The sequence below is a fragment of the Rhodovulum sp. DZ06 genome, assembly GCF_050586345.1.
Lineage (GTDB): Bacteria > Pseudomonadota > Alphaproteobacteria > Rhodobacterales > Rhodobacteraceae > JBOCEF01.
The window spans coordinates 131374-185791 of the sequence record NZ_JBOCEF010000002.1; the positions used below are offsets into that span (position 1 = coordinate 131374).

Below are 54418 nucleotides of genomic sequence, written 5' to 3' on the forward strand. Positions count from 1 at the left end.
GAGGGAGTAGTGAGGGGGAGTGTGGGGGGGGAGAGTAAGTGTTTTGTTGGCTGGTTGGGGTGTTCTCCTTTCTCCCCCCCCCCCCCCCCCCCCCCCCCGGCCGGGGCGGGGTGCGCATGCCCTCGCCCTGCGCCGCCCCGTTCACCCGTCCTGACCCCGGAGAGACCCGCCATGAGCCGCCGTCCCGTCGCCGCCGCCCTCGCCCTTGCGCCCGCCGCCGTGCTGGCGCCGGTCAGCCTCGCCGCCCCGTTGCCGCCCGTCGCCGCGGCGGCGGAGCGGGCCGCGCCCTCCCTGGCGGGCGCGCCCGGCGGGGCGCTCCGCCCGATCGCAGCCGCCTACGCCCCGGCTTCGCAGGAGGCCGCGCATCACGCCGCGCATCATTGGGCCGAGATCGGCGGCGCGCGCCTGTCCTGGCGCGAGGCGGGCGATCCCGGCGCCCCGGCGCTGCTGCTGCTCGGCGGCGCGGGGACGGCGGCCGAGATCCGCCGCCTGCTGCCGCGCCTGGCGCGCACCCACCACGTCATCGCGCCCGACACGCCCTTCGCCTCCGCCGTCGCTTCGAGCGGAGGGCAGGGGGACGCGCGCCTGGCCGAGGGCGCGCGGCGGCTGACGCTGCTCGCCGATGCGCTGGGGCTGGGGCGGTTCGGCATCCTCGCCTTCGCCCCCTCCGCCGCGCTGGGGATGCGCCTGCTGGCCGGGGCGCCGGAGCGGGTCGACGGGTTCATGGTCCGCTCCGGCGGCGCCTGCCTCGACGGGCTGGCGGCGTTCCGCGGCGGGCTCGCCGCCGCCGCCTCCGCCCCGCGCGGCGCCCCGATCTGCTGAGGCCCGCTTCAACATCCCTGCCGCACACGCCACCTCACCCAGAACATTTCCCAAAGGATCACCGCCATGACCGCCGCCATGACCGCCGCCGCCATTCCCGCCGCCCTCTCCCGCATCGCCGCCTTCGCGGACGCCGGAAAGGGCGGCAACCCCGCCGGGGTGCTGATCGCCGACGCCATGCCGCCCGAGGCGGAGATGCAAAGGATCGCCGCCGCCGTCGGCTACTCCGAAACCGCCTTCGCGATGCCGGAGGGGGACCGCTGGCGGGTGCGCTATTTCTCGCCCGAGGCGGAGGTGCCGTTCTGCGGCCATGCCACCATCGCGCTGGGCGCGGCGCTGGCGGCGCAGGAGGGGGACGGGACCTTCCCGCTGCGGATCAATGGCGGCGACATCTCGGTCGAGGGACGGGCGGTGGCGGGCGGCGTCGAGGCGGCGCTGATCTCGCCGCCCAGCGGCCACCGCTACGCCGCCCCGCAGGACGTGGCCGCGGCGCTGGCGCTGTTCGGCCTGTCGCGCGCGGACCTGGTGGAGGGGCCGGCGCCGGTGATCGCCAATGCCGGGAACGACCACCTGGTGCTGATCCTGAAGGACCGGGCGCGGCTGGCGGCGATGGATTACGACCTCGCCGCCGGGGCGGCGTTCATGCGCGGCCTCGGGCTGACCACCATCAGCCTCCTGTGGGCCGAGGGGCCGCGGCGCTTCCATTCGCGCAACGCCTTCGCCATCGGCGGGGTGCTCGAGGACCCGGCCACCGGCGCCGCCGCCGCCGCGCTGGGCGGCTGGCTGCGCGACGCGGGCCTGCTGGAGGGCGGAGAGATCGAGATCGTGCAGGGCGAGGACATGGGCGCGAAGTCGCGCCTGACCGTCTCGCTGGACGGGCCGAAGGGCGCCGGGCTGCGCGTCGCCGGGGCGGCGCGGACCATCGCGGGCTGACGGGATCCCGGCGGGGCGGGGCGGCGGCGTCCGGGCCGGCGCCCGCCCACCGATCCCGCCGGAGAGGGCCGCGGCGCGGAGGGCGCCGCGGCCCGTTTTGCGCTCAGGCGGCGGCGGGGTCCGCCGCCGCCGCGCCGGTCTTCGCCGAGGCGCGCCGGTTCGCCCGCATCCGCGCCGCGAAGGCCGCCAGGAACATCCCCGTCAGCAGCAGCACCACCGTCGGCGCCGGCGCGCTGTCGAGCCAGAAGCTGAGGTAAGCCCCCCCCAGCATCGCCGCCAGCGTCGCGCCGCTCGCCACCATCATCATGCCCGCGAAGCGCCGCGCGGTCAGGAACCCGATGGCCCCCGGCGCGATCAGCAGCGCGACGGCGAGGATCAGCCCCACCGAGCTGAGCACCGCCACGATGGTCAGCGACAGCAGCGTCAGCATCCCGTAATGCAGCCACGCCCCGTTCAGCCCGCAGGCCTGCGCCTGCGCCGGATCGAAGGCGTGGAGCAGGAAGTCCTTCCACTTGGCCAGCAGCACCGCGCCGGTGACGGCCGAGATCACCGCCGCCGTGCGCAGCGCCTCGGGGGTGATGCCCAGCATGTCGCCGAACAGGATGTGGTCCAGATGCACATCCGTCTCCACGGCCGCAAACATCACGATGCCGACCCCGAACATGCCCGAGAACACCACGCCCATCACCGTGTCCTGCTTGACGCGGGAATTGGCCGACAGGAACCCGGTCAGCAGCGCGCAGCCCATCCCCGCGGCGAAGGCGCCGACCAGCAGCGGCAGGCCCAGCACATGCGCCACCACCACGCCGGGCAGGATCGCGTGGCTGACCGCGTCGCCCATCAGCGACCAGCCCTTGAGGACGAGAAAGCAGCTCAGCATCGCCGTCGGGACCGCGACGATGGCCCCGATCAGCAGCGCGTTCTGCATGAAGGCGAACTGGAGGGGGAGGAGGAGCTCGTCCAGGCTCATGCCGCGCCTCCCTCGCCGGTGTGAAGGCCATGGGGGAGGCGGGGCAGGGCGGCGGCGCCCGCCTCGCGGCCCGCCTCGGCGTCTTCCGCGGCCAGCGCCGCGGCGGCGCGGCGGCGGGCGGCCAGCATCCCGTGCTTCGGGGCGAAGACGAAGGCCAGCAGGAACAGCAGCGTCTGGAAGCTGACGATCACGCCCCCGGTGGCGCCGTTGAGGTAATAGCTCGCCCAGGCGCCGAAGAAGCTGCACCCGGCGCCGATGGCGATGGCGGTGGCCAGGAGGCGGGGAAAGCGGTCGCACAGAAGGTAGGCCGTGGCGCCGGGCGTCACCACCATGGCGATCACCAGGAACGCCCCCACCGTCTGCATCGCCGCCACCGTGCAGGCCGCCAGCAGCGCGAAGAACAGCCCGCGCATCAGGCCCGGGCGCAGGCCGACGGCGCGGGCGTGGGTTTCATCGAAGAACACCGCCAGCATGTCCTTCCACTTGGCCCCGAGGATCGCCAGCGACACCAGCCCGATGGCCGCAAGCTGCATCGCGTCGCCCGGGGAGATGGCGAGGATGTTGCCCATGGTGATGGTCTGGACCGAGATCCCGACGGGGTTGAGCGAGACCATGAACAGCCCCAGCCCGAAGAAGGCGGTGAAGATCAGCCCGATCACCGCGTCCTCCTTGAGGCCCGAGCGGGCTTGGAAGAACAGCATCGCCCCCGCCGCCATGCCCCCCGCCACGAAGGCGCCGAGCGCGAAGGGAAGGCCCAGCATCGACGCCGCCGCCACCCCCGGCACGATGGAGTGCGAGAGCGCGTCGCCCACCAGCGACCAGCCCTTGAGCATCAGGTAGGCCGAGAGGAACGCGCAGACCCCGCCCACGAGGGCCGAGATCAGCATCGCGTTGGTCATGTAGGCGTAGCCGAAGGGTTCGAGCGCCAGCTCGATGAAGCCGCTCATGCGCCGGGGCCCTCCTGCATCGGGGGCAGGGCGCCGCGGGCCCGGTCGTCGGCCCGGTCATTGGCGCTGGCGGCGTCCTCGGCCTCGGCGCTGGCGCGGGCCTGCGCCTCGCCGGGGGCTTCCGGGACCGGGCGGGCGCGGCGGAAGCGGCCGTCATAATGGACGATCGGGCGCTCGTCATCGGTGATGACCTGCAATTCGCGCGGGTCGTCATCATCGTGCAGCCGCGGGCCGCCGATGGTGAAGCGGCGCAGCACGCCGCCGAAGGCGGTTTCCAGGTTGGCGCGGGTGAACACGTCCTCGGTCCGGCCCTCGGCCAGCACCGTGCCCTTGATCAGCGCCGTGCGGTCGCAGAACTCGGGCACCGAGCCGAGATTGTGGGTCGAGACCAGCATCACCCTCCCCTCGTCCCGCAGGGCCTTCAGAAGCGCGATGATCTGGTCCTCGGTCTTCACGTCGACGCCGGTGAAGGGCTCGTCCAGCAGGATCGCGCGGGCGTCCTGGGCGAGGGCGCGGGCGAGGAACACGCGCTTGCGCTGGCCGCCCGACAGCTCTCCGATCTGGCGCTTGCGGAAGTCCTGCATGTTCACGCGGGCGAGGGCGGCGTCGACCGCGGCGCGGTCGGCGGCGCGGGGGCGGCGCAAAAAGCCCATGTGGCCGTAGCGGCCCATCATCACCACGTCCTCGACCAGCACGGGGAAGGCCCAGTCGACCTCCTCGGCCTGGGGCACGTAAGCCACGAGGTTCCGGCGCAGGGCCGCCTTCACGGGAAGGCCGAACACGCGGACCTCGCCGCGGGCCGCGGGAACGAAGCCCATGATCGCCTTGAACAGGGTGGACTTGCCCGCGCCGTTGACGCCAACGAGGGCGGTGATCGAGCCGCCCGGGGCGGTCATCGTGGCGGCGCGCAGGGCGGTGTGCCCGTTGCGGTAGGTGACGTGGAGGCCGCTGACCTCGATCCCCTGCGCGGCGTCGGTCATCGGCTGCTCCATCATTCCGCGGCGGGGGCGAGCCCGTCGGCCACGGTCTGCGCGGTGACGCGCAGCAGGTCGAGATAGGTGGGGGCGGGTCCGTCCGCCTCGGTCAGGCTGTCGACATAGAGGACCCCGCCATAGCGCGCCCCGGTCTCGCGCGCGATCTGCTCGGCCGGGGCGGTGTTGACGGTGCTCTCGCAGAACACCGCCGGGGCGCCCGTCTCGCGGATGCCGTCGATCACCTTGCGCACCTGCTGCGGCGTGCCGGTCTGGTCGGCGTTCATCGGCCAGAGGTAAAGCTCCTGCATCCCGAAATCGCGGGCGAGGTAGGAGAACGCGCCCTCGCAGGTCACGAGGATGCGCTGCGCCTCGGGGATCGCGGCGATGCGGGCGCGCAGGGGCTCGATGGTAGCGCGCAGGGCCTCGGCATAGGCGTCGGCGTTGGCGGCGTAGATCGCGGCGTTGACGGGGTCGGCTTCGGCCAGGGCCTTCTCGATATTGTCGATATAGATCAGGGCGTTGCTGAGGCCCATCCAGCCATGGGGGTTGGCCTTGCCCGCGTAGTCGCCCTCGCCGATCGGGATCGGGTCGATGCCCTCGGAGAGGACGGCCGAGGGCTTGTCGCCGAGCTGGCGCAGGAATTTCTCGAACCATTGTTCGAGGTTGAGCCCGTTGCGCAGCACCAGGTCGGCGTCATGGGCGCGCAGGATGTCGCGCGGGGTGGGGCGATAGCCATGCACCTCGGCGCCCGGGCGGGTGATTGAGACCACCTCGGCCGCGTCTCCGGCGACGTTGGCGGCCATGTCGGCCAGCACCGTGAAGGTGGTGACGACCTTCAGCTTCTCGGCCGCGGCGGGGGCGGCCCCGAGCAGGGCGGCGGGCAGGATCAGGGCGGCGAGGCGAGCGGCGGCGCGCATGGAGGCTCCCGGTCTGGGGGTCATGAACTGGGGTTTCGCATCTGCACAAGAGTTATGGAGGGGGGGAGGCCGCTGTCAATGACTTTGCGAATAATTCGCATTTGCAACTTGGGGCGCCGCCGGGCGGACGCGGCGCAAGCAGGCCGCGCGTCCGGCGGCGCGCAGGCGGAACCGGGGCGCCCGCGCGGCGCGTCGGGCGGGGCGCTTGCGGCGCGGGGCGCCCGGCGCCGGGGGGCGGGGGCGTCAGTCCGGGTAGATCGGATCGGCGGTGAACACCCCGCCCTGGTACACCGCCTCGGGCGCATCCGCGGCGGGGCGGGGGGCGGCGGCCTCGACCTTCGCCCGATACGCCTCGGCATCGTCCTTCGGCGCCCAGCCGAGATGGTCCGCCGCCCGGTTGTCCCACCAGGAGGCGGCGTTGGCGGACGCGCCGTAGACCACCGGGCAGCCCAGCCGGGGCGCGCCGAACACCCGCTCGGCGAACTGCACGAAATCGTCGTGGGACAGCCAGGTGGAGAGCTGCCGCCGGTCCCCCGGCTCGGGCAGGCACGAGCCGATGCGCAGGATGGCGGTCTCCACCCCCGCCTTCTCCCAGTACATCTTCGCCACCAGCTCGCCATAGCCCTTGGAGACGCCGTACCAGCCGTCGGGACGCATCTCGGCCGTTGCATCGAGCTTGGCGGTCTGCGGGTGGAACCCCACGACATGGTTGGAGGAGGCGAACAGGATCCGCGGCCGCCCGTTCAGCCGCGCGGCCTCGTAGAGGTTCTTCACCCCGACGATGTTGGCGCCGAGGATCTTCGAGAAGTCGTCCTCGACCGAGATGCCGCCGAAATGCACGATCCCGTCGCAGCCCGCGACCAGGTCGTTGACGAAAGCGGCGTCGGCGAGGTCGCCGATCCTCACCTCCTCGCCCGGACCCGCGGCGCCGGGGTCCGAGATGTCCGACAGGCGCAGCACGTCCGCGAGGCCCCCCAGCCGCGCCCGCGCCATGCGGCCCAGCGTGCCCGCCGCGCCGGTGATCAGAAGCCTGCGCATCGCCATCCTCCTCGCCTCCTTCGCCTCGACTTGTTCCATCTTGTATGATGAGTTGCACGCGCCGGGTCAACGCGCGGGTCATTCCCTTCGCGCGCGGGGGGCCGTAGAACGGGCCTGCCGGGGGAGGCGGCGATTTTGAGACGGGACGGCGCGCATCGCCGCCCCACCGCACGAAGAGGCGCGCCGACGTGACCGAGACCGACCCCCGCACCCCGCCCGACGCCGCCGCGGACCCTTCCCGCGCGCGTCCCAAGCGCGCCGCGATGCTGGCCGAGGAGCTGGGCGGCCGGATCCGCGCGGGCGAGTACGAGGTCGGCGACAAGCTGCCCTCGGAAGCCGCGCTGACCCGCAGCCACGGCGTCTCGCGCACCGTGGTCCGCGAGGCGATGGCCTCCCTGCGCGCCGAGGGTCTCGTCGCCTCGCGCCAGGGGGCGGGGGTGTTCGTGATTTCGGACGGGCGCGCCGCGGACGGCGCGTTTCAGAACGTGGACCCCGAGAAAATCGGCTCGATCATCGAGATGCTCGAGCTGCGCGCCGCGGTGGAGGTGGAGGCCGCCGCACTCGCCGCCCGTCGCCGCAGCCCGGCGCAGGAGGACGCGATCTTCGCCGCCTGCTCCTCCATGGAGCGGGTGGTGGAGCGCGGGGAGCCGTCGCTGGAACCCGACTACGTCTTCCACCGCGCGGTGGCCGAGGCGACGGGCAACCCCCGCTTCGCCCAGTTCATGGAGCTGATCGGCCTCGGGTCGATCCCCCGCGCGGGCATGGTCGACGACGCCCGCCAGAAAGAGGCGCGGCCGTACCTGACGCAGATCCTGGCCGAGCACCGCGCCATCGCCGCGGCCATCGCCTCGGGCGACGAGGAGGCCGCCAAGGCCGCCATGCGCCGCCACCTGGTCGGCTCCCAGCAGCGCTACCGCGAGATGCTGCGGCGCGTCTGATCGTCGCCGCGCGGCCCGGCCCGGCCCGCCGTGCAAGCCTTGCGCGAAACTTGTCATACAAGTTGTTGACGGCAGCGCCCGCCGCCTGCATCCTGCCCGCCGACGCGCAAGGGGAACACCCCGCGCCCGGCAGGGGAGGAACGGCCGATGGATCCGCAACAGCTCAAGACCGCGATGGGGCAGGGCCTGCTGTCCTTCCCGGTGACGCCTTTCGGCGCGGATGGCGGTTTCGCCGAAGGGCCGTATCGGGAGCATGTCGAATGGCTGGCGGGCTACCCCGCCGCCGCTCTCTTCGCCGCGGGCGGCACGGGCGAGTTCTTCAGCCTCGCGCCCGCGGAGATCCCTTCGATCGTGCGCGCCGCCAAGGCCGCCGCGGGGGATACGCCGATCATCTCGGGCTGCGGCTATGGCACGGCCATGGCGGTCCAGATCGCGCGCGAGGCCGAGAAGGCCGGCGCCGACGGCATCCTGCTGCTGCCCCATTACCTGATCGACGCCCCGCAGGAGGGGCTCTTCGCCCATGTCTCCTCCGTCTGTTCGGCGGTGGGCATCGGGGTGATGGTCTATAACCGCGACAACGCCATCCTGCAGGCCGACACCCTCGCCCGCCTGTGCGAGCGGCATGAGAACCTGGTGGGGTTCAAGGACGGCTCCGGGGATATCGGCCTCGTGCGGCAGATCACGGCCGTGATGGGCGACCGGCTGATGTATCTCGGCGGGATGCCGACGGCGGAGCTCTTCGCCGAGGCGTATCTCGGCGCGGGCTTCACCACCTATTCCTCGGCGGTGTTCAACTTCGTCCCCGGGCTGGCCTGCGATTTCTACGCCAAGCTGCGCGGCGGCGACCGGGCGGGGTGCGAGGCGATCCTGCGCGATTTCTTCTATCCCTTCATGGCGATCCGCAACCGCCAGAAAGGCTATGCGGTCAGCGCCATCAAGGCGGGCGTGCGCCTGCAGGGCTTCGATGCAGGCCCCGTGCGCGCGCCGCTCACCGATCTGACGGAGGCGGAAGAGGCGATGCTCTCGGCGCTGATCGAGGGTCATCGGCGATGAGCGGGACCCGGATCGAGGCGGTCCGCACCCACCTGCTGCAGCACAAGCTCGGGGTCGCGTTCGAAAGCGCCTCGATGCAGTTCGACACCCGCACGCACCTGCTGGTGGAGGTGGTGTGCGAGGACGGGACCGTGGGTTGGGGCGAGTGCCTCGGTCCTGCCGGGCCGAACAGGGCGGTGGTCGAAGCCTATGCCAATTGGCTCGTGGGCATGGATGCGCTGGAAACCGAAAAAGCCTGGGCCACGCTCTACAACGCGCTGCGCGACCAGGGGCAGCGGGGGCTGACGCTGACGGCGCTGTCGGGCATCGACGTTGCGCTGTGGGACATCCGCGGCAAGCGCTTCGGCGCGCCGGTGTCGGTGCTGCTCGGCGGGCGGTTCCGCGACAAGGTCCGCGCCTATGCCACCGGCGGCTTCCGGCGCGCGGGGGTGGAGCGGGTGAGCGACATGGCCGCCGAGGCCGCCCAGCACCGCGCGGCGGGCTTCCACGCGATGAAGATCAAGATCGGCTTCGACGTGGAAGAAGACCTCGAGGTCATCGCCGCGGTGCGCGACGCCATCGGCCCCGAGATGCGGCTGATGATCGACGCCAACCACGGCTATGACGTGCTCGAGGCCTGCGCGCTGGGCCGCCGCGCCGCCGAATTCGGCATCGACTGGTTCGAGGAGCCGGTGACGCCCGAGCACCTGTCGGCCTATGCGAAGGTCCGCGCCGGGCAGCCGATCCCCGTGGCGGGGGGCGAGACCTGGCAGGGCCGCCATGCCCACAGGCAGGCGCTGGACGCAGGCGCGGTGGACATCCTGCAGCCCGACCTCTGCGGCTGCGGCGGCTATACCGAGATGCGGCGGATCGTGGACCTCGCGCAGATGGACGGGGTGCGGGTGGTCCCGCATGTCTGGGGGACCGGGGTGCAGATCGCGGCCAGCTTGCACGCGCTGTCGGCCCTGCCGCCCAGCCCGGTGCGCAAGGCCTGGATCGACCCGATCCTCGAATTCGACCGCACCGAGATGCCGTTCCGGCAGGCGATCCTCTCGTCCCCCATCGAGCATTCGGGCGGCTGGGTGCAGGTCCCGGACGGCCCCGGCCTCGGGATCGAGATCGACCGCGACGCGCTCGCGCGCTTCGCGCCGGCCTGATGGCGGGCGCGCCGGCATATCCCGTCACGCTCCCGCCCGGGGCGGTGGACGCGCAGACCCACATGTACCTGCCGGCGTTCCCGCCGCCGCCGGGGGCGCCGAATGCCCCCGCGGACCCGCTGCCGACGCCGGGGGCCTACCGGGCGGTGATGGACCGGCTGGGGGTCGAGCGGGTGGTGGTCACCCAAGGCAACGCGCACGGGACGGACAATGAAAGCCTTCTCGCCTGCCTCGCGGCCATGGGCGACTGCGCGCGGGGGGTCGCGGTGATCACGCCCGAGACCCCGGATGCGGAGCTGGAGCGGCTGCACGGCGCCGGGGTGCGCGGGGCGCGGATCATGGACCTGCCCGGCGGGGCGGTGGGGCTCGACCGGCTGGCCGAGGTGGACGCCCGCGCGGCGGCGATGGGCTGGGTGCTGGCGGTGCAGTTCGACGGCTCGACCATCCTCGACCGGCTGGCGCTGCTGGGGCGGCTCGAGAGCCGCTGGATCCTCGAGCACCACGGCAAGTTCTTCGCCGGGGCCGCGCCGGGGGGCCTCGAGGAAACCGCGGTCCTGTCGCTGATCGACCGGGGCAATTGCTGGTTCAAGTTCGCCGCGCCCTACGAGAGTTCGCGCGAAGGGCCGCCCTATGCGGATGTGGGCGCGCTGGCCCGCAGCATCGCGGCCTATGCGCCCGAGCGGCTGCTGTGGGGGAGCAACTGGCCCCACAACCTTGCGGCCCGGACCGGCCAGGCGCCGGATGACGCCGAGCTGCTGGCGCTGGCCTGCGCCTGGGCGGGGTCGGACCGGGCGCGGCGGCTGATGCTGGCGGAGAACCCGGCGCGTCTGTTCGGTTTCCCGGCGCCGCCGGGCTGAGGGGCCCCGGGATGGGCGGCAGGCGCGCCGTGAGCACCGCGCCCGCCGCCCGGCATCCGCCCCGCCCCAAGGGCCGGGGACGGGGCGGATGCCGCAGGAACGGAAAGCGGCGGCGGGGGCCGCGCCCGGCGCCCGCGCGCCGGCGGCGGCGCCCCGCCAGGCGCGGCGGCCTGGCGGGGCGCGCGTGAAGGCGGGCGCGGGGCGGCGAGGGGGCGTGCCCGTCTCCCTCAGGGCTTCTTCATCGCCGCCGCCAGCACCCGCAGCCGCGCCGCCTTGGCCTGCCGCCGCTCGCGCGTCCAGATGGTCAGGCCCGCGGCGATGACGATGGCCGCCCCCATCAGGATCCAGGCGTCGGGGGCGGTGTCGAACACCGTCCAGCTCCAGAACCCCAGGAACACGATCTGCACATAGGCGAAGGGGGTCAGCAGGCTCGCCTCGGCATAGGAATAGGCCTGGGTCAGGATCCCGTGCCCGAACCAGCCGAAGAAGCCGATGGCCAGCATCAGGACCCATTGCAGCGGCTCGGTCGGCGCCTCCCACGCCCAGATCGCCAGCGGCAGCAGCGCGAAGGTGCCCACCGCCCCGCCATAGAGCTGCATGACCGAGGGGGACACCACCCCCGACAGCATCCGCGTCAGCAGCGCGTAGACGGCGAAGGCCGTGGCCCCGAGGAGCGAGACGAAGACCGCCCAGTGGAACTCGGCCCCGAAGGGCCGCACCGCGATCAGCACGCCGATGAACCCCGCCGCGACCGCGCCCCAGCGCCACGGCCCGACCTTCTCGCCCAGCACCGGGCCGGAGAGGGCGGTGACGATGATCGGGGTGAGGAACATGATCGTCGCGGTCAGCGTCAGCGGGATGAACTGGATCGCCACGAAATTGCAGATGGTCGAGGTCATCAGCATCGCGCCGCGCAGCGCGGTCAGCCCGGGGCGGGCGCAGTGAAAGGCCGACAGCCCCTCGCCCTTCGCCGCGCGCGGACCCATCGAGAAGGCGAAATGCACCGCGTAGCGCATGAAGCCGATCTGGATCACCGGGACCCCCGCCAGCGCCAGCCACTTGGCCGAGCTGTCGAGGCAGGAGAAGGTGAAGAACGCCATCAGCGTCATCCCGATCCCGAGAAGCGGGCGGTCCTGGCGGGCGGCGGCGGTGTCGGCCATCGGGGCGGTCCTTTCGGGGACGGGCGGAGAGGGGCGTGCCGGGGGGCTCAGGCGGCCGGGGCGACTCTGCGTCCCGCCGCCCTACCTCATCGCATGGACCCACCGCGAAGGAGGATGCGATGAAAGCGCAGTCTAAGGCCCAGCAGCGCGCCGCGGGCGCGGCGCTGGCGGCGAAACGGGGCGAGGCGGAGCCCGGCGAGCTCCAGGGCGCCTCGGCCGGGATGTACGCGGACATGACCGAGGCGGAGCTGGAGGAGATCGCCTCCACCCCCCATGACGACCTGCCCGAGCGCGCGGACTGACCGAGGGGCGGGGGGCAGGGGGGCGGCGGCGGCGCTTCGCCTCAGTCCCCGGGCGCCAGCGCGGCGAACAGCTCGGTGATCTGCGGGACCATGTCGTCCCCGCGCCCGCCCGCGACCGCGAGGTTCAGCGCCGTCTTCGTGGCCGGGGACAGCAGCGAGGCCGCGCCCGCCTCCTCGGCCATCTGCGCGTAATAGCCGACATCCTTGCGCGCGTTGCGGATCGAGAAGGCCAGCTGCGCCGGGTCGCCGTCCACCGCGTACGCCTTCACGAAATCCATCATCCCCGAATGGTTCGGCCCGGCGGACAGCACGTCGTACAGCGCCTGCCGGTCCACCCCCGCCTTGTCGCAGGTGGCGAAGGCCTCGGCCATCGCGGTGGCGCAGGTCATGGCGAAGAAGTTGTTCATCAGCTTGATCGTGTGCCCGGCCCCGAGGGGGCCGAGGTGGAAGATGTTCTCCCCGAGATCCTCGAGCACCGGGCGGACCCGGGCGAAGGCGCCCTCGTCCCCCGCCGCCATGATGTTGAGCTTGCCCTGCCGCCCATGCGACGGGGTGCGGCCCAGCGGGGCGTCGAGATAGACGCCCCCCGCCGCCGCGACCTCCGCCCCCAGCGCGCGGGTGGAGGAGGGCAGCGAGGTGCCGAAATCAATGACAGTAGCCCCCGGGGCCAGCCCCGCGATCACGCCGCGCTCCCCGCGCATCCGCGCCTCGACGCTGGCCGAGGTGTCGACGCAGAGCATCACGATATCCGACGCCTCCGCCGCCGCGCGGGCGTCAGGGGCCTCGACCGCCCCCGCCGCCACGCATTCGTCCACCCGGGGGCGGGCGCGGTTGGCGCAGAGCGTGACGGCATAGCCGCGGTCCAGCAGGCGCAGCACCATGGCCGAGCCCATCAGGCCGATGCCGATGAAGCCGATCTTGGGTTGGGTCATCACGAAGCCTCCCTTGCGTTTCGCTGCCAAAGGGGGCGGCGCGCGCCCCCGCGGCGCTTACATCACCGCGCCGATCTGCCAGGGCACGAATTCGTAATCGCCAAGCCCCTGCGCCTCGGATTTCGACGCCTCGCCCGAGGCGACGCGCAGCAGGAGCTCGTAGATCTCCCGCCCCTTCTCCTCCAGCGTGACCCCCGTCAGCATGTCGCCGGCGTCGACGTCCATGTCCTCGGTCATCCGGGAATACATCTCGGAATTGGTGGCGATCTTGATGCAGGGGGCGGGCTTGGAGCCGAAGGCCGAGCCGCGCCCGGTGGTGAAGGCCACCAGCTGGCAGCCCGAGGCGATCTGGCCGGTGACCGAGGCCGGGTCGTAGCCGGGGCTGTCCATGAAGGCGAAGCCGGGCTTCGTCACGGCTTCGGCATACTTGTAGACGCCGGTCAGCGGCGTCGTGCCCCCCTTGGCCGCGGCCCCGAGGGATTTTTCCAGGATCGTCGACAGCCCGCCCTTCTTGTTGCCGGGCGAGGGGTTGTTGTCCATCGAGCCGCGGTTGCGGGCGGTGTAATCCTCCCACCACCGGATCAGGCCGACGAGCTTCTCGCCCGTGGCGGCATCCACCGCGCGGCGGGTCAGCAGGTGCTCGGCGCCGTAGATCTCGGGCGTCTCGGCCAGAACGCCGGTCCCGCCCTGCGCGACCAGCAGATCGCACGCATGGCCGAGCGCGGGGTTGGCGGTGATCCCCGACATGGCGTCCGAGCCGCCGCATTGCAGCGCCACCTTGAGGGCCGAGACGGGGCAGGGCTCCCGCACCGCTTCATTGGCCAGCGGCAGCATCGCGCGGACCTTCTCGATCCCCAGCTCCACCGTGCGGCGCAGCCCCGCGACGTCCTGGATGTTCATGGCCTGGAACAGGGGGCCTTTCTCGATCCCCCATGCCTCGAGCAGCCAGTCGATCTGGTTCATCTCGCAGCCGAGGCCGACCATCAGCACCCCGGCATGGTTCGGGTGCTTCGCATAGCCCCACATCACCCGCTGCAGCGCCTCGAACCCGTCGCCCGATCCGGCCATGCCGCAGCCGGTGCCGTGCACGAAGGCGACCACGCCGTCCACGTTGGGGTACTTGGCCATCTCCTCGGGCCCGAAGGCGTTCGCGATCATCCGCGCGGCGGTGGCCGAGCAGTTCACCGAGGTGACGACGGCGATGTAGTTGCGGGTGCCCACGGTCCCGTTCTTGCGCCTGTATCCCATGAACGTGTCGGGCGTCGCGGCGGGGGCGACGGGGCGCAGGTCGGTCGAGAACTCGTAATCCGCGTCCACGTTGCGGAATTCGAGGTTGTGGTCATGCACATGCGCGCCCGGGGCGATGTCCTCGGCCGCGTAGCCGATCACCTGGGCGTATTTGCGCACGGCCGCGCCGCGGGCGATGGCGGCGACAGCGATCTTGTGGCCGCGGGGGATGAGCGAGGCGGTGGAGACGCCCTCGACCGCCTCGCCCGCCTGCATGGATCGGGTGGCGGTGACCACGTTGTCGGCGGCGTCGAGGCGGATGAAATCGGCCATTTGGGCTCTCTTGCGGCTGGGCGGCCGGGGCGGAGCGCGGGCCGCGGAAAGACGGGCGGGCAGGGTCGCGCCCGGCGCGAAGAAGGGGGGCGCCGGGCGCGGGGGGGCCGCCGCCGCGCCCGAGGAGAGGGGCGCGGCGGCGGAACGCTGCGTCAGCGGAACATCATGGTGATTTCCGGGAACAGCAGCACCAGCATCAGCACGAACAGCTGCAGGCCGATGAAGGGCAGGAAGCCGCGGAAGATGTCCGGCAGGGTGATGTGCGGCGGGGCGACGGACTTGAGGTAGAAGGCCGCCGGGCCGAAGGGCGGGGACAGGAAGCTGACCTGCATGTTGACGCAGAACAGGATCCCGAACCAGACCGGCACGAAGCGCGGATCGGTGGCGAGGCCGCCGGTCAGGCCCAGCTCCTCGACCGGCAGCTTCAGCACGATGGGCAGGAACACCGGCATCACCAGCAGCACGATCCCGACCCAGTCCATGAAGGCCCCGAGGAACAGGAACACCACCATCATCACCAGCAGGATCCCCATGGTCGGCATGTCCGCCCCGACGATCATGTTGGCCACGTAGGTGGGGCCGCCCGCGATGGTATAGGCCCCCGCCAGCGCGGTCGCGCCGAAGGTCACCCAGATGATCGTACCGGTGGACTTGAAGGTGCGCATCAGCGCCTCGCGCACCAGGCTGATGGAGAATTCGCGGCGAATGACGATCAGCACCAGCACCGCGATGGTGCCCATGCCCGCCGCCTCGGTGATCCCGGTGACGCCGCCATAGATCGAGCCAAGGACCACGAACACCACGATCAGCGGCGCGATCAGCCCCTTGGACATCAGCCAGGCGTTGGAGACGATGGACTTGCCGAAGGCGAGATAGGGCAGCACCAGCCCGGCGGCGAAGAACAGCCCGAACTTGGCCAGCGAGGTGATGGAATACGGCTCGTAATCATCGCCCTTGAGCAGCCCGGCGGCGTTCTGAAGCTCGATCGCCAGCGCGTGGACCAGCGCGGCCCCGCCCCAGATCGCGATCAGCCAGCCGACGAAGGTGGCGAAGGCGCGGGCCTTCTCGCCGCCATCCATCGCGTCATCCGCCTCGGGGGGCAGGGGGGCCTCCTCGGGGCGCAGGCGGGTGCGCACCAGGATGTAGACGATGTAGCAGCCCGCGAGCACGAAGCCCGGCAGGAAGGCGGCCTTGAAGAGGGCGTGGATCGAGGTCTCGGTGATCAGCCCGTACATGATCAGCACGATCGAGGGCGGGATCATGGTGCCGAGCGAGCCCGAGGCGCAGATCGTGCCGATGGCGAGGTTCTGGTTGTAGCCAAGGCGCAGCATCTGCGGCAGCGCGATCAGGCCCAGCAGCACCACCTCGCCGCCGATGATCCCCGACATCGCCGCCATCACGATGGCCATGATCGCCGTGACCACCGCGATCCCGCCGCGGGTGCGCGACAGCCACAGGTTCAGCGAGGAATACATGTCCCGCGCGATGCCCGACCTTTCCAGCAATGTCGCCATCAGGATGAACAATGGCACCGAGATCAGCACGTAGTCGGTCGTGACCCCGTAAAGGCGCTGCGCGAGGATGTTGAGCGGGCCGGAGCCCGGGCGGGACAGCAAGAGGTCCGGCCCGAACTTCATCACCATCACCACGACGGCGAGAAAGCCCGAGGCGAAGCCCAGCGGCATGCCGATGGCCAGCAGCAGGAGCATTCCCGCCAGCAGCACCATCGAGATCGTTCCAATGTCGAACATGAGTGTTTGGTCCCCCGGATCGGCCTCAGCCGTCCTCGCCCCGCGCCTGCGCCGCACGGCGCTGCTCGGCCTTGAGCTCCTCGGTCAGGTCCAGCTCGTCGGCCGGGTCATGGTGCTCGGGCGCCCGGTTCCAGTCATAGATGAGGTTGGAGATCGCCTGCGCCCCGAGCACCGAAAGCGTGACCAGGATCAGCGGCTTGATGGTGGCGGGGATGGGCGGATCCCAGGCGGTGCCGAAGGTCTCCCAGCGCATCAGCTTGGTCCAGGCCTCGCCGTAGCCGCCATAGAGAACCGCGGCGACGAAGATCAGAAGGCACAGGAGCGAGAGCACGTCGCAGGCCTTCTGCAAGGGGCGGGGCAGCATGTCGTAGATGATGAAGATGCGGATATGGCTGCGCTGCTGCATGGCGTAGAGGCCGGCGGTCAGGTAGACGGCGCCGGCGGCCCAGAGCGACATCTCGTTCACCCACAGCGTCGGGGCGACGAAGACGTAGCGCAGCACCACCTCGTAGAAGATGATCCCGACGATGAAGGCGGGGACCCACATGGCGACGCGGCTGAAGCCCCAGGTCGCAAGGTCCACCGGGCCGGTGCGTTCATGTTCCTGCATGCGCCCCTCCCAAGGCTGCGCGCGGATGGAAAAAGGGCGGGGATGCGCGCCGCGCGCCCCCGCCCCGTGCCGCGGTCAGATCACTCGGCGATCAGGCCGAGCTGCTTGAGATAGGCGCGGTGCGAGGCGACGAGGGCGCCGGCCTCGGGCGTCTTGGTCGCCCAGCCGTCCCAGGCCTTCTGCGCCGCGGCGCGGAACATCGCCTTGTCCTCGGGCGACCAGTTGTGGACCGTCACGCCCTTCTCGGGCAGGCCGGCCACGGCCTCGGCGTTCTTCACCTCGAAGGTCAGCGCGGTCTGCAGCGCCAGCTTCTGCATCGAGGTGTCGATGATCCGCTTGTGCTTGTCAGACAGCCCGTCCCAGACGTTGGCGTTGCAGGCCAGGTGGTCCGAGGGCATCGAGTGGAAGCCCGGGTAGTTGGCGTGCTTGGCGATGTCATAGAGGCCGAGCCCGACGTTGTTGGCGATGCCCGAGGCGTCGGCGCCGTCGATGATCCCGGTCTCGAGCGCGGTGAAGATCTCGGTGAAGTCCATCACGATCGGCTTGGCGCCGAGATTGGCGAAGATCTCGGTCTCCAGCCCCGGCGGGGAGCGGAACTTCCAGTCCTTCAGGTCTTCCGGCCCGCGGATCGGCTTGGTCGAGGCGAGGGATTCCTGGCCGTAGATCCACCAGCCGACCAGCTTCATGTCGTATTTGCGGTAGAGCTGGTCCGCCGCCTCGAACCCGCCGCCCTGGTAGAGCCAGGACAGCTGCTGATAGGGCGTGTCGTAGCCGCCCATGATGTCGCCCACGAACTGGAAGGCGGGGTTCTTGCCGGTCTGGTAGGCGCCGCCGGTCATGTCGCAGTCGAGGATGCCGGTGGCCGCGGCGTCGAAGGTCTCGACCGATTTCACCACCGAGGACGAGAAGAACATCTCGATGTCGATCTCGCCGCCGGACATGGTCTCGACGTCGTCCACGAACTGCTGGGCCAGTTTGCCGGACACCGTCTCGGGCGCGTAGTGGGTCTGGATGCGCAGGGTCACGTCGGCGGCCGAGGCGGCCCCCACGGTCAGGGCGACGGCGGCCGCCGCGCCCAGGAGCGCGTTGATCTTCTTCATGATTTCCTCCCGTCGGCGGCGCGCGGCGCCGCCCTGTCGTCTGGTTTCGGCCGCCTCTCCCGGTGCGGCTCGGCCCGGACGGTAGCAACCGAATCGGCGTGAAACAAGCGAGTCGTCGTGGATCGGCATAAATTTCAAAATTGCTTGCCAGTCACGAAAATCCCGGTACGGTCTGCCGCATCCGTCGAGTCCCGGGACAGGGGCCGGCGGGCCCGCCGAGGCGCCCGGACGCAGGGAAGCCGGTCGCGGCGGGGGATGAGAACGAGGCGCCCGGCAAAGGGCGCAGGCGGGCGGCGCAGCGCCCCCGCGCAAGGGAGGAAAGACGCGCATGGCCCGCGACGCGGCGCAGGACGGGATGACGCTCGGGGCGGTGCACCGCTCGGTGAAGGCGCGCATCATGGCCGGGGAATTCCCCGCCGGCGCGCGCCTGCGCCCCGACGCGCTGCGCGGCGCCTATGACGTCTCCGCCTCGGCCATGCGCGAGGTGCTGCTGCGCCTCGCCGTCGAGGGGCTGGTGGCGCAGGAGGAGCAGCGCGGCTTCTCGGTCCCCACCTCGGATCTCGCGCTGCTGGGCGAGCTGATGGACCTTCGGGTGCTGCTCGAGGGCGAGGGCGCGGTGCAGTCGATGCGGCGCGGGGACATGGAGTGGGAGGCCGGCCTCGCCGCCGCCCATCACAAGCTGGCGCATATCGAGGCGCGGATGCGCGACGCCGAGGACCCGGCCCACCTGGTGCCGATCTGGACGCGGGTGGACTGGGAGTTCCACGACGCGCTCCTCTCCGCCTGCCCGAACCGCGCCCTGCGCGAGGAGCACCGGGCGGTCTATGAGCGGTTCCGCCAGCAGGTCGTCGCCGCCACGCCCACCGCGGGCTTCCGGCACGAGACGATCGAGGAGCACGAGGCGATCCTCAACGCCGCCGTGGCGCGGGACGAGGACGCCTGCCGCAAGGCGATCCGCTCGCACCTGTGGACCTATCGGGACGACATGATCGGCGGCTGACCGCCGGTCGCGGCCCCGGTCCGCCGGGCGCCCGTCCCCCATTCAATGCACGGCCGGGGAGGGCCGCCGCAGACATGAGCAGCAACCTGTTCGACCTGACCGGGCGCTTCGCGCTCGTGACCGGCGCGGGCTCCGGCATCGGCTTCGCGCTGGCGCGCGGGCTGGCCGAGGCGGGCGCCGCCGTCGCCATCAACGGCCGCGACGCCGCCAAGGCCGAGGCGGCCGCGCAGACCCTGCGCGCCGAGGGCCATGACGCCGTCGCCGCCCCCTTCGACGTGACGGACGAGGCCGCGGTGGAGGCGGGGATCGATGCGCTCGACGACGCGCGGCCCATCGACATCCTGGTGAACAACGCCGGGGTGCAGATCCGCGCGCCGCTGGAGGATTTCGCGACCGAGGATTTCCGGGCGCTGATGAACGTGCACCTCGTGGGCCCGTTCCTCGCCGCCCGCAGCGCCGCGCGGCGGATGATCCCGCGCGGGGCGGGGCGGATCATCAACATCGCCTCGGTGATGTCCGAGCTCGCCCGCCCCGGGGTCGCGCCCTACACCGCCGCCAAGGGGGGCGTGCGCAACCTGACCCGCGGGATGGCGACGGACTGGGCGAAGCATGGCCTCAACGTCAACGCCATCGCGCCGGGGTATTTCAAGACGCCGCTGAACCAGGCGCTGGTGGATGACCCGGCCTTTTCCGAGTGGCTGTGCAAGCGCACCCCCGCGGGCCGCTGGGGCGATGTCGAGGAGCTTGTGGGGGCCGCCGTGTTCCTGTCCTCGCGCGCGTCGAGCTTCGTGAACGGCCACACCCTCGCCGTCGACGGCGGCATCACCGTTTCGGTGTGAAGGAGATTTCCATGACGGCGGACAAAGCCACGGTCGCATTCCTTGGAACCGGCCTGATGGGCGCCCCGATGGCGCGGAACCTGCTGAAGGCCGGCCATGCCGTGCGCGCCTGGAACCGCACCCGGGCCAAGGCGGACGCGCTGGCCGCGGAGGGCGCGCAGGTCTTCGCCGCCGCCGCCGAGGCCGCTGCCGGGGCCGACGTGGTCATCACCATGGTCTCGGACGGGCCCGCGGTGCTGGACCTGCTGTTCGCGCAAGGCGTGGCCGAGGCGGCGCCCGAGGGCGCGGTGCTGTGCGACATGTCCTCGATCAAGCCGAAGGAAGCGCGGGAGATCGCCGAGCGCCTCTCCGCCGCCGGGCGCCTGGCGCTCGATGCGCCGGTCTCGGGCGGCACCAAGGGGGCCGAGGCGGGCAGCCTCGCAATCATGGCGGGCGGGACGCAGGAGGCCTTCGACAAGGCCGCCCCCGTGCTGTCCGCAATGGGCCGCCCGGTGAAGGTCGGGCCCTCGGGCGCCGGGCAGCTCGCCAAGCTGTGCAACCAGGCCATCGTCGCGTCGACCATCGGCGTGGTGGCCGAGGCGATGCTGCTGGCGCGCGAGGGCGGCGCCGACCCCGCCGCGATCCGCCAGGCGCTCAAGGGCGGCTTCGCGGACGGCACGATCCTTCAGCAGCATGGCGAGCGGATGACGACGGGTGATTTCGCCCCCGGCGGGCCGTCGAAGCTGCAGCTGAAAGACATCGACAACACGCTGGAGGAAGCCGCCGCCCACGGGCTGACCTTGCCGATGACCCTCTCGATGCAGGAACGCTTCGGCCGCTTCGTGCGCGACCTCGACGGGGCCGAGAAGGACCATTCGGGCCTCTGGCTGGAACTGCTGGACCAGAACGGCCTCGAGGGCTGAGAGTGCGGCGGAACGCATGGCTTGGGAGGGACGTGCAATGAAGGTGATGATCATCGGCGGCGCCGGGATGGTGGGCCGCAAGCTGGCCGCGAGGATCGCGGGGGAGGGGCTGCCGACTGGCGCCGTCTCCTCCTTGATCCTGCATGACATCTTCCCGCCCGCGGCCCCCGCGGGCGCGGGCTTCCCCGTCGACTGCCAGACCGGGAACGCCGCCGCGCCCGACGAGGCCGCGCGGCTCGCCGCCCTGCGCCCCGATGTCGTCTACCACCTCGCCGCCATCGTCTCGGGCGAGGCGGAGATGGATTTCGACAAGGGCTGGGAGGTCAACGCCCGCGGCCTGGAACGGTTCCTCTTCGCCCTGCGCGCCGAACATGCCGCGAGCGGCGGGACGTACCGGCCGCGCGTCATCTTCACCTCCTCCATCGCCGTGTTCGGCGCGCCCTTCCCGGAGCTGATCGGGGACGAGTTCCTGACCGCGCCGCAGACCAGCTACGGCGCCCAGAAAGCGTGCTGCGAGCTGATGCTGAACGACTTCTCCCGCAAGGGCTTCGTCGACGGCATCGCCATCCGCCTGCCCACCATCTGCGTGCGGCCGGGCAAGCCCAACGCCGCGGCCTCGGGCTTCTTCTCGGGCATCATCCGCGAGCCGCTGAACGGCCAGGAGGCGCAGCTGCCGGTCCCGGCCTCGGTCGTGCACACCCATGCCTCGCCCCGCTCGGCCGCGCGGTTCCTGACCCATGCGGCGGGGATCGCCGAGGACGCCCTCCAGGGCCGCCGCGCGCTCAACATGCCCGGCGTCGGCGTGTCGGTCGAAGAGCAGATCGAGGCGCTGCGCGCGGTCGCCGGACAGAAGGCGGTCGACCTGATCCGCCCCGCGCCGGACGAGGCGATCATGGCCATCGTGAAGAACTGGCCCACCCGCTTCGACCCGGCCCGCGCCCGGGCGCTGGGCTTCGAGGCGGAGACGAGTTTCGAGGAGATCATCCGCGTCTACCTCGAGGATGATTTCCAAGGCGCCTGAGCGCGCCGCGACAGAACAAGGCGGCGCAGAAGCGCCCACAGGGAGGATGCAATGGCCGGACGGCTGAACGGGAAAAAGGCGCTCTGCACCGCCGCGGGGCAGGGGATCGGGCGGGCGACCGCGCTGATGATGCACGCGGAAGGCGCCGAGGTGCTGGCCACCGACGTCAACGGGGCGGCGCTGGAGGAGCTGGCCGCCGCGGGCCTCGCGACCGCGCCGCTCAACGTGCTCGACAAGGACGCCGTGGTCGCGGCGGTGAAAGGCTTCCAGCCCGACATCCTGTTCAACTGCGCGGGCTACGTGCATGCGGGCGACGTGCTCGCCTGCACCGATGACGACTGGGATTTCGCCTTCGCCCTCAACTGCCGGTCGATGTTCTGGACCATGCAGGCCGCGATCCCGGGGATGCTGGAGCGGGGCGTGGGGAGCATCGTCAACATGTCCTCCGCCGCCTCCTCGATCATCGGGGCGCCGAACCGCTTCGTCTACGGCGCCACCAAGGCCGCCGTGATCGGCATGACCAAGCAGGTGGCGCGCGAATACATCACCAAGGGCGTGCGGGCGAACTGCATCTGCCCGGGCACGGTGGAATCGCCGTCCCTGCATGACCGCCTGCGCGCCACCGGGGATTACGAGCAGGCGATGAAGGATTTCATCGCCCGCCAGCCCATGGGCCGCATCGGCACGTCGGAAGAAATCGCCGCCCTCGCCGTCTACCTGTCCTCGGACGAATCCGCTTTCACCACCGGGCAGGCCTGCGTGATCGACGGCGGCTGGTCGGGCTGACCCAAGCGGGGGCGCCGACCCGCGCCCCCTCCCGCCTCGCCGTCCGTCTCGTTCCCCCTCGCCCAGGAGATCCAGCCATGACCAAGAAGCCCGAAGAGCTCCGCTCCCGCCTCTGGTTCGACAACCCGCTCGACCCCGAGATGACCGCCCTCTATCTCGAGCGGTATCTCAACTACGGCATCACCCGCGAGGAATTGCAGGGCGGCAAGCCGATCATCGGCATCGCGCAGACGGGGTCCGACCTGTCCCCCTGCAACCGCCACCATATCGAGCTGACCAAGCGCGTGCGCGACGGCATCTACCAGGCCGGGGGCATCCCGCTGGAGATCCCGGTCCACCCGATCCAGGAGACGGGCAAACGCCCCACGGCGATGCTGGACCGCAACCTCGCCTACCTGAGCCTGGTGGAATCCCTCTTCGGCTATCCCATCGACGGCGTGGTGCTGAACATCGGTTGCGACAAGACCACGCCCGCCCTGCTGATGGCCGCCGCCACGGTGGACATCCCGGCCATCGCGCTGTCCGTCGGCCCGATGCTCAACGGCTGGTTCCGCGGCGAGCGGACCGGGTCCGGCACCATCGTGTGGAAAGCGCGCGAGATGCTGGCGGCGGGCGAGATCGACAATGACGGCTTCATCGAGCTCGTCACCTCCTCCACCCCCTCGGTCGGCTACTGCAACACCATGGGCACCGCGACCACGATGAACTCGCTGGCCGAGGCGCTGGGCATGCAGCTGCCCGGCTCCGCCGCCATCCCCGCCCCGTACCGGGAGCGCGGGCAGATGGCGTTCGAAACCGGGCGGCGCATCGTCGACATGGTGCACGAGGACCTGTTCCCGTCGAAGATCATGACCCGCGAGGCGTTCGAGAACGCCATCGTCGTGAACTCGGCCATCGGCGGGTCGACCAACGCGCCGATCCACCTCAACGGCATCGCGCGGCACCTGAACATTCACCTCGACAACGACGACTGGCAGAAGATCGGCCATGACGTACCGCTGCTGGTGAACCTGCAGCCCGCGGGCGAATACCTCGGGGAAGACTACCACCGCGCCGGGGGCGTCCCGGCGGTGGTGGCCGAGCTGATGCGGAGCGGCCTCTTGCCCCACCCGGGCGCCGTCACCGTCAACGGCAAGTCGATGGGCGAGAACTGCGAGGGGCGGGAGATCGTCAACACCGACGTGATCCGGCCCATCGCTGACGCCATGGTCCCGGCCGCCGGGTTCGTGAACTTCAAGGGCAACCTCTTCGACAGCGCCATCATGAAGACCTCGGTGATCTCGAAGGAGTTCCGGGACCGGTACCTGTCGAACCCCGACGACCCCGAAGCGTTCGAGGGGACGGCCGTGGTCTTCGACGGGCCGGAGGATTTCCACCACCGCATCGACGACGAGAGCCTCGGGATCACCGAGAACTCGGTCCTCTTCATGCGCGGGACCGGCCCCATCGGCTATCCCGGCGGGGCCGAGGTGGTGAACATGCGGCCCCCCGCCTACCTCTTGAAGAAGGGCGTCAAGTCGCTGCCCTGCATCGGCGACGGGCGGCAGTCGGGGACCTCGGGCAGCCCGTCCATCCTCAACGCATCCCCCGAGGCGGCGGACGGGGGCGGTCTCGCGATCCTGCAGACCGGCGACCGGGTGCGGATCGACCTCGGGAAATGCACCGCGAACATTCTGGCGCCGGAGGAGGAGCTCGCCGCCCGCCGCGCGGCGCTGGAGGCGGCCGGGGGCTACCAGCACCCCGAAAGCCACTCGCCCTGGCAGCAGTATTTCCGCGAGAAGGTGCAGCCCTTCTCCGAGGGCATGACCCTCAAGGACGCCACGAATTACCGCGCCATCGGCCGCAGGTTCGAGCCGCGCAACAACCACTGACCTCATGCGGGGGGCGCCGCGCCCCCCGCCGATACGAAGGACATCCGCAATGAAACTCGTCCGTTACGGCGCCCCGGGCGCCGAGCTTCCCGGCCTGATCGACGCCGAGGGGAACATCCGCGACCTCTCGGCCCATGTCGCCGATATCGACGGCGCGGCGCTGGGCCGCGAAAGCCTCGCGGCCCTCGCCGCCCTCAACCCCGCGGACCTGCCGCTGGTGAGCGGCGACGTGCGCTACGGCGCCTGCGTCGGGTCGATCGGCAAGTACATGTGCATCGGCCTCAACTATGCCGACCATGCCGCCGAGACCGGCGCCGACATCCCCGAGCACCCGATCCTCTTCATGAAGGCCAACTCGGCCGTCGTCGGCCCCAATGACGACGTGGTCATGCCCCGCGGCTCGACCATGTCGGACTGGGAGGTCGAGCTGGGCGTGGTGATCGGCGAGACGTGCAAATACGTCTCCGAGGCGGACGCGCTGAACTACGTCGCCGGCTACTGCGTGTGCAACGACGTCTCGGAGCGCGAGTTCCAGACCATGCGCACCGGCCAGTGGACCAAGGGCAAGTCGCCCGACACCTACGGCCCCACCGGCCCCTGGCTGGTGACGGCGGACGAGGTGCCGGACCCGCAGAACCTCTCCATGCGGCTCGACGTCAATGGCGAGCGGATGCAGACCGGGAACACGAAGACGATGATCTTCACCGTCGCCCAGGTCATCAGCCACCTGAGCCAGATGTTCACCCTGCACCCCGGCGACGTCATCTCCACCGGCACCCCGCCGGGCGTGGGCATGGGCATGAAGCCGCAGAAGTTCCTCAAGGTCGGCGACGTGATGGAGGTCGAGATCGAGGGCCTCGGCGTCCAGCGCCAGAAAGTCGGCATGGACGCCTGATCCAGGCGCCGCGCACATCCCCCCCGCCCCGGGCCGCGCGCCCGGGGCGGGGCCGTTTCCAAGACCCCCAAGGCCACGGAGGCCCCCATGTCCCGCGAACTTCTGCAGATCGGCGGCGTCAGCCCGCGCATGACCGAGGCGCTGGAGGCGCTCTATGACAAGGTTCACCGCGCGGCGGAGATCGACGACCTGCCGGCATACCTGGCCGAGCACGGCGCGCGCATCGGCGCGGTCTGCACCAATGGCCATGACGGCTGCCCGGCGGCGGTGATGGAGGCGCTGCCGAACCTCAAGATCATCTCGGGCTATGGCGTCGGCTATGACGCCGTGGACGCGCCCGCCGCCGCGGCGCGCGGGATCGTGGTGACGCATACGCCGGACGTGCTGAACGACGACGTGGCCAACACCGCGGTGATGCTGCTGCTGGCGACCACAAGGCGGCTGGTGCGCGACGATTCTTACGTGCGCGCGGGCAAGTGGACCGGCTTCGGCGCCGCGCCGCTGACCCGCTCCATCGCCGGCAAGACCATCGGCATCCTCGGGCTGGGGCGCATCGGGCTGACCATCGCCCACAAGCTCGAGGCCGCCTTCGGCTGCACCATCGCCTATCACACCCGCACCAAGCGCGACGTGGCTTACGCCTATTACGACGACCTCGAGGCGCTGGCTCGGGACAGCTTCGCGCTGATCAACATCACCCCCGGCGGCAAGGCGACGGAAAAGCTGGTGAACCGCGCGGTGCTGGATGCGCTGGGCCCCGAGGGGACCTTCGTCAACGTGGGCCGCGGCTCGACCTGCGACGAGGCCGCGCTGGTCGCCGCCCTCCAGGAGGGGACCCTCGGCGGCGCCGGCCTCGACGTGTTCGAGGACGAGCCGAACGTGCCCGAGGCCCTGTTCGGCATGGAGAACGTGACCCTTCTGCCCCATGTCGGCTCGGCCACCGTCGAGACCCGGCAGGCGATGGGCGACCTGGTGGTCGAGAACCTGCGGCTGTTCGAGGCGGAGGGGCGCGTGGTCTCTCCCGTCCCCGAATGCGCCGCCATCGCCAAGCTCTGACGAAAGCCGAACCCATGACCGCTGACGCCGCCTTCCTCTCCGCCCTTGTCGCCGCCTTGCCCGCGGGCGACGTGCTGACCGGGGACGCGATCCCCGAACGCAACGCCCATGACTGGTCCGACCGCTACGCCCCCGTCCCGCCCGTCGCGGTGGTGCGGGCGGCGGATGCGGGCGGCGTCGCGGCGGCGATGAAGCTCTGCGCCGCGCACGGGGTTCCGGTGACGGCGCAGGGGGGGCTGACGGGGCTGTGCGGCGGCGGCACGCCGGTCGCGGGCGGCGTCGCCATCAGCCTCGAGCGGATGGCGCAGATCGAGGAGATCGACCCGGACGCGATGACCATGACCCTCGGGGCCGGGGTTCCGCTCGAGGCCGCGCAGAAGGCGGCGGCCGAGGCGGGGCTGATGGTGCCGCTGGATCTCGGGGCCCGCGGCTCTTGCGCCATCGGCGGCAACATCTCCACCAATGCCGGGGGCAACCGGGTGATCCGCTACGGGATGACCCGCGAAATGGTGCTGGGGCTGGAGGTGGTTCTGCCGACGGGCGAGGTGGTCACGAGCCTCAACAAGATGCTCAAGAACAACGCGGGCTATGACCTCAAGCAGCTCTTCATCGGGGCCGAGGGGACGCTGGGGATCGTCACGCGCGCGGTGATCCGGCTGGCGCCGCGCCCGGCCTCGACCATGGCGGCGATGTGCGGGCTGAGCAGCTATGACGACCTGCTGAAGCTGCTGCGCGCCGCGCGCTCCGGCCTTGGCCCGATGCTCTCGGCCTTCGAGGTGATGTGGCCCGATTACTGGTCCGTCATCTCGGGCACGCCGGGGCTGAAGATGCCGCTGCCGGACGGCTTCGCGATCTACGCGTTGGTCGAGGCGCAGGGGACGGATGATGCGGCCGACCCGGCGCGGTTCCAGGCCTGGCTCGAGGCCCAGGCCGAGGCGGGGCTGGTCGAGGACGCCGCCGTGGCGCAGTCGCTGGCCGACGTGGCGCGGTTCTGGGAGGTGCGGGACGCGGTGTCCGAGTTCTCCATCACCTTCGGGCCGCATTGCGCCTTCGACATCGGCCTGCCGCAGGCGCGGATGGATGAGTTCGCCCGCGCCTGCCGGGCGGCGATGGACGCGGAATGGCCGGGCACGGGCGAGGCGATCTTCTACGGCCATATCGGCGACGGGAACATGCATATCGGCGGCCGGGTGCGCGGCGCGGCGCAGCAGCCGAAAGAGCGGATCTGCGAGATCGTCTACGGCCTCGTGCGCGATTTCGGCGGCACCGTCTCCGCCGAGCACGGGATCGGCACGTTGAAGAAGCCCTACCTGTCCCACGCCCGCTCGGACGCCGAGCTGGCGCTGATGGCGCGGCTGCGCGCGGCGCTGGACCCGGCGGGGATCATGAACCCCGGAAAGGTGTTCTGAGGGCCACGGAAGGGGGCTTTCGCGCCGCGCATGGCGGGTTTTCGGGGGCGGATTGCGCTCGATCAAGGCGCGCGGCGCAACAATCAGGTCATGAAAGCTTCAGGAACGCCGGGCGACTCCCGGTCGGCGGAGAGGAGAGCGACCCATGACCGACATGCCCCCGAAGATGGATGAAACCGGCGCCGAGATCGTCGCGACGGGGCGGGGGGATGCCGCGCCGACGCCGAGCGCGGTGGTGAAGGCGAAGGCCGAGGCGGTCGCGCCCGCGCCCAAGGAGGACGCGGCGGCGAAGCCCGAAGCCGCCGCGCCCGGGGCCGCCCCGGCCCCCGACGCCCATGCCGTCGCCGCCGCCAAGCTGCACCACCTGTCCGAGCTGCGCCACGACCCGGACGCGATCCGCCACGCGTTCGAGACCGGCGAGTACCCCTATGCCAGCCGCATGAAGCGCGCCGCCTACGAGAAGCGCAAGGCCGAGCTCCAGGCCGAGCTCCTGAAGGCCCAGGCCTGGATCAAGGAGAGCGGCCAGAAGGTCGCCCTGGTGTTCGAGGGCCGCGACGCCGCCGGCAAGGGCGGCACCATCAAGCGGTTCATGGAGCACCTGAACCCCCGCGGCGCCCATGTCGTGGCGCTGGAGAAGCCGACCGACCTCGAGCGCGGCCAGTGGTATTACCAGCGCTATGTCGAGCACCTGCCGAGCGCGGGGGAAATGGTGCTGTTCGACCGCTCCTGGTACAACCGCGCGGGGGTGGAGCGGGTGATGGGCTTCTGCACGCCCACCGAGTACCTCGAATTCATGCGCCAGACGCCGGAGCTGGAGCGGATGTGGGTGCGCAGCGGCATCCGGCTGTTCAAGTACTGGTTCTCGGTCACCCAGGACGAGCAGGCCAAGCGCTTCAAGGCGCGCGAGACGGATCCGCTGAAGCAGTGGAAACTGTCGCCGATCGACAAGGCGAGCCTGTCCAAGTGGGATGACTACACCGAGGCGAAGGAGGCGATGTTCTTCTACACCGACACCGCCGACGCGCCCTGGACGATCATCAAGTCCGACGACAAGAAGCGCGCGCGGCTGGCCTGCATGACGCATTTCCTGAGCAGCATCGACTATCCGGGCAAGGACCGGCGGGTGGTGCATGCGCCGGACCCGCTGATCGTCGGCCATGGCGCGCACGTGGTGCACAAGGATGACCACATCCTCGGGAAAGCGCTGCACCCGGAGATGCGCCGGGGCTGAGCGGCGCTTGCGGGACGCGGTGGAGGGGGCGGCTTTCGGGCCGCCCCTGTCGCGTGTCAGACCGCGCGGCGGCGGGTCATTTCGGCTCGGTGCACAGGCAGGCCAGCAGCGCCGGGCCGCCCAGGTCGCGCTGGTACTCGGCGAGGACGCTCTGCGCGGTGTCCATCTCGTAGGCCGTGAAGCCGGCGGACTTGCGGATGCCGTAGACGACCTGGGCGGTGCAGAACGGCGCGGCGATGACCGACTTGATCTCGCGTCGCCAGGCGCCGTCTTCGAACAGGGCGCCGCCCTTGGTCTCGCGGATGTTGGTCCACGTCTTCAAGAAGCCGGGATCGCCCGCGGGCGCGCCGGTCTTGATCATGTCGCCGTCATGCAGGCTGACATGCGCGCCCTTGAAGTTCGTTTCGGTGTAGAAGCTGCAGGTCTTGTAGCTGATGACCGACTGCGCCTGCGCCGTCGTCGCGGCGACCAGCAGCGCGGCGACCGCCGGGGCGATGCGTGCGCGAATATTCATGGATATTCCTCCCACTTGAGGGATTTTCAAAAGAATCGCCCTCTTGATTTGTCAATTTCTGGGTGACGCAGAAATCGTCCGCCAGCATGAACGCTGCGTCAATCATTTGTTCAGGACGCGCCGCGCCGGTCGACACGCCGCCCCGGCGCCCTAGGATGTTCCGCAGGCCCCCGGTCCCGGGCGCGCCGCCCCCCGGACCGGAGCCGACATGCGCCCTCTCACCTGTCCCGCCTGCGGGGCCCGCGTCTTTTTCGACAATCTCGACTGCCCCTGCGGGGCCGCGGTCGCCTACCTGCCGGATGCCGACGTCTTCGCCCTCCTGGGCGACGGGGACGGGGCCGCGGACGGGCCCGCCGAAGGGGCCGCGCCCGCCGCCCCCTGCGCCAACCGCGAGGCCGCGTCCTGCAACTGGGCCGCCGACGCGCCGGGCGCCCTCTGCCGGTCCTGCGCCATGACCGTCGTCTTCCCGGACCTCTCGGTCGGCGAGAACCGCGCCCTCTGGGTCCGCACCGAGGCCGCCAAGCGCCGGGTGCTGCGCGGGCTCGGCCGCTGGGGCTGGTTCACCCTCGCCGACCCGGGGCCGCGGCCCGAATTCCACATGCTCTCGGAAGACACCGCCTCGGGCGAGACGCGGGTGATGATGGGCCACCTCTCGGGCGCCATCACCATCAACGTGACCGAGGCCGACCCGGCCGAGCGCGTCGCCCGGCGCGAAGCCTTCGACGAGCCCTACCGCACCGTCGCCGGGCATTTCCGGCACGAGATCGGGCATTTCCTGTTCGAGCGCCTCGCCGCCGAGCCGGGCTTTTCGGACGCCTTCCGCGCCCTGTTCGGGGATGAGCGCGCCGATTACGGCGAGGCGCTGGCCGCCCATCACGCGAACGGGGCGCCGCCGGACTGGGCCGCGCGCCATGTCAGCGCCTATGCCTCGGCCCACCCGCACGAGGACTGGGCCGAGAGCTTCGCCCATGTCCTGCACCTCTGGGCCATTCTCGGGGGCTTCGTGGGCGAGGGGCTGTCCGCGCCCTGCCTGCCGCACCCCGATTACGACCCCTACGCCGCCGAGGACGGGGCCGAGGTGATCCAGGCGGCGGGAGAGCTGTGCATCTCGCTCAACGCCATCAACCGGGCGATGGGGATCGGGGATCTCTACCCGTTCGTGCTGTCCGAGACGGCGCGGGAGAAGCTGGTCTTCGCGCATTCCTGGCTGCGCGCCGGGCCGGGGGCCGGCTGAAACGCCCCCGGCCCCGCCGGGTCAGCCGCCGACGCGCGACGCGATCTCGGTCCCCGCGGCCCAGCCCGAGGACCAGGCCCACTGGAAGTTGTAGCCGCCGAGCCAGCCGGTCACGTCCACCGCCTCGCCGATGAAGAACAGGCCCGGCACGTCCCGCGCCTCCATGGTCTTGGAGGACAGCCCGGCGGTGTCCACGCCCCCCAGCGTCACCTCGGCCGTGCGCCAGCCCTCGGAGCCGGTCGGCTTCAGCCGCCAGTTCTCCACCACCCCGGCGAAGTCGCGCAGCGCGGCGTCGGACATGTCGGCGAGGTTGCCGTCCACCCCCGCCACGGCGCAGATCTGCAGCGCGAGGCGCCGGGGGATCAGCTCGGACAGAGCGGTCGACACGAAGCGCCCGCCGCGCTCGGACCGCATGGCCTTGAGCGCCTCGAAACAGCCGCCGGGCATCAGCGAGATGCCGATCTCCTCGCCCTCGCGCCAGTAGGAGCTGATCTGCAGGATCGCGGGGCCCGAGAGGCCGCGATGGGTGAACAGCAGCGCCTCCTCGAACCGTGCGCCCCCGGCCATGGCGGCGCCGAAGACCGAGACGCCGGACAGCGCGGCCAGCCGCTCCAGCGTCTCGTCCCCGAAGGTGAGGGGCACGAGGGCGGGGCGGATCTCGGTCACCCCCAGCCCGAAATGCTCGGCCGCCTGGAAGGCGTAGCCGGTGGCGCCCATCTTGGGGATCGACTTGCCGCCCGTCGCGATCACCAGGGTGTCGGCGGTCACGGGGCGCGATCCGGTCGGCCCGGCGATGGTCATCAGGAACCCGCTCTCGGTCCGCTCCACGTCATGGACCTCGGTCTCAAGCTCCAGCTCCACCCCCGCGCGGGCGGCGTCGTCGCAGAGCATGTCGACGATCTGCCGCGAGGAGCCGTCGCAGAACAGCTGGCCCAGCGTCTTCTCGTGGAAGTCGATGCGGGCTTCCTGCACCCGGTCGATGAAATCCCACTGGGTGTGGCGCTTGAGGGCGGATTTGCAGAAATGCGGGTTCTGCGAGAGGAAGGCGTGGGGGCCGCAATCGGTGTTGGTGAAGTTGCAGCGCCCGCCGCCCGAGATGCGGATCTTCTCGCCCGGTTCGTCCGAATGGTCGACCAGCAGCACCGAGCCGCCGCGGGCCGCGGCGAAGCGGGCGCAGTAGAGGCCGGCGGCGCCGGCGCCGATGATGACGGCGTGGTGATGCTCGGCCATGGCGGGCCCCCCGAGGTTCATGTGCGGATGGGCGCTGCATCCCACGGATGGGCGCGCGCGGCAAGGGCGGGGGGGGCGCGCGGGGGGCGCGCGGGGGCTGGACCGGGCCTGCGCGGGCGGGCAGTGTTCGGCGCTCACGACGTTTGCGCAGGACCGCCGCCATGACCGCTGATCCCGTCATTCTCGTCGCCGATGTGGGCGGCACCAATGCGCGCTTCGCCCTGATGCAGGGCGGGCGGATGCTGGCCGGGCCGCAGGGGCATCTGAACGCCGGGTTCGAGAGCTTCGAGGCCTCGGCCGCCGCCTTCCTCGCCCGCGCCGCGGGGCCGCGGCCTGACGCCGTCTGCGCGGCCTTCGCGGGGCCGGTGCGCGACGGGCGGGCGCGGCTGACCAACCATGCCGCCTGGCCCGAGGTCGAGGCAGGCGCGCTGGCCGCCGCCTGCGGGGCGGGGCTGGGGATCGTGCTCAACGACCTCGGGGCGCTGGGCCACGGGCTGCACCGGCTGTCCGAGGGACAGGCGGCCGATTACGTGGCGGGCGCGGGGGGCGCCGGGGAGGCCGGGGCCGACGCGGGCGGGAACGGCCAGGCGCTGGCCGTGGGCTTCGGCACTGGGACCAATATCTGCGCCGTGCTGCGCGGCGAGGACGGGCGGCGCCGGACCATGGCGGCGGAGTTCGGCCACGCGAGCCTGCCCTCCGCCGTCGCGGCGCTGCTGCCCGAAGGCGCGTCGCCCGGGACGGTCGAGGACTGGTTCTGCGGGCGCGGCGTCGCCCGGCTCGACGCGGCGCTGCATGGCCGCGAGGGGCGCGAGGGCGCGGCGCTGGCCGCGGCGCTGGCGGCGGGGGATGCGTCGGCGGCGGCCACGGCGGACCTGTTCGCGTCGATGGCCGGGGCGCTGTGCCGGGACCTCGCCCTGCAGTTCATGCCCGGGGACGGGCTGTTCCTGGCCGGTTCCGTGGCGCGCGGGATGCTGCTGCGGGACGGCGCGGCGGCGCGGTTCGCGGCGCAGATGCACGACCACCCGGACCCGCGCTTCGCGGCGCTGGTGGCGACGATCCCCGTGCGCATGGTGCTCGACGACATGGCGGCGCTGACCGGCTGCGCCGCGGCGGCGGAAGCGGCGCTGGCGGCGGGCTGAGGGCCGCCGCCGCCCCCTCAGCCCTTCGGCACCGCCCCGTGGCGCATCAGCCGCTTCTGGGCGGCGATGCGGAAGGGCGCGTTGGGGGCGCCGTAGCCGGTGTAATCGCCGCGCCGCTCGAGCACCTCGAAGAACATCCCGTCGCCCCAGGGCCTTGAGTAGCACTGGAAGAATTCGCCCCCTGCATCCCGGTCATAGAGGATGTCGAGCGCCCGCATCCGCTCCAGCAGCGCAGGCTCGATGTCGTGCCGGGCGGCGAGGTCGTCATAGTAGTTCCTGGGCATCGGCAGCGGCTGGAACCCGCGGGCCTTCATCGCCTCGACCGAAGCGAAGATGTCGCCGGTGGCGAAGGCCACGTGCTGGACCACGCCGCCGAAGCTGTCGGCCAGGAACTTGCCCGCCAGCGTGCGGTGCGTCTCGGCGCCGTTGAGGGTGATGCGCAGGGCGCCGTCCGGGCTCTCCAGCGCCTGGGACCGGACCAGCCCGTCGGGGTCGATCACGTCCACCATCGGCGATTTCTGCATGTCGAACAGGGCGGCGTAGAAAAGCGTCCAGGACAGCATCTCGCCGTAGTTCATCGTCTCGGCAAGGTGGTCGATGCGGGTGAGGCCCGCATCGTCCCCCGCGGTTGCCGCGGCGCCGGGGAACTCCGTCTCCCAGACCTTCGACAGGGCCGCGCCCTCGTCGATGAAATGCAGCACCGAGCCGCCGACCGAGCGGACGGCGGGGATCTCCAGCTCTCCGGGCCCCACCGGCTGGGCGAAGGGTTTCGCGCCCATCCGCGCCGCGCGTTCCGCCGCCGCGCCCGCGTCGCCCACCTTCAGGCCCACGTCGCAGATCGAGGCGCCGTGCGCGGCATAGGCGGCGTTGGCGAAGCCCGAGGTCTCGGCGTTCACCACCACGTTGATGCCGCCCTGGCGCCAGAGCTCGACGTTCTTCGACACGTGCTTGCCCGCGGGCGCGAACCCCATCGAGGACAGCAGCGCCGTGGTGCGCGCCCGGTCCTCGCCCTGGGCGGTGAACTCGATGAACTCCACCCCCTTCGGCCGCTGCCGGGCGGGCAGGGGAGCGGGCGAGACGGCGCCCGACGGCTCGGCCAGGCGCACCTCGTCGGCGAGTTGGACGAGGGAGCGATACCCGTCCTCGGCCACCATCCGCGCGTTGCCGGAGCGGAACTGGTCGTTGAAGATCTCGAGGCTCAGCGGCCCGGTATAGCCCGCCGCGGCGACGGCCTGCATGAAGCCGGTGACGTCGAGATCCCCCTCGCCGGGCATGTTGCGGAAATGGCGGGACCAGTAGAGCAGGTCCATCTCGATCAGCGGCGCATCGGCGAGCTGCACGAAGAAGATCTTGTCGCCCGGGATCGCGCGGATGGTCCGGTTGTCGATCCTGCGGGCCAGCGAGTGGAAGCTGTCGAGGATCAGGCCGACATTGGCGTGATCGGCGCGGCGCACCACCTCCCACGCGTCGCGGTGGTCGTTGACGTGGCGGCCCCAGCACAGCGCCTCGTAGCCCACGCGCAGGCCGCGCTTCGCGGCGCGCTCGCCCAGCTCGTGGAAATCGGCGGCGGCGCGGTCGATGCCGCCGAGGCTGTCCGGGTCGCAGGAGGAGCAGACCAGCACCAGGTCCACGCCCAGCTCCTGCATCAGGTCGAACTTGCGCTCGGCCCGGTCGAAGGCCTTGGCGCGGCGCGGCTCGGGCAGGGATTCGAAGTCGCGGAAGGGCTGGAACAGGGTGATCTCAAGCCCGTGGTCGCGGACCATGGCGCCCACGTCGCGCGGCGATCCGGCGTCGGCGATGAAGTCCTGCTCGAAGATCTCGATCCCGTCGAACCCCGCCGCGGCGATGGCCTTGAGCTTGGTCGGCAGGTCGCCGGGGACGGAGACGGTGGCGATGGAGGTCCTGAGGGTCGTCATGCTGCTTCCTCCGCTGGGGGCGCGGGCGCGCGTCCGGGCGGGGGGAGGCGGCCCGTCGCGATCCGGGGCGCAGGATCGGGCCGCGGGCGCATAACGTCAAATACCGTTATGACCGCCTGCATAACATGATGTTAATTCCGCCCCTGCTCCCAGGGCCGGGCGGCGGTGGCGTCCGACAGCTCGCGCCGGAAGCTGGCCACGGCATGTTCGGCGAAGCTGCTGAGCACGCGGCCCTTCTTGCGCGCCACCCAGGTGGAGACCCTGGTCTCCTCCTCGATCGCGATGCGGGTCAGGCCGGGCATGTAGACCTCGGCCACCGAGAATTCGTCGATCACCGTGACGCCGAGCCCGTGGCGCACGAGGCTGACCACCGTCTGCGCGAAGCGCCCGCGCATGGCGTGGCGCAGCTCCAGCCCCGCGGCGTCGAACGGGGCCTTGAGGATGGCGCCGAACGGGTCCTCGGGGTCGACGCCGATCATCGGCTCGGCCGCGAGGTCCCGCAGCGAGACGGAGCGGCGGGCGGCGAGGGGGTGGCCGTCGGGCACGATGGCCACCAGCCGCCCCTCGGCGATGCGCTCGTTCTCCACCCCGGCATGGTCCACCGGCGTCGACATGATCACGAACTCCCCCCGCTCCAGCAGCAGGTAATCGGCCGTCTCCTCGATCTTGAGGATGTTGAGGTCGATGAAGAGGTCCGGGTAGCGCCCGCGCACCCGGCGCAGGGCGCGGGCGGCGATGAACTGGGCGACCGAGGCGGCCGAGGCGAAGGCGAGGCGCACGTCCTCGCCCTTGCCGAGGCTTTCGAGCGCGAGCGAGAGGTTCTCGACCCCGCGGTGGACCGCGCGGATCTGGTCGAAGACGGGCCCGGCCTCGACCGCCGGGACGAAGCGCCCGGCGCGGCGTTCGAACAGGCGGATGCGCAGCGATTCCTCGGTGTGCTTGAGCAGGCGCGAGACGCCGGGGGCGGAGACGCCGAGCATCTGCGCCGCGCCGCCCACCGTGCCGGTGAGCATGACTGCGCGGATCACCTCGATCTGCCGCAGGGTGAGTTCCTTCATGGGCCCTTCCGGTGAGTGGCGGGGACGGGGCGCAGGATGGCGGCAGGGGCGGGGGGCGGCAAGGGGCGCGCGGCGGGGGAGGGGGAGGTGCGTGGGGGCGGCGCGCTGCGCCGGGCCCCGAAACGCGAAAAGCCCCGCTTGCGCGAGGCTTGTCTGCGTCCCCTTGCGGGGAGAAGTGGCGCGCCGGGGAGGATTCGAACCCCCGACCCCCAGATTCGTAGTCTGCGCAGGTGGGTATGACGGGGATTGCCGGTGGTCGGCGGGTGATGTGTAAGGCTCTGGAATCTATTGACTACCTGTCTGGGTGTTCCCAAATCTGGCGCATCCGCTTTGCCATGCTTCGCCGCACGGGAGCACCCATGGGACACCCACAGGGCTCCGCTCGCGGTCGAGGGATCGACAGGAGGGACGCGCCTTGCCCCGACAGAAACTTACCAACCGCTTCGTCAACGGCCTGAAGCCCACGGGGAAGCGGATCGACTACAGCGACACCGAGTTGCCCGGTTTCCAGCTGCGCCTGGAGGCGTCAGGGGCGAAGGTCTACCGCTACATCTACCGCGAGGGGAAAGGACGGGGCGCCCAGCGCCGCGTGGAGAAGCTGGGGCTCGCCTTGGAGCTTCCGGTCGACAAGGCCCGGCAACTGGCCATGGAGATCGCCGCCCGCGTTCGTGCCGGTGAAAGCCCCGCCAAGGAGCGGGCCAAGCGCAAGGCGGAACTGACGGTCGCGGAACTGTGGCCCGAGTTCCTGCAAGGCCACCTGAGGGCGAAGGGCAGGGCGCCCCGGACCATCGAGGAATACCAGCGGGATTTCGACAACCGCATCCGCCCCGCCTTCGGGGACGTGAAGCTCTCCGACCTCTCGCGGGCCGACGTGGAGCGTTGGGTTCGGGCCGCCCACAAGCACCCGAGACGGGCGAACCATGCCCTGTCGGTGCTCAGCTCCATGCTGTCCTTCGCGATCAAGACCGGGGAGATGGCCGGTCCCAACCCCTGCGCCCTGGTCGACAAGTACCCGGAGAAGACGCGGGACGTGCTCTACACCAACGACGAGATCGCACGATACCTGAAGGCCCTTGAGGACGAGCCGGACCCTGCGTTGCGGGCGATGCTGAAGGTGATCATCGGAACGGGGTGCCGGTCGGCGGAGGCCCGTCTGGCGGAGTGGTCGGAGTTCAGGCTCGACGGGGATGCGCCCAGCTGGACGGTTCCGGCTGAGAAGATGAAGCAGCGCAAACCCCACACCTACGTGTTGTGCTCCTCTCTGGCCGCCATGCTGCGTCGGTATCGACGGGAGGCTCCGCTTGTCTCGCCGCGCTGGGCGTTCCCGGGGCCGAGCGGACGAGCGCCGCGGAACGAGATCCGACACGTCCATGCGCGGATCGAAGAGCGGGCAGGGCTGGAGAAGGTCGAGGGGCGGGGGCTCCACGCCTTCCGCCGGTCATTGCTGACGGAGCTTGCACGGAACGGGGCCTCTGCGCCCCAGCTTCAGGCCTGGGCGGGCCATGCCTCCATCCAGACGGCGATGAAGTACGTGAAGCTGGGGAGCGAGGACCCGGTGAACCGGGCGTTTGCGGAGGGGCGAGGGATTGAGTTTGGGTGACCTAGGACGACTTCGTCGCGGCCTTCACCGCTTCGGTGACTGGCGTAGCTATGGCTTTCACAAGGCCCTCGAGGTCCTTCGGGCTGAGGCCGATGTTCCCCGAGCCGACAGAGCTGCGGTCTTTGCCGAAGAGGCGTTCGCTCAGTTGCCTCTTGAGTTCGCGCTGTTGCGCTTCGTCTAGAGACGCGATGAAGGGGTCGATGGCTTTGACCTCCAGGAAGAACCAGTGCATTTGCTGCTGCGCGTCGCGGTGCGCCTTCGCTTGCTGCGAGGCGTAGCCAGCGGCGGTGAGCAGAACGAGGGTGAGCGAAGCGGCGGTGATGAGTTCGGCCCAGTTGATACCGCCAGAGGCGGTCTCGCCAACGCCCATGAAGAACTTGATGATCAGCCAAATGGCGGCGCAGGACAGAGCGCCCATCGCTACATAGCGCCAAAACTCAGCCGCACTTTTCTCGTCGTCAGCCCCTGCCTTGTATCCCCCGGCGACGGCGTCGGCGCCGACCAGGCCGTGCAGTTCAAGGATCGATTGGTGCTTTTCAAGCGCTTCCTCGTAGAGTGTGTTCACTCGTTCCAAGTGGTCTTGATGGTTCTCCTCGAGCGTCTGGCGGTGGGTCGCCGAAATTGATTTTGCTTCCTCCTCTGCGTCCGACCGAAGTTCGCTCAGTTGTTTGCTGTGTTCGCTGCGTCTTGTGTCTTGATCTTGGGAAAACGCGCTTTGACGATCATTCTCTGCTTCGTTGAAAGTGCTTTGCAGAGAGGAGATCACCGCAGAGGATTCCTCACGCAGTGTGTTCAGCGACTCGCCATAGGTTTTGATGTTTCCGACGAGAGAGGTTAGCTGGCTCTCGGCGGCTTCGAGGCGGTCGTAAAAGTCGTCGATAGCTTCTTGGGTCTCCTTGGCATACTGCTCGTGGAGTGCGCGAATTTCATTGGCTTCAGAGGTAATTTCGACTGGGCGTTTGATTGCGCCAATCTGATGAATGGTTGATATTTGAGAGCTGATTGCGTCATTGGCTTGTCTTAGTTGCTGTACGTTACCGCTGGACTGGTAGTTTGAGAGATGAGCTGAGACTTGGTTTTGAATTAAGCCATTCCGAAGTGAATCGAAGAGTTTCGCTGGAAATGTGTCAGAATCCTGGCCGCGAATGGCATCCTCGGCGGTCGAAAGAACCTTCCTGAAACGGCGCAGCTCTGCTTCGTGATCGACGTCGCGGTCCTCGTGTTCGACGCTCGCGAGCTTATTCAGCGTCTGCAGATTTTCGTGAATGGGGTGCTTCTCGTAAGCGTCGGACCATCTGGACATGCGGCAACTCTACTTGGGTGCGCAGAAGCTTAGCTTCTGAAAGGCTGTGATGGGCGCGACCGTATCTCTGCGGCTTTACTTGGGCAAGTTTTCGCCGCGTCTGGCTGTCATCAGAACCCCGAATGGTCCAGCGAGGTTGCGCCTACTTGATGGTGGCACCACCAAGGGAGCGACGTCGCTGCGGTGATCATCCGCACCGACGGCTTTCGATGGGCAGGTCCCCGTCCCCTGTTTTTTCGCCCCTCCCCGCCTGATCCAAAAAAGTCGCGTATTCGCCCAAACAACACGCAACAGGACAGGCTATGACAACTGCACCTAACTCCCGGGCGCGGCGCAATCGCCGTGCGCAACTCGCGACCACCCCGCGTATCTCTCCCCGCCGACCCACTCCCCGACCCGGCGTCGCCGCGCTCAAGACCACCACCATGGCCGACCTCGACCGGCGGCAGTTCCCCGAGCGCTCCATGCTCATCGACCCGTTCCTTCGCTCCGGTGAGACCGCCCTCGTCTGGGGTGCGACCGGCCTGGGAAAGACCCAGTTCTCCCTCTCCCTCGTGATCGCCATGGCCTCGGGCGGCAGCGTCGGCGGCTTCAGCTGTCCTGAGCCCCGAAAGGTCCTTCTGGTCGACGGAGAGATGCACCTGCAGGACATCCGCGACCGGGTTCGTATGCTCGTCAGGACCGGGGCGGTGATCCCCGGAGCCCCCGAGACCGAATGGATGGACAATCTCGTCATTCTCGCCCGACAGGATCAGGAGCCCGGCGCGGGCTTCATCGACCTCTCGGAACCGGAGGACCGCAACGCCCTGCGCAAGAAATGCCAGGAGGGCGGGTTCGACGTGATGGTGGTCGACAACTTCACCACGGTCACCGACGGGCTGGAGGATGAGAACGCCTCCACGGCCTTCAAGGGCGTTCAGGAGTTCTTCCTGCAGATGAAGCAGTCCGGGATCGCCACGATCCTCATCCACCACGCCCGCAAGGACGCCAAGGCGTTCAGGGGCAGTCAGAGCCTGTCGGTCACCTTCGAGGTGATCATCAAGCTGCTTCCGCCCACGCTCTCCTCGGTCCACAGCGCCTCGTTCCGCCTGGAGTTCGAGAAGTTCCGGGCGAAAGGGGATCAGCGGCTGAACCCCAAGGTCTGGACGCTGTCGGACGAGAGCGGATGGGCCATCGTGGATGATGAGTCCTCCGACGATGACCTGCAGAAGCTGGCGAAGGCTGTGCGGTCGTTGGAATACGTCAGCCAGACCGAACTGGCCGACGCGATTGGCTGCCACAAGGGCACCGTCTCCAAAAAGCTCAAGAAGGCCGTGTCCCTTGGTCACCTGAAGGAGGGCGAGGCTCTCGAGTGTTTCCGCAAGGCCCGTGCGCTTCGCGACGATCCCGATGGGGCCTTGGAGGACGCCTACCTGGACCACGACGACTACTGATCCCTCAGGCTTCTGCAGCATCGTTTCGGACCGTCAGGTCGCCCCGGTAGATCTCTAACCGGGGCAGGGAAACCGGTCCTCCCGCGTCGTGTTGCGTGTTGTCTCTCCTAAGGGGCAACGCAACTCGCAACGCCCGGCAGGGCCATTTCATAAATCATGGCGGCGATTCACGCGGGCATATCCCTTCACCCGCGCGCCGCGCTTTCCCCCCCCATCCCCCCGTGGGGATTTCTCACAGGACAGATGATCGAAAACACTTACGAGCCCTCACGGGAATCGCCCGTGGGGGTGTTTCCGTTCGACCCGTCATCCGGGTCCCCGCTCCTCACCCCGAAAGAAGCCGCGGCTTTCCTGCGAGTCGCCGAATCCACCCTTGCCGCCTGGAGGACCGGACGGCGCGGCCAGATGGGGCCGCCCTTCGTCAAACTTGGACGCAGGGTCTTCTACCGTCGCATCGATCTGGAGGAGTTCGTCGCCGGGAACCTCATGGTTCACACCGGCAGCGCCTGAGCCACGCGGTCGCATCGCGATCCCGCGCTTGGGAGCACCCATGGGGCACCCACAGCGTTGGGTGTCTCTTCGGGTCTTCCGCTAAGTGCTTGAAGGTAATGGCGCGCCGGGGAGGATTCGAACCCCCGACCCCCAGATTCGTAGTCTGGTGCTCTATCCAGCTGAGCTACCGGCGCCTGCCGTCCACTTGATCCTCGACCCTCGTTTTCCCCTTCCGGCGACCCGGTGGGCGAGGGCCTCGGCGGCGGGCTTCAGCGGCCCGCCTCGTGGCGTGGAGCGGTGTTTACGGCGCAGCGCCGGGGGACGCAAGGGGGGTTTTGCAGGTTTTTTCGCCTCGCTCGATTTTTTCTGTCGGACCCGCCGGTTGCGGCGCCGCCGCGCTCCCGCTCGCCCGCGCGGCGCCCCCGCGCTTGCGCCCGCGCACGGGCCGTGCTGCGATGCGCCCCGCGCCAGATCCCCCACGCCCGCAAGCGTCCCCAAGCGGCCAGGAGACCCCGCCATGCTCGGCCCCGAATACAGCCTGATCGAGGCCTCCATCCCCACGGATCACGCGCGCCCGGCCGATGCCGACGTGATGCTGGACGAACGCTTCCCCGACCCGCCCGCGGGGCTGCGGGCGCTCGATTTCGGCTGCGGCGGCGGGTCGGGCTACGACGTGCTGCGCGCCCGCCTGCCGGGGCTGCGCTACAGCGGCGTGGACATCGAAAGCTCGCCCGAGGTCGACGCGCGCACCCGCGACGACGCCGAGTTCCGCAGCTTCGACGGCGTGAACCTGCCGTGGGAGGACGGGGCCTTCGACCTCGTCTATTCGCGCCAGGTGTTCGAACATGTCCGCCACCCGGATGCCGCGGTGCAGGACATCGCAAGGGTGCTGAAGCCCGGGGGCGTGTTCCTCGGCTCGCTGTCGAATCTCGAACCCTACCACTCGTTCTCGATCTTCAATTACACGCCCTACGGCGTGTTCCGGGTGCTCGAGGACAACGGGTTCAGGCTCGACGCCATGCGGCCGGGGCCGGAGGGGCTGTCGCTGATGATGCGCCAGCTGACGGTGCGGCGGATCAGGCGCTTCCCGCTGGTCTATACCGCGGTCGAGGCGGCGGGGCGGATCAAGGGCTGGGACGCGCGGCGGCGCAATTACCTCAAGCTGCGATTCTCGGGGCATATCTGCTTCGCCGCCACGCGGCTGTGACGCGCCCCTAGACGCGCATCGCGGGCGGCTCGCCCGGCGCAGACTCGGCCTCCCACACGCCGCGGGCCACGGCGCGGGCGACGCAGTCGGCGGCGGCCGAGCCGATGGCGGCGAGGCGGGCGGCGCGGATGCGGCCCTCTCCGATGGACACCCGGTGGGCGCCCTCCCCCGGGGCCAGCGCGAAGATGGTGTCGCCGTCGAAGGGCGTGTGCGCGGGCCGGATGGCGCGGGCGAGCCCGTCCTGCGCCATCATCGCCACCCGCTTGCATTCCGCCGCCGTCAGGTCGGCGTTGACCGCCACCGCGCCGATGGCGGTGTTGCCCCCGACGCCGGGGCCGACGCCGGGGCCTTCGGGGGCCGCTGCGTCCTCGAACAGCGTCGCCGCATCGAAGCGCAGCTTCATGTCGGCGGGCAGGGGGGCGGGGTCTCCGGCCCAGTCAGGCCCGGGGCGCAGGCCGCCGAACTCTCCGCCGATCTCCCACGGCCAGGCCCAGAACGGGCCGTCCGGGGACATGCGCACGGACCCGACCGGGTTCGCCGCCACGATGGCGCCGACGAAGAGGCCCGGCGCGATCTCGAGGCTGGCCGAGCCGATCCCGCCCTTCACCGCCCCCGCCTTCGCCCCGCAGCCCGCGCCGTGGGAGCCGAGCGCGAAGCCGCCGGCCCCCGGTCCCCGCGCCTCGACGGCGAGCGCCGCTTCCAGCGCCGCGCGGGCCAGCGCCGGGTGGGGCGGGCCGTCCTTGGCATAGGCGGCGGCGGAATGCGGCCCGAGATCATAGAGAATCGCCCCCGGCACGATCGGCACCGCCGGGTGGTCCGGCCCCATCTCAAGGCCCCGTCCCATGGCCGAGAGCGCCGCCGCCACCGCGTCGCCGCCGCCGAGCCCCAGCGCCGAGCCGCCCGAGAGGGTCACGGCATGGGCCGCCCCCACGAGGTTCTCGGCGTCGAGGGCGTGGACCTCGCGCACCCCCGGCCCGCCGCCGCGCACATCGGCGCCCGCGGGGCAGGGGGCGGCGGGCAGCAGCACGGTGACGCCGGTGCGCAGGGCCCCGTCCTCGGCCTGGCCCACGGCAAGGCCGGGCACGTCGTCGATCAGGTTGCGCGGCCCGGGGCGGGGGGAGAAGGGCATGGGGAAGGCTCCGTCGTTCAGTCGCCCCGCACAGTGGCGGGGGACGCGGGGGCCTTCAAGCGTGATCGGGGGCGGGGCCGGGCGATCAGGCGCGGGGCCGGGCCATCGGGCGCGGGGGGACGCGCGCTCAGCGCATCGCCTGGACGGGCGCGCCCGCGGCGCCGGGGCCGCGCCGCTCGGCCGTCGGCAGCACCAGGCGGAAGCGCGTGCCCTCGCTGTCCGAGGCGACGAGCGAGAGCGCGCCGCCCATCCCGCGCGCCAGCTCCTGCGCGATGGCGAGGCCGAGCCCGGCCCCCCCGCGGGTCGCGCTGCCCTTGAAGGCGGCGAACAGGTCCTTGCGCGCCGCCGCGGGCAGGCCGGGGCCGTCGTCGAGGATGTCGATCTCCACCCCCGCCTTGCCGTCCATGCTGCAGGCGGCGGCGATGATCTCCACCCGCCCGCCGCGCCCCGACGCCTCGAGCGCCTGGCGCGCGTTGCGCGACAGGTTGGCCAGGATCCGGTGCAGGTGGTCCGGGTCGGCCTGCACCGTCAGCCCCTCGGGCGCCGCGTTGACGAAGCCGAGCAGCGAGGACGCGGCCTCGCCCCGCTCCTCCGCCTCCACCAGGTCGGCGAAGACCTCGTCGCGCACGTCCTCGACCAGCGCGCGCAGGGCGACGACCCGCAGCTCGGGCGCCGGTTCCTCGGCCCGCCCGAAATCGAGCGTCGCGGCGCAGAGCGCCTCGGCCCGGTCGAGCGAGCGGATCAGCTTCGGCCCCACCCGGCGCACCGCCGGATCGCCGGACATCGCGAGGCGGTCGGCGAAGAGCTGCGCGGTGGTGACCACGTTGCGCAGGTCGTGGCTGATCTTGGCCACGGCTTCGCCGAGGGCGGCGAGGCGGGCGCGCTGGCGCAGGGCGGCGCGCAGCTCGGTCTCCATCTCGGCCAGCGCCTTCTCGGCGTCGGCGATCTCGCGGATGCCCGAGGCGGGGCGGATCACCCGGCCCGCGTCTTCGGGGGCGAGCTGGAATTCGCGCATGTTGTCGATGACGCGGGTCACCGGGCGCACGACGAAGCGGCGCATGGCGGCGACGATGAGGATGGCGGTGAAGATGGAGATGATGAGCGAGAGCGTCAGCACCCGCAGCCCGTAATCGACCATGGCCGCGCGCAGCGGGTCGGCGGGCAGGGTGATCTCGATCAGCTCGCCCCCGTCGCCTTTGGGCGCGCCGATCACGCGCAGGGTCTGCCCCGCGGGCGCGACCCAGAGGGCCATCGCGTCGCGGATCAGCGTCGGGGCGGCGGCGCCGCGCAGGTCGACGGTGTGGTCCACCGGCGGCGGCATGGCCGAGGTCAGGATCAGCTCGCGGATCGCGTTCCGGCGCAGCACGATGTTGGTGACGCCCGCGGTGTTCAGCAGCTCCTGCTCGAGATCGGGGGACACCATGTCGTCGGGCGTTGCGAGCAGCGCGAGGGACGCGATCTGCGCGCGGTGCAGCCGCTCCATCAGGTAATCTTCGCGAAACCGGGCGACGGAGGGCACGAAGATGGCCACCTCCGCCAGCATGACGAAGATCACGGTCAGAAGAAGGAGGCGCCCCGAAAGGCTGCGGAACAGCATGTGCGGCGTCTTTTACAAGGCTTTCGCGGTCATCGCGGGAAAGTATGGCGGGCCTTGCGCGCGCGCAAGCGGCCTGCGGCGCCGGGGCCGCAGGCGGGACGGCGCCGCGCGGGGGAAGGGCGGGGGCGCGGGCGCGGGGGATGCGCGCCGGGGGCGGGCGGCCTCGGGGGGACATGCCCCCGCTCGGCCGCCCGCGCGGACCTGCGGCCCGCCGGCGCCGTCACCCGAGCCGGGCGAGCAGCTTCACCGCCCGCTTGACCCAGGGGTTGGCGAAGAGGCGGTCCTCGTAATAGCTGCCCGCCGCGCGCTTGGAGATCTCGGACAGCGTCGGGTAGGGCGCGATCATCCCGGCGATGTCGCCGATCTTGAGGCGCTTCGAGATGGCGAGCTGCCAGAGCTGGATCAGCTCGCCCGCCTGCGGTCCGACCATGGAGGCGCCGACGGGGCGGCCCTTGACCACCATGACCTTCAGCATCCCCTCGGCCGCGCCCATCGCCATGGCGCGGTCATTGCCCGAGAACTCGGCGCGCAGCACCTCGACCTTGTCCCCGTGCGCCTCGCGCGCCTCGGCCTCGGTCAGGCCCGCCTGGGCGATCTCGGGGGCGGTGTAGGTGACGCGCGGGATCGGGGCGTCGGCCTTGACCGGCAGGCGGAACAGGGCCGAGCGGACCACCAGCCCGGCATGCCAGCCCGCGGCATGGGTGAACTGGGCCATGCCCGCCGCATCCCCGACCGCGTAGACCTTGCGGTTGGAGACCGAGCGCAGCCCGGCATCGACCTTGACCCCCATCGGCGTCGCCTCGACCCCCGCCTTGTCCAGCCCCAGCCGGTCCAGCGCCGGGCGGCGCCCCGCGGCGACCAGAAGATGCGTGCCGGTCAGCCGCTCGCCGCTTTCCAGCTCAAGCCACACGTCGCCCGGCGTTCCGCCCGCGCGGGCGACGGCGGCGCCCTCGCGGATCTTCACGCCCTCGGCCCGCAGCCGGGCGATGGCGATGGCGGCCAGTTCCGGGTCCTCGCGCCCCAGCGCACGGCCGGCTTCGACCACGGTGACGTCGCAATGAAGGCGGGCATGGGCCTGCGCCATCTCGAGGCCGATCGGCCCGCCGCCGATCACCAGCAGGCGCGGCAGCATCCCCTCCTCGGCGAAGATCGTCTCGTTGGTCAGGTGGGGCGTGTCGGCCAGCCCCTCGACCGGCGGGATCGCGGGGGCGGAGCCGGTGGCGATCACCACCCGGCGCGGGCGGATCACGTGGCCGCCGCATTCCAGCGTGCCCTTGTCGCGGAAGGTCGCCCAGTCGCGGATCACCTCGACGCCCAGCCCCTCGAACCGTTCCTGCGAATCGTGGGGGGCGATGGCGGCGATGACGCCCGAGACATGGGCGCGGACCGCGCGCCAGTCGATCCAGGCCTCGGCCGGGGACACGCCCAGCCCGCCCTTCATCGCGTGGGCGCGCCCGGCGGCGGCGATCAGCGCCTTGGAGGGCACGCAGCCGGTGTTGAGGCAGTCGCCCCCCATCTCGCCGCCCTCGGCCAGCAGGACCGAGGCGCCGAGGCGCGCGGCCCCGGCGGCGACCGACAGCCCGCCCGAGCCCGCGCCGATGACGAAGAGGTCGGGGGTCAGCACGCCGTTCCGGTCGCGCGGAACCTTCGGCCCGGGCGCAGAAGGGGGCGTGGCGGCGTCGGGGGCGGTGGAATCGCTCATGGTCTCGTCCCTCATCTCTCGTCCCTCCTCACTCGTCCGCGGCGCGGGCGGGCCCGGCCTCGGGCAGGGCGGCCCGGCCCCGGACCATGCGCAGCACCGCCGGAAGCGCGGCCAGCGCGCAGAGGCCCAGCAGAGGGCCGAGCACGTGCGGCTCGAACAGAAGGCCCAGGTCCGGGTCTTCGCCGCGGGCGAACACCTCGCCCAGCCCGGCGCCGACCGAGGTGTAGACCACCGTGCCCGGCATGATCCCGAAGAAGGTGGTCCACAGATAGGTGCGCAGCCGCACCCCGAAGAAGGCGGGCGCGAGGTTGGCGATGAAGAACGGCACCACGGGCACGAGGCGCATCAGCAGCAGCACCGAGACCTCGTTCTGCGCCAGCCCCTTGCGGATCCTGGCCGCCGAGCCGCCCGAGGCGTCGAGCCGCGCCGCCAGCCGGTCCCCGAGCCCCGTGCGCGCGGCGAGGAAGATCAGCGTCGCCCCGATGGTGGCCGAGACGAGGATCAGCCCGGCCCCCAGCCACAGCCCGAACAGGAACCCCCCGGTCAGCGTCATCGCCAGCGCTCCGGGCAAGGAGAACGCGACCACCAGGATATAGGCGATGGAATAGGTGGCGGCGGCGAGCGCGAGATTGGCGTCGCGCCATTCCGTCAGCGCCGCCCGGTTGTCGCGCAGCGCGTCGAAGGAGAGGTGGTCGCCCAGCAGGACCGCGCCCGCGACGGCGCCGAGCGCGATCACCGCCAGCGGCGCGATCCGGCGCAGCCCGGCGGCGGAGAGGAGCGGCGGCGCCGGGGGCGTCTCGGGCGCCGCGGCGGAAGGGGAGGCGGGGGCCGCCGCGCCGCGGAGGGGATCGGTCTGGGACATCGTCGGGGCTCCTTCGCGCCTCGGCTGCTCGGTCCCAATGATATGCGGCGGGCGGCGGGGGCGGGGAAAGGCGCCTCACGGCGCATTGATGCGGGGTGAAGGGGGCGGAGGAGGGGCGCCGGACGGGGGAGGGGCGCGAATCCCGGCGGCGCCCTTGCAAGCGGCGGGGCGGGGGGCGCGGCCGGGTGCGGCGCCCGCCCCGGCCGGGGCGGCGTGAAAAAGGCGCGGCCCCGCGCGCCGAATCCCTTGAAACCGCGGCGGCGGCGACGCAAAAGACGCCGAACGCGCGCCCGACCCGTCGGCGCGGCCGAGGCGAATTGACATCCGCACGGCTGCACGATAAGCGGACGCCTCCGAATGATCGGCGCCCCCTGAAGGGCGCCGGGCCGGATCGACGGAGCCCGAAGCCGACGCTGGATTGCAGCGGCGGGGACGGGACCGAAGGATCGGCCCGCACAGCCCCGGCAGATGCCGGGACAGACGCCCGAGGAGAGCCGAGATGAAACGCACCTTCCAGCCGTCGAACCTGGTCCGCACCCGCCGCCATGGTTTCCGCGCGCGCATGGCCACCAAGAACGGCCGCAAGATCATCAACGCCCGCCGCGCCCGCGGCCGGAAGCGCCTGAGCGCCTGATGCGCTCCGCCGCCGCGCCCCACGGGTCCCGGCGGCAGGAGATGCGGAGCCCTGCGCGCCCCCACGGGCCGCGCCGCTCCGCCAGGTCCATGCGCGCGGCCGCGATGCGGCGCGCCCCGGCGGCGGATGACGCCGGAGCTGCGAAGATGGATGACCGGTCGCCCTCGGCGGCCGGTTCCGTCGTCTTCGGTCCTCGCCTCCCGGCCCCGCAGGCAAGCGCCCGCAGGACCGGGCGCATGGCGCAGGGGCCGATGATGCCGACCATGCCGATGATCCCGCGCCCCGGCCGGTCTGCGCCGGGCCGCGCGCCCGACATGTCCCGAAAGGTCTGAGCGGATGGGCGACCTCCCCTCCGACGCGCCCCGCGCCGACGCCCCGGATGTCGGCGCCCGGGCGCAGGACGACCGCCCCGGCGCGTCCGGGGCGCCGCGCCCGGCCGATGCGCCGGGGGCGGCAAGCGGCGTGGCCGCACCGGGAACCCCCGCGCCCGAGGCCCCCGCACCGAACGCCCCCGCGCCCGAGCCCCCCGTGCACGTCGCCGCGAAGGCCGACATCTCGGTTCTGCTCAAGCGCCCGGACTTCCTCGCAGCCGCCGCGGCCAAGCGCTGGTCGGCCCCGGGCCTCGTGGTCCAGGCCCGCCCGCGCCGCCCCGGCGACAAGGGGACGGGCGCGCGCGTGGGCTACACCTGCTCCAAGAAGGTCGGCAACGCGGTGGCCCGCAACCGCGCCAAGCGCCGCCTGCGCGCCGCCGCGGCCGAGGCGCTGCCGGGCCTTGCGCGGATCGGCTGGGACTACGTGCTGATCGGCCGCCACGAGGCCACCGCCGCGCGCCCCTTCCCGGAGTTGGTGCAGGACGTGGTCGAGGCGCTCGAGAAGCTCCACGCCGGGAAAGGCCGCGACGGCGGCCCCCCGCGCCGCAAGAACCATGGCCGGGGCAAGGGCAAACCGGCGCCGAAACCCGCGCCTACGGGCAAGGCATGACCGGGCCGCGCGCAAACACGGGCGCGGAGAAGGGGGGCGAGGGCGCCCCGCACGAGGCGGGCGGCTGCGGCCATCGCGGCGCCCCTGATCACGGCCATGTCCACGCCCCTGACCACGGCCATGTCCACGGCCATGACGACGCCCGCGTCGCGCCGTCGTCCGCCACGCCGCCGTCCGACCGGAACCCGGTCGTCGCCGCGCTGGTGCTGCTGCTGTCGCTGCCGATCCACGTCTACCGCTACACCCTTTCGCCCCTGATCGGCCGCAACTGCCGGTACGAGCCGTCCTGCTCGGCCTATGGGCTCGAGGCGCTGAAGGTCCACGGTCCGGTCAAGGGCCTGTGGCTGACCCTCAGCCGCATCTCGCGCTGCCACCCCTGGGGCGGCATGGGCCATGACCCGGTGCCGCCGCGCAAGCCGCGGGGCCGCTGAAGCCCCCTCGGGCGCCCCCCAGCCGCACGCGCCCCTTGCGCGCGCGCCCGCGCCCGGCTACCTCGCGCTCCCATGGACAGTTCTTCGCATATCGACGCCCCCGCGCCTGCCGAGGATGCCTCGGACCTGCCCCGCATCCTGCAGGGCGCACCGGACTCCGTGGAGTTCCGCAAGCTGCGCAAGCGCGTGATCCGCGAGACCCGCGACGCCATCGAGCGTTACGGCATGGCCACCCCGGGCGACCGCTGGCTGGTCTGCCTCTCGGGCGGCAAGGACAGCTACACGCTCCTCGCCGCGCTGACCGAGCTGAAATGGCGCGGGCTCCTGCCGGTCGACCTTCTCGCCTGCAATCTCGACCAGGGCCAGCCGGGCTTCCCCTCCACCGTGCTGCCCGAGTTCCTCGAGCGCATGCAGGTGCCGCACCGGATCGAGTACCAGGACACCTATTCCGTCGTCACCGACAAGATCCCCGAGGGGCGCACCTATTGCTCGCTCTGCTCGCGCCTGCGCCGGGGGCACCTGTATCGGATCGCGCGCGAGGAGGGCTGTTCGACCGTGGTGCTCGGCCATCACCGGGACGACATGCTCGAGACGTTCTTCATGAACCTCTTCCATGGCGGGCGCCTCGCCACCATGCCGCCGCGCCTGCTGAACGAGGAAGGCGACGTCTTCGTCGCCCGCCCCCTCGCCTTCGTCTCCGAGGCCGATTGCGGGAAATTCGCCCGCGCGATGAACTATCCCATCATCCCCTGCGACCTCTGCGGGTCCCAGGACGGGCTGCAGCGCATGCAGGTCAAGGCCCTGCTGGATGAGTGGGAGAAGAACCGCCCCGGCCGCCGCCAGGTGATGTTCCGCTCGCTCATGAACGCCCGCCCCTCGCACCTCCTCGACGATTCGCTGTTCGATTTCGCCGGGCTGATGCTGAAGGAGAAGGGGGAGAAGGCGGACGAGGTTCCCGACCTGCTCGGCTGACGGCGTTGCGGGGGCTGCCGCCCCCGGTCCCCCGCTCGAGGGGGTGACCCCCTGAAAACCCCCTTTGTTTTGGGCGCTTCCCCCGTTTGCGGAGGGAGGGGGTCGACGCACTGCGTCGACGGGGAGGGAGGCATGCATGCCTCCCTCCCCTGTGCCGCCCCGCGCGGCGTCAGCCGCAACAACGCACCGAAAAATCAGGCCAGCGTGTCCTCGCACCCGGCCCCGGCGATGGCGCGGGCCTCGGCGACGAGCTTTTCGGGCAGCGGCGTCGGGCGCCGCTCGGGGTTCTTCACGTAGACATGGACATAGCGGCAGGCGGCATGGGCCAGTTCCTCGCCCTTCGAGAACATGGCGAGGCCATAGACCAAGGAGGTGCGCCCGATGCGGTCGATGCGCATCCCGACCTCGACATCCACGGGCCATTTCACCTCGGCCATGAAGCTGCACTGGGTGTCGGCGACGATGCCGATGACGTCGCCATTCGGCAGCGACAGGCCGACCTTCTCGATCAGCCACCAGTTCACCGCGCTGTCGAAGTATTCGTAATAGGTCACGTTGTTCATGTGACCGTACATGTCGTTGTCGGCGATGCGGGTCGTCATCGGGTGCAGGCGGCGATAGGCGTCACGCGTCGGGCGCGGCAGGGGCATGGGCGGAACTCTCAGGCAAGGGCGGGCGCGGATGCGCATGCGGCGGGTCGATATCCGAAACGGCGTTCCGGCATGCGGTCAGCCTAGGAAATTGCGGCGCGCGGCGCCAGAGGGCGCGGGCCCCGCGTGCGCGGCGGCCTTCCCTCCGCGCCGCTTGCGGGCTAAATCCCGTCGGAGAACGGCGCACGTCCAGAGGCGCCGCATTGGGAAGAGGCGCCGAGAGATGATCCGCGGGATCCTGTTCGACAAGGACGGCACGCTGTTCGACTTCAACGCCACCTGGCGGGGCGTGGCCGAGACCGCGCTGGCGCGGCTTGCGCCGAATGACCCGCAGAAGGCGCGCGAGATGGCGCTGGCGGCGGGGTACGACCCCGACCGGCGCAGCTTCGTCGCCGGATCCGCGCTGGTGGCGGGCGCCGCCTCCGAGGTCGCGGCGATCTGGGCGCCCTTCCTGCCGGGCCGCACGCGCGCGGAGCTGGAGCGCCAGATCAACGCCCTGGCGGCCGAGGCGGAGGGGCCCGAGCTGACCCCCGCCGCCGCCGACCTGCCGGGCCTGCTGGCGGGGCTGGGGCGCGAGGCCGGGCGGGCGCTGGGCGTCGCCACCCACGATTCGGAGGACGCGGCGCGCGCGCATCTCGGCGCGGTGGGGGCGCTCGACGCGTTCTCCTTCATCGCCGGCTATGACAGCGGCTGGGGGCTGAAGCCCGGACCGGGCATGGTGCACGCGTTCTGCGACGCCTCGGGGATCGAGCCGTCGCAGGTGGCGATGATCGGCGACAGCCTGCATGACCTCGGGGCCGGGCGCGCGGCGCGGGCGGGGCTGGTGGTCGGGGTGCTGACCGGCCCGGCGGACGAGGCGGAGCTCTCGGAGCTCGCCGACATCGTGGTCCCGTCGATCGAGGCGCTGCCGGGGCTGCTGGCCGAACGCGCGGCGGGCTGAGGCCCGTTCGGCGGCTCAGGCGAAGGCCGCCTCCAGCGCCGCGTCGCAATGGATGAGGGTGGTGTCGAAGACGGGCAGGGGGCTGTTGCCGCCGTCCAGCAGCATCCCGACCTCGGTGCAGCCGAGGATCAGCGAATCCGCCCCCGCTTCGCCCAGCCGTCCCGCGATGCCTTCATAGGAAGCGCGGCTTTCGGGGCGGGTCTCGCCCAGGCAGAGCTCATCATAGATGATCCGGTGCGTTTCCGCCCGGTCCGCATCCCCGGGGATCACCGGCGCCAGGCCCGCCGCGCGCAGGCGGCCCGTGTAGAAATCCTGCTCCATGGTGTAGGCGGTGGCCATCAGGCCGGGGCGGGACTTGCCCGCCGCCTTCAGCGCCGCCGCGGTGGCGTCGGCGATGTGCAGGAAGGGGATGGAGACGGCGGCCTCGATGGCCGGGGCCACCTTGTGCATGGTGTTGGTCGCCAGGATCAGCAGATCCGCGCCCCCGGCCTCGAGCCCCTTGGCGGCCCCGGCCAGCGCGGCGCCCGCGCCGTCCCAGTCGCCGCGGGCCTGCATCGCCTCGATCACGCCGAAATCGACGCTGCGGATCAGGCAATCGGCGGAATGCAGACCGCCGAGGCGCGCGCGCGCCCCGGCGTTCAGCCGCGCATAGTACAGCGCGGTGCTCTCGCAGCTCATGCCGCCCAAGATGCCGATGGTCTTCATGGGGCCCTCCCGGGCGGCGCGCGGCGTGCTCAGTCGCAGTCGCGCGCGGCGTTGTACGCCAGGTAGTAGGTGTAGGACGAGCGCTTGGCCTGGCCCTCGGACGCGGTGAAGTCCGACTTGCGCTTCACGATGGAGAAGCCCTTGGCCTCGGCCACGGACTCGCCCGTGCGCGGGTCGGTGTAGTCCGAGAGCGCGATCACGTCGCCGACCTGCGGCGCCTCGGCGGGCAGCACCAGGAACATGGCGGCGTCCTGGTAGAGGCCGTCATTGCACGCGCCGTCCGGCAGCTTGGCGACGGCGGGCAGCAGCTTGGGCTTGCCGAGGATCTCGGCCGCGGATTCGGTGGCGGCCATCACGGCCTCGGCGGCGGGGGCGGCGGCGACGGCCTCGACCGCTTCGCCCTCCTCCTGGGCGTTGGCGGCGGCGGCGGTCATGGCGAGGGCGCAGAACGCGACGGTGAAGATGCGCTTGGTCATGGTGGAAACTCCCTGGGTGTACGCGAACGTCCGCGGCAGGCTAGCGAGTCGTTGGTTAATCCACAATTCAGTTGTTGGGCGTTTCGCGGGCGAACGGGGGCCGCCCCGCCGGGGACTGGCGAAAGGGGCGCCGCGTCGGCGTTTCGACGCCCCTCCGCACGTGGAATTACGCGGGCAATTCATGCCCTTGCGTCAAGCGGCGCGCGGCGCCCAGTCCGCCCAGCGGCCATGGTAGCAGCCGCGGCCCAGGAACTCGGTCCTCCCCCCGGGCCAGGTCTGCAGCCGGATCGAGGCGCCCGGCGCCCGCCCGTCGGGCTCGAGCGACAGGCGCAGCAGCGGCGCCGCGGCCGTCGCCCGCGCGCCCGCCCCGGCGAAGGCGGCGTCGATGGCGGCGCGGGTCGCCTCGGGCACGTATTGGCGCATGATGGTGTGGACCGCGAGCCGGGCGGTTCCCGTCGCCTGCGGGGCGGCGAGGCGCGCGGCGATCCAGTCGGCGGCGTCGGCGGCCTCGGGCGGCGGCGCGGCGGCGGCGAGGGCGAGGGCGGCCTCGACCCGCGCGCGGCGGGCGTGCTGGTCGGGCCAGACATAGGCCAGCATCCGCGCCCGGGCGGCGGGGTCCGAGGCGTCGACCGGGTTGAGGTCGCAGGCCGCGCGGCTGGTGATGGAGAGGGGGGCGGAGAGGTCCGGGGCCGCGCCGCTCCAGGTGCAGGCGAAGCGGGGCGCGTCCGCGGGGCCCCAGCTCCGCTCGCCCCCGTTTTCCGGGCCCAGGTCATAGGCGTAGCGGTCGAAGAGCAGGTTCAGCCCGGCCGAGGCGCCGATCTCCAGCAGCTCGAACGGCATCTTGTGGCGGGCGGCGGCGACCAGCGCGCCGCCGAGCAGGATGGCCGAGCGCCCCGGCTCGTTGGTCTGCGGCGGCGAGGCGAGCCAGGGGAGCAGCGCGTCCGGGTCTTCGGCGAAGGCCTGCATCGCGGCGCCGGCCAGGGTCTCGGGCGAGAAGGGCGGCGGCGCGGACCAGGCGGCGGAGAGGGCGGGGCGCGTGCCCGCCCGCGCCAGCGCGTGCAGCCCGCCCGCGATGCGCAGCGGCAGGGCGTCGGCGAAGGGGCGGCCGGGCCAGGCCAGCAGCGCGTCCGAGACCGGGTCGCCGGGGCGGACGGCGCCGGCCAGGCCGAACATCAGCGCCGCCATGAAGGGCGAGCCGAGCTC

Annotated in this window: 52 protein-coding genes and 1 tRNA gene (1 of these 53 cut by a window edge); 28 read left to right on the forward strand and 25 right to left on the reverse strand. The window is 71.4% G+C overall.

Features of this window, described 5'->3' with window-relative positions; translation table 11 throughout:
• Positions 1-171: 171 nt before the first annotated feature.
• Positions 172-822, forward strand: coding sequence for an alpha/beta fold hydrolase (locus tag ACQ5SO_RS01740; RefSeq protein WP_430939841.1), 651 nt, complete (start codon positions 172-174; stop codon positions 820-822).
• A gap of 66 nt (positions 823-888) precedes the next feature.
• Positions 889-1755, forward strand: a complete 867-nt coding sequence (locus ACQ5SO_RS01745; RefSeq protein ID WP_430939842.1) for a PhzF family phenazine biosynthesis protein — start codon at positions 889-891, stop codon at positions 1753-1755.
• A 103-nt stretch (positions 1756-1858) separates the two neighbouring features.
• On the opposite strand, the gene ACQ5SO_RS01750 is transcribed toward ACQ5SO_RS01745, so the two are convergent.
• From ACQ5SO_RS01750 to ACQ5SO_RS01770, 5 genes are all read right to left on the reverse strand, one after another.
• Positions 1859-2725, reverse strand: coding sequence for a metal ABC transporter permease (locus tag ACQ5SO_RS01750; RefSeq protein WP_430939843.1), 867 nt, complete (start codon positions 2723-2725; stop codon positions 1859-1861).
• Positions 2722-3672: a metal ABC transporter permease gene (locus ACQ5SO_RS01755; RefSeq protein ID WP_430939844.1), complete on the reverse strand. Its 951-nt coding sequence runs from the start codon at positions 3670-3672 to the stop codon at positions 2722-2724. Before ACQ5SO_RS01755 ends, ACQ5SO_RS01750 begins: the two co-directional genes overlap by 4 nt.
• Positions 3669-4652, reverse strand: coding sequence for a manganese/iron ABC transporter ATP-binding protein (locus ACQ5SO_RS01760; protein WP_430939845.1), 984 nt, complete (start codon positions 4650-4652; stop codon positions 3669-3671). Before ACQ5SO_RS01760 ends, ACQ5SO_RS01755 begins: the two co-directional genes overlap by 4 nt.
• Positions 4653-4663: 11 nt before the next feature.
• Positions 4664-5563, reverse strand: coding sequence for a metal ABC transporter substrate-binding protein (locus ACQ5SO_RS01765; protein WP_430939846.1), 900 nt, complete (start codon positions 5561-5563; stop codon positions 4664-4666).
• A 243-nt stretch (positions 5564-5806) separates the two neighbouring features.
• Positions 5807-6601 (reverse strand): NAD-dependent epimerase/dehydratase family protein, encoded by a 795-nt coding sequence (locus ACQ5SO_RS01770; RefSeq protein ID WP_430939847.1) that lies wholly within the window; start codon positions 6599-6601, stop codon positions 5807-5809.
• A gap of 188 nt (positions 6602-6789) precedes the next feature.
• Between ACQ5SO_RS01770 and ACQ5SO_RS01775 the strand changes: the two genes are divergently transcribed.
• The 4 genes from ACQ5SO_RS01775 (at position 6790) to ACQ5SO_RS01790 (ending at position 10585) form a co-directional block, all read left to right on the forward strand.
• Positions 6790-7539, forward strand: a complete 750-nt coding sequence (locus ACQ5SO_RS01775) for a FadR/GntR family transcriptional regulator (RefSeq protein ID WP_430939848.1) — start codon at positions 6790-6792, stop codon at positions 7537-7539.
• 147 nt (positions 7540-7686) lie between these two features.
• Positions 7687-8592, forward strand: coding sequence for a 5-dehydro-4-deoxyglucarate dehydratase (gene kdgD, locus ACQ5SO_RS01780; RefSeq protein WP_430939849.1), 906 nt, complete (start codon positions 7687-7689; stop codon positions 8590-8592).
• The gene (locus tag ACQ5SO_RS01785) at positions 8589-9728 is read left to right on the forward strand and encodes a mandelate racemase/muconate lactonizing enzyme family protein (RefSeq protein WP_430939850.1); all 1140 of its coding nucleotides are present in this window, start codon (positions 8589-8591) and stop codon (positions 9726-9728) included. The genes kdgD and ACQ5SO_RS01785 overlap by 4 nt, the downstream gene beginning before the upstream one ends.
• Positions 9728-10585: an amidohydrolase family protein gene (locus ACQ5SO_RS01790; protein WP_430939851.1), complete on the forward strand. Its 858-nt coding sequence runs from the start codon at positions 9728-9730 to the stop codon at positions 10583-10585. Before ACQ5SO_RS01785 ends, ACQ5SO_RS01790 begins: the two co-directional genes overlap by 1 nt.
• A gap of 227 nt (positions 10586-10812) precedes the next feature.
• Here ACQ5SO_RS01790 and ACQ5SO_RS01795 read toward each other — a convergent pair whose 3' ends face one another.
• Positions 10813-11745, reverse strand: coding sequence for a DMT family transporter (locus tag ACQ5SO_RS01795; protein ID WP_430939852.1), 933 nt, complete (start codon positions 11743-11745; stop codon positions 10813-10815).
• Between the two features lie 119 nt (positions 11746-11864).
• Here ACQ5SO_RS01795 and ACQ5SO_RS01800 point away from each other — a divergent pair, with 119 nt between their 5' ends.
• A complete protein-coding gene (locus ACQ5SO_RS01800) occupies positions 11865-12047 on the forward strand; it encodes a DUF3008 family protein (RefSeq protein WP_430939853.1) in 183 nt (60 codons plus the stop codon).
• A 41-nt stretch (positions 12048-12088) separates the two neighbouring features.
• Here the strand turns inward: ACQ5SO_RS01800 and ACQ5SO_RS01805 are convergent, their stop codons facing one another.
• The 5 genes from ACQ5SO_RS01805 to ACQ5SO_RS01825 all read right to left on the reverse strand — a co-directional run bounded on the left by ACQ5SO_RS01805 (position 12089) and on the right by ACQ5SO_RS01825 (position 18000).
• Positions 12089-12979: an NAD(P)-dependent oxidoreductase gene (locus ACQ5SO_RS01805; RefSeq protein WP_430939854.1), complete on the reverse strand. Its 891-nt coding sequence runs from the start codon at positions 12977-12979 to the stop codon at positions 12089-12091.
• A gap of 57 nt (positions 12980-13036) precedes the next feature.
• Positions 13037-14539 (reverse strand): UxaA family hydrolase, encoded by a 1503-nt coding sequence (locus tag ACQ5SO_RS01810; protein WP_430939855.1) that lies wholly within the window; start codon positions 14537-14539, stop codon positions 13037-13039.
• A gap of 152 nt (positions 14540-14691) precedes the next feature.
• On the reverse strand, positions 14692-16290 hold the full coding sequence (locus ACQ5SO_RS01815; protein ID WP_430939856.1) for a TRAP transporter large permease: 1599 nt from the start codon (positions 16288-16290) through the stop codon (positions 14692-14694).
• A gap of 25 nt (positions 16291-16315) precedes the next feature.
• The gene (locus tag ACQ5SO_RS01820) at positions 16316-16900 is read right to left on the reverse strand and encodes a TRAP transporter small permease subunit (protein WP_430939857.1); all 585 of its coding nucleotides are present in this window, start codon (positions 16898-16900) and stop codon (positions 16316-16318) included.
• An 80-nt stretch (positions 16901-16980) separates the two neighbouring features.
• Positions 16981-18000, reverse strand: coding sequence for a TRAP transporter substrate-binding protein (locus ACQ5SO_RS01825; protein WP_430939858.1), 1020 nt, complete (start codon positions 17998-18000; stop codon positions 16981-16983).
• 328 nt (positions 18001-18328) lie between these two features.
• Between ACQ5SO_RS01825 and ACQ5SO_RS01830 the strand changes: the two genes are divergently transcribed.
• From ACQ5SO_RS01830 to ppk2, 10 genes are all read left to right on the forward strand, one after another.
• A complete protein-coding gene (locus ACQ5SO_RS01830; RefSeq protein ID WP_430939859.1) occupies positions 18329-19000 on the forward strand; it encodes a GntR family transcriptional regulator in 672 nt (223 codons plus the stop codon).
• 74 nt (positions 19001-19074) lie between these two features.
• Positions 19075-19839, forward strand: coding sequence for an SDR family oxidoreductase (locus tag ACQ5SO_RS01835; protein WP_430939860.1), 765 nt, complete (start codon positions 19075-19077; stop codon positions 19837-19839).
• An 11-nt stretch (positions 19840-19850) separates the two neighbouring features.
• Positions 19851-20741 carry an NAD(P)-dependent oxidoreductase gene (locus ACQ5SO_RS01840; RefSeq protein ID WP_430939861.1) on the forward strand — a complete coding sequence of 297 codons (891 nt, stop codon included), beginning with the start codon at positions 19851-19853 and terminating at the stop codon, positions 20739-20741.
• A gap of 37 nt (positions 20742-20778) precedes the next feature.
• Positions 20779-21762, forward strand: coding sequence for a D-erythronate dehydrogenase (denD, locus tag ACQ5SO_RS01845; protein WP_430939862.1), 984 nt, complete (start codon positions 20779-20781; stop codon positions 21760-21762).
• 51 nt (positions 21763-21813) lie between these two features.
• Positions 21814-22548 (forward strand): SDR family oxidoreductase, encoded by a 735-nt coding sequence (locus tag ACQ5SO_RS01850; protein ID WP_430939863.1) that lies wholly within the window; start codon positions 21814-21816, stop codon positions 22546-22548.
• Between the two features lie 77 nt (positions 22549-22625).
• Entirely contained in the window at positions 22626-24419 is a 1794-nt protein-coding gene (locus ACQ5SO_RS01855) for an IlvD/Edd family dehydratase (protein WP_430939864.1), read from the forward strand.
• Positions 24420-24468: 49 nt separating this feature from the next.
• The gene (locus ACQ5SO_RS01860; protein ID WP_430939865.1) at positions 24469-25314 is read left to right on the forward strand and encodes a fumarylacetoacetate hydrolase family protein; all 846 of its coding nucleotides are present in this window, start codon (positions 24469-24471) and stop codon (positions 25312-25314) included.
• 87 nt (positions 25315-25401) lie between these two features.
• Positions 25402-26370: a 2-hydroxyacid dehydrogenase gene (locus tag ACQ5SO_RS01865; RefSeq protein ID WP_430939866.1), complete on the forward strand. Its 969-nt coding sequence runs from the start codon at positions 25402-25404 to the stop codon at positions 26368-26370.
• 14 nt (positions 26371-26384) lie between these two features.
• A complete protein-coding gene (locus ACQ5SO_RS01870; RefSeq protein WP_430939867.1) occupies positions 26385-27779 on the forward strand; it encodes an FAD-binding oxidoreductase in 1395 nt (464 codons plus the stop codon).
• Positions 27780-27933: 154 nt separating this feature from the next.
• On the forward strand, positions 27934-29010 hold the full coding sequence (ppk2, locus tag ACQ5SO_RS01875; RefSeq protein WP_430939894.1) for a polyphosphate kinase 2: 1077 nt from the start codon (positions 27934-27936) through the stop codon (positions 29008-29010).
• Positions 29011-29086: 76 nt separating this feature from the next.
• Here ppk2 and ACQ5SO_RS01880 read toward each other — a convergent pair whose 3' ends face one another.
• A complete protein-coding gene (locus tag ACQ5SO_RS01880; protein WP_430939868.1) occupies positions 29087-29524 on the reverse strand; it encodes a hypothetical protein in 438 nt (145 codons plus the stop codon).
• A gap of 208 nt (positions 29525-29732) precedes the next feature.
• Here ACQ5SO_RS01880 and ACQ5SO_RS01885 point away from each other — a divergent pair, with 208 nt between their 5' ends.
• Positions 29733-30758, forward strand: a complete 1026-nt coding sequence (locus ACQ5SO_RS01885; protein WP_430939869.1) for a zinc-binding metallopeptidase family protein — start codon at positions 29733-29735, stop codon at positions 30756-30758.
• A 21-nt stretch (positions 30759-30779) separates the two neighbouring features.
• On the opposite strand, the gene ACQ5SO_RS01890 is transcribed toward ACQ5SO_RS01885, so the two are convergent.
• The gene (locus tag ACQ5SO_RS01890; RefSeq protein ID WP_430939870.1) at positions 30780-31988 is read right to left on the reverse strand and encodes an NAD(P)/FAD-dependent oxidoreductase; all 1209 of its coding nucleotides are present in this window, start codon (positions 31986-31988) and stop codon (positions 30780-30782) included.
• 161 nt (positions 31989-32149) lie between these two features.
• On the opposite strand from ACQ5SO_RS01890, the gene ACQ5SO_RS01895 reads away from it, so the two are divergent.
• A complete protein-coding gene (locus ACQ5SO_RS01895; RefSeq protein ID WP_430939871.1) occupies positions 32150-33127 on the forward strand; it encodes a glucokinase in 978 nt (325 codons plus the stop codon).
• Between the two features lie 17 nt (positions 33128-33144).
• Here ACQ5SO_RS01895 and ACQ5SO_RS01900 read toward each other — a convergent pair whose 3' ends face one another.
• Both ACQ5SO_RS01900 and ACQ5SO_RS01905 read right to left on the reverse strand, forming a co-directional pair.
• Entirely contained in the window at positions 33145-35043 is a 1899-nt protein-coding gene (locus ACQ5SO_RS01900; RefSeq protein WP_430939872.1) for a bifunctional sugar phosphate isomerase/epimerase/4-hydroxyphenylpyruvate dioxygenase family protein, read from the reverse strand.
• Positions 35044-35174: 131 nt separating this feature from the next.
• Positions 35175-36101 (reverse strand): LysR family transcriptional regulator, encoded by a 927-nt coding sequence (locus tag ACQ5SO_RS01905; RefSeq protein WP_430939873.1) that lies wholly within the window; start codon positions 36099-36101, stop codon positions 35175-35177.
• 415 nt (positions 36102-36516) lie between these two features.
• Between ACQ5SO_RS01905 and ACQ5SO_RS01910 the strand changes: the two genes are divergently transcribed.
• Positions 36517-37701, forward strand: a complete 1185-nt coding sequence (locus tag ACQ5SO_RS01910) for a tyrosine-type recombinase/integrase (RefSeq protein WP_430939874.1) — start codon at positions 36517-36519, stop codon at positions 37699-37701.
• A 1-nt stretch (position 37702) separates the two neighbouring features.
• On the opposite strand, the gene ACQ5SO_RS01915 is transcribed toward ACQ5SO_RS01910, so the two are convergent.
• On the reverse strand, positions 37703-39004 hold the full coding sequence (locus ACQ5SO_RS01915) for a hypothetical protein (protein ID WP_430939875.1): 1302 nt from the start codon (positions 39002-39004) through the stop codon (positions 37703-37705).
• A 302-nt stretch (positions 39005-39306) separates the two neighbouring features.
• On the opposite strand from ACQ5SO_RS01915, the gene ACQ5SO_RS01920 reads away from it, so the two are divergent.
• Positions 39307-40437, forward strand: a complete 1131-nt coding sequence (locus ACQ5SO_RS01920) for an AAA family ATPase (protein WP_430939876.1) — start codon at positions 39307-39309, stop codon at positions 40435-40437.
• Positions 40438-40680: 243 nt separating this feature from the next.
• A complete protein-coding gene (locus ACQ5SO_RS01925) occupies positions 40681-40947 on the forward strand; it encodes a helix-turn-helix domain-containing protein (RefSeq protein ID WP_430939877.1) in 267 nt (88 codons plus the stop codon).
• 99 nt (positions 40948-41046) lie between these two features.
• On the opposite strand, the gene ACQ5SO_RS01930 is transcribed toward ACQ5SO_RS01925, so the two are convergent.
• Positions 41047-41123: transfer RNA gene (locus ACQ5SO_RS01930), tRNA-Arg, on the reverse strand.
• Between the two features lie 323 nt (positions 41124-41446).
• Between ACQ5SO_RS01930 and ACQ5SO_RS01935 the strand changes: the two genes are divergently transcribed.
• Positions 41447-42136, forward strand: a complete 690-nt coding sequence (locus tag ACQ5SO_RS01935; RefSeq protein ID WP_430939878.1) for a class I SAM-dependent methyltransferase — start codon at positions 41447-41449, stop codon at positions 42134-42136.
• Positions 42137-42143: 7 nt separating this feature from the next.
• Here the strand turns inward: ACQ5SO_RS01935 and ACQ5SO_RS01940 are convergent, their stop codons facing one another.
• From ACQ5SO_RS01940 to ACQ5SO_RS01955, 4 genes are all read right to left on the reverse strand, one after another.
• Positions 42144-43265, reverse strand: coding sequence for a P1 family peptidase (locus tag ACQ5SO_RS01940; protein WP_430939879.1), 1122 nt, complete (start codon positions 43263-43265; stop codon positions 42144-42146).
• 127 nt (positions 43266-43392) lie between these two features.
• The gene (locus tag ACQ5SO_RS01945; RefSeq protein WP_430939880.1) at positions 43393-44862 is read right to left on the reverse strand and encodes a sensor histidine kinase; all 1470 of its coding nucleotides are present in this window, start codon (positions 44860-44862) and stop codon (positions 43393-43395) included.
• 220 nt (positions 44863-45082) lie between these two features.
• Positions 45083-46579, reverse strand: a complete 1497-nt coding sequence (locus ACQ5SO_RS01950) for a dihydrolipoyl dehydrogenase family protein (protein WP_430939881.1) — start codon at positions 46577-46579, stop codon at positions 45083-45085.
• 13 nt (positions 46580-46592) lie between these two features.
• Positions 46593-47426 (reverse strand): TVP38/TMEM64 family protein, encoded by an 834-nt coding sequence (locus ACQ5SO_RS01955; RefSeq protein WP_430939882.1) that lies wholly within the window; start codon positions 47424-47426, stop codon positions 46593-46595.
• Between the two features lie 499 nt (positions 47427-47925).
• Here ACQ5SO_RS01955 and rpmH point away from each other — a divergent pair, with 499 nt between their 5' ends.
• The 4 genes from rpmH to ttcA all read left to right on the forward strand — a co-directional run bounded on the left by rpmH (position 47926) and on the right by ttcA (position 50444).
• Positions 47926-48060, forward strand: a complete 135-nt coding sequence (gene rpmH, locus ACQ5SO_RS01960) for a 50S ribosomal protein L34 (RefSeq protein WP_430939883.1) — start codon at positions 47926-47928, stop codon at positions 48058-48060.
• A gap of 462 nt (positions 48061-48522) precedes the next feature.
• On the forward strand, positions 48523-49041 hold the full coding sequence (gene rnpA / locus ACQ5SO_RS01965; protein WP_430939895.1) for a ribonuclease P protein component: 519 nt from the start codon (positions 48523-48525) through the stop codon (positions 49039-49041).
• On the forward strand, positions 49038-49472 hold the full coding sequence (gene yidD / locus ACQ5SO_RS01970; RefSeq protein WP_430939884.1) for a membrane protein insertion efficiency factor YidD: 435 nt from the start codon (positions 49038-49040) through the stop codon (positions 49470-49472). Before rnpA ends, yidD begins: the two co-directional genes overlap by 4 nt.
• A 72-nt stretch (positions 49473-49544) precedes the next feature.
• On the forward strand, positions 49545-50444 hold the full coding sequence (gene ttcA, locus ACQ5SO_RS01975) for a tRNA 2-thiocytidine(32) synthetase TtcA (protein ID WP_430939885.1): 900 nt from the start codon (positions 49545-49547) through the stop codon (positions 50442-50444).
• 194 nt (positions 50445-50638) lie between these two features.
• Here the strand turns inward: ttcA and ACQ5SO_RS01980 are convergent, their stop codons facing one another.
• Positions 50639-51094: an acyl-CoA thioesterase gene (locus tag ACQ5SO_RS01980; RefSeq protein ID WP_430939886.1), complete on the reverse strand. Its 456-nt coding sequence runs from the start codon at positions 51092-51094 to the stop codon at positions 50639-50641.
• Positions 51095-51317: 223 nt separating this feature from the next.
• On the opposite strand from ACQ5SO_RS01980, the gene ACQ5SO_RS01985 reads away from it, so the two are divergent.
• Positions 51318-52034 (forward strand): HAD family hydrolase, encoded by a 717-nt coding sequence (locus ACQ5SO_RS01985; RefSeq protein ID WP_430939887.1) that lies wholly within the window; start codon positions 51318-51320, stop codon positions 52032-52034.
• A 15-nt stretch (positions 52035-52049) separates the two neighbouring features.
• Here the strand turns inward: ACQ5SO_RS01985 and ACQ5SO_RS01990 are convergent, their stop codons facing one another.
• The 3 genes from ACQ5SO_RS01990 to ACQ5SO_RS02000 form a co-directional block, all read right to left on the reverse strand.
• Positions 52050-52739, reverse strand: a complete 690-nt coding sequence (locus ACQ5SO_RS01990; protein WP_430939888.1) for an aspartate/glutamate racemase family protein — start codon at positions 52737-52739, stop codon at positions 52050-52052.
• Positions 52740-52768: 29 nt separating this feature from the next.
• Positions 52769-53215 carry a hypothetical protein gene (locus ACQ5SO_RS01995; protein ID WP_430939889.1) on the reverse strand — a complete coding sequence of 149 codons (447 nt, stop codon included), beginning with the start codon at positions 53213-53215 and terminating at the stop codon, positions 52769-52771.
• Positions 53216-53407: 192 nt separating this feature from the next.
• On the reverse strand, positions 53408-54418 hold the 3' portion of the coding sequence (locus ACQ5SO_RS02000) for a DUF2332 domain-containing protein (protein ID WP_430939890.1). It continues 111 nt past the right edge of the window; only the last 1011 of its 1122 coding nucleotides appear in the window; its start codon lies off the right edge, out of view; it ends in the stop codon at positions 53408-53410.

Coding starts and splice junctions, on each gene's coding strand:
- ACQ5SO_RS01740 (WP_430939841.1), top strand. CDS start 172: ATGAGCCGCCGTCCCGTCGCCGCCGCCCTCGCCCTTGCGCCCGCCGCC.
- ACQ5SO_RS01745 (WP_430939842.1), top strand. CDS start 889: ATGACCGCCGCCATGACCGCCGCCGCCATTCCCGCCGCCCTCTCCCGC.
- ACQ5SO_RS01750 (WP_430939843.1), bottom strand. CDS start 2,725: ATGAGCCTGGACGAGCTCCTCCTCCCCCTCCAGTTCGCCTTCATGCAG.
- ACQ5SO_RS01755 (WP_430939844.1), bottom strand. CDS start 3,672: ATGAGCGGCTTCATCGAGCTGGCGCTCGAACCCTTCGGCTACGCCTAC.
- ACQ5SO_RS01760 (WP_430939845.1), bottom strand. CDS start 4,652: ATGACCGACGCCGCGCAGGGGATCGAGGTCAGCGGCCTCCACGTCACC.
- ACQ5SO_RS01765 (WP_430939846.1), bottom strand. CDS start 5,563: ATGCGCGCCGCCGCTCGCCTCGCCGCCCTGATCCTGCCCGCCGCCCTG.
- ACQ5SO_RS01770 (WP_430939847.1), bottom strand. CDS start 6,601: ATGCGCAGGCTTCTGATCACCGGCGCGGCGGGCACGCTGGGCCGCATG.
- kdgD (WP_430939849.1), top strand. CDS start 7,687: ATGGATCCGCAACAGCTCAAGACCGCGATGGGGCAGGGCCTGCTGTCC.
- ACQ5SO_RS01785 (WP_430939850.1), top strand. CDS start 8,589: ATGAGCGGGACCCGGATCGAGGCGGTCCGCACCCACCTGCTGCAGCAC.
- ACQ5SO_RS01790 (WP_430939851.1), top strand. CDS start 9,728: ATGGCGGGCGCGCCGGCATATCCCGTCACGCTCCCGCCCGGGGCGGTG.
- ACQ5SO_RS01795 (WP_430939852.1), bottom strand. CDS start 11,745: ATGGCCGACACCGCCGCCGCCCGCCAGGACCGCCCGCTTCTCGGGATC.
- ACQ5SO_RS01800 (WP_430939853.1), top strand. CDS start 11,865: ATGAAAGCGCAGTCTAAGGCCCAGCAGCGCGCCGCGGGCGCGGCGCTG.
- ACQ5SO_RS01805 (WP_430939854.1), bottom strand. CDS start 12,979: ATGACCCAACCCAAGATCGGCTTCATCGGCATCGGCCTGATGGGCTCG.
- ACQ5SO_RS01810 (WP_430939855.1), bottom strand. CDS start 14,539: ATGGCCGATTTCATCCGCCTCGACGCCGCCGACAACGTGGTCACCGCC.
- ACQ5SO_RS01815 (WP_430939856.1), bottom strand. CDS start 16,290: ATGTTCGACATTGGAACGATCTCGATGGTGCTGCTGGCGGGAATGCTC.
- ACQ5SO_RS01820 (WP_430939857.1), bottom strand. CDS start 16,900: ATGCAGGAACATGAACGCACCGGCCCGGTGGACCTTGCGACCTGGGGC.
- ACQ5SO_RS01825 (WP_430939858.1), bottom strand. CDS start 18,000: ATGAAGAAGATCAACGCGCTCCTGGGCGCGGCGGCCGCCGTCGCCCTG.
- ACQ5SO_RS01830 (WP_430939859.1), top strand. CDS start 18,329: ATGGCCCGCGACGCGGCGCAGGACGGGATGACGCTCGGGGCGGTGCAC.
- ACQ5SO_RS01835 (WP_430939860.1), top strand. CDS start 19,075: ATGAGCAGCAACCTGTTCGACCTGACCGGGCGCTTCGCGCTCGTGACC.
- ACQ5SO_RS01840 (WP_430939861.1), top strand. CDS start 19,851: ATGACGGCGGACAAAGCCACGGTCGCATTCCTTGGAACCGGCCTGATG.
- denD (WP_430939862.1), top strand. CDS start 20,779: ATGAAGGTGATGATCATCGGCGGCGCCGGGATGGTGGGCCGCAAGCTG.
- ACQ5SO_RS01850 (WP_430939863.1), top strand. CDS start 21,814: ATGGCCGGACGGCTGAACGGGAAAAAGGCGCTCTGCACCGCCGCGGGG.
- ACQ5SO_RS01855 (WP_430939864.1), top strand. CDS start 22,626: ATGACCAAGAAGCCCGAAGAGCTCCGCTCCCGCCTCTGGTTCGACAAC.
- ACQ5SO_RS01860 (WP_430939865.1), top strand. CDS start 24,469: ATGAAACTCGTCCGTTACGGCGCCCCGGGCGCCGAGCTTCCCGGCCTG.
- ACQ5SO_RS01865 (WP_430939866.1), top strand. CDS start 25,402: ATGTCCCGCGAACTTCTGCAGATCGGCGGCGTCAGCCCGCGCATGACC.
- ACQ5SO_RS01870 (WP_430939867.1), top strand. CDS start 26,385: ATGACCGCTGACGCCGCCTTCCTCTCCGCCCTTGTCGCCGCCTTGCCC.
- ppk2 (WP_430939894.1), top strand. CDS start 27,934: ATGCCCCCGAAGATGGATGAAACCGGCGCCGAGATCGTCGCGACGGGG.
- ACQ5SO_RS01880 (WP_430939868.1), bottom strand. CDS start 29,524: ATGAATATTCGCGCACGCATCGCCCCGGCGGTCGCCGCGCTGCTGGTC.
- ACQ5SO_RS01885 (WP_430939869.1), top strand. CDS start 29,733: ATGCGCCCTCTCACCTGTCCCGCCTGCGGGGCCCGCGTCTTTTTCGAC.
- ACQ5SO_RS01890 (WP_430939870.1), bottom strand. CDS start 31,988: ATGGCCGAGCATCACCACGCCGTCATCATCGGCGCCGGCGCCGCCGGC.
- ACQ5SO_RS01895 (WP_430939871.1), top strand. CDS start 32,150: ATGACCGCTGATCCCGTCATTCTCGTCGCCGATGTGGGCGGCACCAAT.
- ACQ5SO_RS01900 (WP_430939872.1), bottom strand. CDS start 35,043: ATGACGACCCTCAGGACCTCCATCGCCACCGTCTCCGTCCCCGGCGAC.
- ACQ5SO_RS01905 (WP_430939873.1), bottom strand. CDS start 36,101: ATGAAGGAACTCACCCTGCGGCAGATCGAGGTGATCCGCGCAGTCATG.
- ACQ5SO_RS01915 (WP_430939875.1), bottom strand. CDS start 39,004: ATGTCCAGATGGTCCGACGCTTACGAGAAGCACCCCATTCACGAAAAT.
- ACQ5SO_RS01920 (WP_430939876.1), top strand. CDS start 39,307: ATGACAACTGCACCTAACTCCCGGGCGCGGCGCAATCGCCGTGCGCAA.
- ACQ5SO_RS01925 (WP_430939877.1), top strand. CDS start 40,681: ATGATCGAAAACACTTACGAGCCCTCACGGGAATCGCCCGTGGGGGTG.
- ACQ5SO_RS01935 (WP_430939878.1), top strand. CDS start 41,447: ATGCTCGGCCCCGAATACAGCCTGATCGAGGCCTCCATCCCCACGGAT.
- ACQ5SO_RS01940 (WP_430939879.1), bottom strand. CDS start 43,265: ATGCCCTTCTCCCCCCGCCCCGGGCCGCGCAACCTGATCGACGACGTG.
- ACQ5SO_RS01945 (WP_430939880.1), bottom strand. CDS start 44,862: ATGCTGTTCCGCAGCCTTTCGGGGCGCCTCCTTCTTCTGACCGTGATC.
- ACQ5SO_RS01950 (WP_430939881.1), bottom strand. CDS start 46,579: ATGAGGGACGAGACCATGAGCGATTCCACCGCCCCCGACGCCGCCACG.
- ACQ5SO_RS01955 (WP_430939882.1), bottom strand. CDS start 47,426: ATGTCCCAGACCGATCCCCTCCGCGGCGCGGCGGCCCCCGCCTCCCCT.
- rpmH (WP_430939883.1), top strand. CDS start 47,926: ATGAAACGCACCTTCCAGCCGTCGAACCTGGTCCGCACCCGCCGCCAT.
- yidD (WP_430939884.1), top strand. CDS start 49,038: ATGACCGGGCCGCGCGCAAACACGGGCGCGGAGAAGGGGGGCGAGGGC.
- ttcA (WP_430939885.1), top strand. CDS start 49,545: ATGGACAGTTCTTCGCATATCGACGCCCCCGCGCCTGCCGAGGATGCC.
- ACQ5SO_RS01980 (WP_430939886.1), bottom strand. CDS start 51,094: ATGCCCCTGCCGCGCCCGACGCGTGACGCCTATCGCCGCCTGCACCCG.
- ACQ5SO_RS01985 (WP_430939887.1), top strand. CDS start 51,318: ATGATCCGCGGGATCCTGTTCGACAAGGACGGCACGCTGTTCGACTTC.
- ACQ5SO_RS01990 (WP_430939888.1), bottom strand. CDS start 52,739: ATGAAGACCATCGGCATCTTGGGCGGCATGAGCTGCGAGAGCACCGCG.
- ACQ5SO_RS01995 (WP_430939889.1), bottom strand. CDS start 53,215: ATGACCAAGCGCATCTTCACCGTCGCGTTCTGCGCCCTCGCCATGACC.